At 58.3% G+C, this 56,583-nt stretch carries 51 protein-coding genes and 1 pseudogene (2 of these 52 running past the window's edge); 23 read left to right on the forward strand and 29 right to left on the reverse strand.

The features are described from left to right. The 3 genes from AC13E3_RS05530 to AC13E3_RS05540 form a co-directional block, all read left to right on the forward strand. Positions 1 to 682 carry the 3' portion of an SMP-30/gluconolactonase/LRE family protein gene (locus AC13E3_RS05530; RefSeq protein WP_008173243.1) on the forward strand. 404 nt of this gene lie to the left of the window's left edge, so only the last 682 of its 1,086 coding nucleotides appear in the window; the start codon falls outside the window, past its left edge; the stop codon is at positions 680 to 682. Beyond that, positions 682 to 1,143 (forward strand): acyl-CoA thioesterase, encoded by a 462-nt coding sequence (locus AC13E3_RS05535; RefSeq protein WP_288367059.1) that lies wholly within the window; start codon positions 682 to 684, stop codon positions 1,141 to 1,143. The genes AC13E3_RS05530 and AC13E3_RS05535 overlap by 1 nt, the downstream gene beginning before the upstream one ends. 81 nt (positions 1,144 to 1,224) lie before the next feature. After that, positions 1,225 to 2,208, forward strand: coding sequence for an NADP-dependent oxidoreductase (locus tag AC13E3_RS05540; protein ID WP_008173247.1), 984 nt, complete (start codon positions 1,225 to 1,227; stop codon positions 2,206 to 2,208). Here AC13E3_RS05540 and AC13E3_RS05545 read toward each other — a convergent pair. The 3 genes from AC13E3_RS05545 to AC13E3_RS05555 all read right to left on the reverse strand — a co-directional run bounded on the left by AC13E3_RS05545 (position 2,194) and on the right by AC13E3_RS05555 (position 6,932). Continuing rightward, on the reverse strand, positions 2,194 to 4,071 hold the full coding sequence (locus tag AC13E3_RS05545; RefSeq protein ID WP_053114176.1) for a cation:proton antiporter: 1,878 nt from the start codon (positions 4,069 to 4,071) through the stop codon (positions 2,194 to 2,196). The two genes, AC13E3_RS05540 and AC13E3_RS05545, sit on opposite strands and share 15 nt — an antisense overlap. Positions 4,072 to 4,092: 21 nt before the next feature. Beyond that, complete coding sequence (tcdA, locus tag AC13E3_RS05550; protein ID WP_169702126.1) at positions 4,093 to 4,884, reverse strand: tRNA cyclic N6-threonylcarbamoyladenosine(37) synthase TcdA; 792 nt, start codon at positions 4,882 to 4,884, stop codon at positions 4,093 to 4,095. A 272-nt stretch (positions 4,885 to 5,156) separates the two neighbouring features. After that, a complete protein-coding gene (locus AC13E3_RS05555; RefSeq protein ID WP_288367061.1) occupies positions 5,157 to 6,932 on the reverse strand; it encodes an acyl-CoA dehydrogenase C-terminal domain-containing protein in 1,776 nt (591 codons plus the stop codon). Positions 6,933 to 7,102: 170 nt separating this feature from the next. Here AC13E3_RS05555 and AC13E3_RS05560 point away from each other — a divergent pair, with 170 nt between their 5' ends. Next, positions 7,103 to 7,846: an SDR family oxidoreductase gene (locus AC13E3_RS05560; RefSeq protein ID WP_008173254.1), complete on the forward strand. Its 744-nt coding sequence runs from the start codon at positions 7,103 to 7,105 to the stop codon at positions 7,844 to 7,846. A 79-nt stretch (positions 7,847 to 7,925) separates the two neighbouring features. Here the strand turns inward: AC13E3_RS05560 and AC13E3_RS05565 are convergent, their stop codons facing one another. Further along, positions 7,926 to 8,564: a ChrR family anti-sigma-E factor gene (locus AC13E3_RS05565; RefSeq protein WP_053114198.1), complete on the reverse strand. Its 639-nt coding sequence runs from the start codon at positions 8,562 to 8,564 to the stop codon at positions 7,926 to 7,928. Beyond that, positions 8,561 to 9,160 (reverse strand): sigma-70 family RNA polymerase sigma factor, encoded by a 600-nt coding sequence (locus tag AC13E3_RS05570; protein ID WP_053114200.1) that lies wholly within the window; start codon positions 9,158 to 9,160, stop codon positions 8,561 to 8,563. Before AC13E3_RS05570 ends, AC13E3_RS05565 begins: the two co-directional genes overlap by 4 nt. A gap of 239 nt (positions 9,161 to 9,399) precedes the next feature. Between AC13E3_RS05570 and AC13E3_RS05575 the strand changes: the two genes are divergently transcribed. Then, positions 9,400 to 10,437 (forward strand): AraC family transcriptional regulator, encoded by a 1,038-nt coding sequence (locus AC13E3_RS05575; RefSeq protein ID WP_053114202.1) that lies wholly within the window; start codon positions 9,400 to 9,402, stop codon positions 10,435 to 10,437. A gap of 6 nt (positions 10,438 to 10,443) precedes the next feature. On the opposite strand, the gene speA is transcribed toward AC13E3_RS05575, so the two are convergent. Further along, positions 10,444 to 12,354: a biosynthetic arginine decarboxylase gene (gene speA, locus AC13E3_RS05580; RefSeq protein ID WP_053114204.1), complete on the reverse strand. Its 1,911-nt coding sequence runs from the start codon at positions 12,352 to 12,354 to the stop codon at positions 10,444 to 10,446. A 211-nt stretch (positions 12,355 to 12,565) separates the two neighbouring features. Between speA and speE the strand changes: the two genes are divergently transcribed. Beyond that, positions 12,566 to 13,447 (forward strand): polyamine aminopropyltransferase, encoded by an 882-nt coding sequence (gene speE, locus AC13E3_RS05585; RefSeq protein WP_008173265.1) that lies wholly within the window; start codon positions 12,566 to 12,568, stop codon positions 13,445 to 13,447. A gap of 74 nt (positions 13,448 to 13,521) precedes the next feature. Here speE and AC13E3_RS05590 read toward each other — a convergent pair whose 3' ends face one another. Beyond that, entirely contained in the window at positions 13,522 to 14,805 is a 1,284-nt protein-coding gene (locus tag AC13E3_RS05590) for an ammonium transporter (RefSeq protein ID WP_008173267.1), read from the reverse strand. Between the two features lie 73 nt (positions 14,806 to 14,878). Further along, a complete protein-coding gene (gene glnK / locus AC13E3_RS05595) occupies positions 14,879 to 15,217 on the reverse strand; it encodes a P-II family nitrogen regulator (protein ID WP_008173268.1) in 339 nt (112 codons plus the stop codon). A gap of 381 nt (positions 15,218 to 15,598) precedes the next feature. Between glnK and AC13E3_RS05600 the strand changes: the two genes are divergently transcribed. From AC13E3_RS05600 to trmB, 3 genes are all read left to right on the forward strand, one after another. Beyond that, entirely contained in the window at positions 15,599 to 15,853 is a 255-nt protein-coding gene (locus AC13E3_RS05600) for an accessory factor UbiK family protein (RefSeq protein ID WP_008173270.1), read from the forward strand. Between the two features lie 63 nt (positions 15,854 to 15,916). Beyond that, complete coding sequence (locus AC13E3_RS05605) at positions 15,917 to 17,449, forward strand: YifB family Mg chelatase-like AAA ATPase (RefSeq protein ID WP_273018330.1); 1,533 nt, start codon at positions 15,917 to 15,919, stop codon at positions 17,447 to 17,449. 72 nt (positions 17,450 to 17,521) lie between these two features. Beyond that, entirely contained in the window at positions 17,522 to 18,253 is a 732-nt protein-coding gene (trmB, locus tag AC13E3_RS05610; RefSeq protein WP_008174166.1) for a tRNA (guanosine(46)-N7)-methyltransferase TrmB, read from the forward strand. A gap of 17 nt (positions 18,254 to 18,270) precedes the next feature. On the opposite strand, the gene AC13E3_RS05615 is transcribed toward trmB, so the two are convergent. The 10 genes from AC13E3_RS05615 to AC13E3_RS05660 form a co-directional block, all read right to left on the reverse strand. Continuing rightward, on the reverse strand, positions 18,271 to 18,804 hold the full coding sequence (locus AC13E3_RS05615; protein WP_482901800.1) for a hypothetical protein: 534 nt from the start codon (positions 18,802 to 18,804) through the stop codon (positions 18,271 to 18,273). Continuing rightward, positions 18,804 to 19,970: a radical SAM family heme chaperone HemW gene (gene hemW, locus AC13E3_RS05620; protein ID WP_482901801.1), complete on the reverse strand. Its 1,167-nt coding sequence runs from the start codon at positions 19,968 to 19,970 to the stop codon at positions 18,804 to 18,806. The genes AC13E3_RS05615 and hemW overlap by 1 nt, the downstream gene beginning before the upstream one ends. A 5-nt stretch (positions 19,971 to 19,975) precedes the next feature. Beyond that, positions 19,976 to 20,575, reverse strand: a complete 600-nt coding sequence (gene rdgB, locus AC13E3_RS05625; RefSeq protein WP_482901802.1) for an RdgB/HAM1 family non-canonical purine NTP pyrophosphatase — start codon at positions 20,573 to 20,575, stop codon at positions 19,976 to 19,978. 6 nt (positions 20,576 to 20,581) lie between these two features. Further along, positions 20,582 to 21,037: a DUF4426 domain-containing protein gene (locus AC13E3_RS05630; protein ID WP_482901803.1), complete on the reverse strand. Its 456-nt coding sequence runs from the start codon at positions 21,035 to 21,037 to the stop codon at positions 20,582 to 20,584. A 2-nt stretch (positions 21,038 to 21,039) separates the two neighbouring features. Further along, the gene (metW, locus tag AC13E3_RS05635; protein WP_008174176.1) at positions 21,040 to 21,639 is read right to left on the reverse strand and encodes a methionine biosynthesis protein MetW; all 600 of its coding nucleotides are present in this window, start codon (positions 21,637 to 21,639) and stop codon (positions 21,040 to 21,042) included. After that, positions 21,636 to 22,784 (reverse strand): homoserine O-succinyltransferase MetX, encoded by a 1,149-nt coding sequence (gene metX / locus AC13E3_RS05640; RefSeq protein WP_482901804.1) that lies wholly within the window; start codon positions 22,782 to 22,784, stop codon positions 21,636 to 21,638. Before metX ends, metW begins: the two co-directional genes overlap by 4 nt. Before the next feature lie 206 nt (positions 22,785 to 22,990). Continuing rightward, positions 22,991 to 24,955 (reverse strand): dynamin family protein, encoded by a 1,965-nt coding sequence (locus AC13E3_RS05645; RefSeq protein WP_008174181.1) that lies wholly within the window; start codon positions 24,953 to 24,955, stop codon positions 22,991 to 22,993. 243 nt (positions 24,956 to 25,198) lie between these two features. Continuing rightward, positions 25,199 to 25,783, reverse strand: a complete 585-nt coding sequence (locus AC13E3_RS05650; protein ID WP_008174183.1) for a YggT family protein — start codon at positions 25,781 to 25,783, stop codon at positions 25,199 to 25,201. A 22-nt stretch (positions 25,784 to 25,805) separates the two neighbouring features. Beyond that, on the reverse strand, positions 25,806 to 26,639 hold the full coding sequence (gene proC / locus AC13E3_RS05655) for a pyrroline-5-carboxylate reductase (protein ID WP_014575886.1): 834 nt from the start codon (positions 26,637 to 26,639) through the stop codon (positions 25,806 to 25,808). 61 nt (positions 26,640 to 26,700) lie between these two features. Continuing rightward, positions 26,701 to 27,405, reverse strand: a complete 705-nt coding sequence (locus AC13E3_RS05660) for a YggS family pyridoxal phosphate-dependent enzyme (protein WP_482901805.1) — start codon at positions 27,403 to 27,405, stop codon at positions 26,701 to 26,703. Positions 27,406 to 27,545: 140 nt separating this feature from the next. Between AC13E3_RS05660 and AC13E3_RS05665 the strand changes: the two genes are divergently transcribed. The 3 genes and pseudogenes from AC13E3_RS05665 to AC13E3_RS05675 all read left to right on the forward strand — a co-directional run bounded on the left by AC13E3_RS05665 (position 27,546) and on the right by AC13E3_RS05675 (position 31,283). Further along, positions 27,546 to 28,580 carry a type IV pilus twitching motility protein PilT gene (locus tag AC13E3_RS05665; RefSeq protein WP_008174189.1) on the forward strand — a complete coding sequence of 345 codons (1,035 nt, stop codon included), beginning with the start codon at positions 27,546 to 27,548 and terminating at the stop codon, positions 28,578 to 28,580. Positions 28,581 to 28,638: 58 nt separating this feature from the next. Next, on the forward strand, positions 28,639 to 29,760 hold the full coding sequence (locus AC13E3_RS05670; protein WP_482901806.1) for a PilT/PilU family type 4a pilus ATPase: 1,122 nt from the start codon (positions 28,639 to 28,641) through the stop codon (positions 29,758 to 29,760). Positions 29,761 to 29,999: 239 nt separating this feature from the next. Next, positions 30,000 to 31,283: pseudogene (locus tag AC13E3_RS05675) on the forward strand (OmpP1/FadL family transporter). 31 nt (positions 31,284 to 31,314) lie between these two features. Here the strand turns inward: AC13E3_RS05675 and AC13E3_RS05680 are convergent. Together AC13E3_RS05680 and polA are read right to left on the reverse strand one after the other, a co-directional pair. Next, a complete protein-coding gene (locus tag AC13E3_RS05680; RefSeq protein WP_008174194.1) occupies positions 31,315 to 31,689 on the reverse strand; it encodes a hypothetical protein in 375 nt (124 codons plus the stop codon). A 233-nt stretch (positions 31,690 to 31,922) separates the two neighbouring features. After that, positions 31,923 to 34,655, reverse strand: a complete 2,733-nt coding sequence (gene polA, locus AC13E3_RS05685; protein ID WP_273044008.1) for a DNA polymerase I — start codon at positions 34,653 to 34,655, stop codon at positions 31,923 to 31,925. A gap of 87 nt (positions 34,656 to 34,742) precedes the next feature. Between polA and AC13E3_RS05690 the strand changes: the two genes are divergently transcribed. Then, positions 34,743 to 35,081: a DUF2782 domain-containing protein gene (locus tag AC13E3_RS05690; protein WP_008174197.1), complete on the forward strand. Its 339-nt coding sequence runs from the start codon at positions 34,743 to 34,745 to the stop codon at positions 35,079 to 35,081. A 7-nt stretch (positions 35,082 to 35,088) separates the two neighbouring features. Here AC13E3_RS05690 and AC13E3_RS05695 read toward each other — a convergent pair whose 3' ends face one another. Beyond that, positions 35,089 to 35,568, reverse strand: coding sequence for a fibronectin type III domain-containing protein (locus AC13E3_RS05695; protein ID WP_227507713.1), 480 nt, complete (start codon positions 35,566 to 35,568; stop codon positions 35,089 to 35,091). A 279-nt stretch (positions 35,569 to 35,847) separates the two neighbouring features. Between AC13E3_RS05695 and AC13E3_RS05700 the strand changes: the two genes are divergently transcribed. Beyond that, positions 35,848 to 36,270, forward strand: a complete 423-nt coding sequence (locus AC13E3_RS05700; protein ID WP_014575893.1) for a hypothetical protein — start codon at positions 35,848 to 35,850, stop codon at positions 36,268 to 36,270. A 97-nt stretch (positions 36,271 to 36,367) separates the two neighbouring features. On the opposite strand, the gene AC13E3_RS05705 is transcribed toward AC13E3_RS05700, so the two are convergent. After that, positions 36,368 to 37,021: a DUF4124 domain-containing protein gene (locus tag AC13E3_RS05705; RefSeq protein ID WP_092033167.1), complete on the reverse strand. Its 654-nt coding sequence runs from the start codon at positions 37,019 to 37,021 to the stop codon at positions 36,368 to 36,370. 3 nt (positions 37,022 to 37,024) lie between these two features. Further along, positions 37,025 to 37,663, reverse strand: a complete 639-nt coding sequence (gene pyrE, locus AC13E3_RS05710; protein ID WP_008174208.1) for an orotate phosphoribosyltransferase — start codon at positions 37,661 to 37,663, stop codon at positions 37,025 to 37,027. 81 nt (positions 37,664 to 37,744) lie between these two features. On the opposite strand from pyrE, the gene AC13E3_RS05715 reads away from it, so the two are divergent. Then, positions 37,745 to 38,551 (forward strand): exodeoxyribonuclease III, encoded by an 807-nt coding sequence (locus AC13E3_RS05715; protein ID WP_008174210.1) that lies wholly within the window; start codon positions 37,745 to 37,747, stop codon positions 38,549 to 38,551. 136 nt (positions 38,552 to 38,687) lie between these two features. On the opposite strand, the gene rph is transcribed toward AC13E3_RS05715, so the two are convergent. Beyond that, complete coding sequence (gene rph, locus AC13E3_RS05720) at positions 38,688 to 39,404, reverse strand: ribonuclease PH (RefSeq protein ID WP_092033172.1); 717 nt, start codon at positions 39,402 to 39,404, stop codon at positions 38,688 to 38,690. Positions 39,405 to 39,572: 168 nt separating this feature from the next. Between rph and AC13E3_RS05725 the strand changes: the two genes are divergently transcribed. Continuing rightward, complete coding sequence (locus tag AC13E3_RS05725; protein WP_053114218.1) at positions 39,573 to 40,439, forward strand: YicC/YloC family endoribonuclease; 867 nt, start codon at positions 39,573 to 39,575, stop codon at positions 40,437 to 40,439. Between the two features lie 21 nt (positions 40,440 to 40,460). On the opposite strand, the gene AC13E3_RS05730 is transcribed toward AC13E3_RS05725, so the two are convergent. Continuing rightward, positions 40,461 to 41,282, reverse strand: a complete 822-nt coding sequence (locus AC13E3_RS05730; protein WP_008169597.1) for an RluA family pseudouridine synthase — start codon at positions 41,280 to 41,282, stop codon at positions 40,461 to 40,463. Between the two features lie 148 nt (positions 41,283 to 41,430). Here AC13E3_RS05730 and gmk point away from each other — a divergent pair, with 148 nt between their 5' ends. The 4 genes from gmk to AC13E3_RS05750 all read left to right on the forward strand — a co-directional run bounded on the left by gmk (position 41,431) and on the right by AC13E3_RS05750 (position 45,142). Beyond that, positions 41,431 to 42,063, forward strand: a complete 633-nt coding sequence (gene gmk / locus AC13E3_RS05735) for a guanylate kinase (RefSeq protein WP_008169596.1) — start codon at positions 41,431 to 41,433, stop codon at positions 42,061 to 42,063. Positions 42,064 to 42,149: 86 nt separating this feature from the next. After that, entirely contained in the window at positions 42,150 to 42,362 is a 213-nt protein-coding gene (rpoZ, locus tag AC13E3_RS05740; protein WP_008169593.1) for a DNA-directed RNA polymerase subunit omega, read from the forward strand. A 173-nt stretch (positions 42,363 to 42,535) separates the two neighbouring features. After that, positions 42,536 to 44,677: a RelA/SpoT family protein gene (locus AC13E3_RS05745; protein WP_053114221.1), complete on the forward strand. Its 2,142-nt coding sequence runs from the start codon at positions 42,536 to 42,538 to the stop codon at positions 44,675 to 44,677. A 78-nt stretch (positions 44,678 to 44,755) separates the two neighbouring features. Further along, positions 44,756 to 45,142 (forward strand): RidA family protein, encoded by a 387-nt coding sequence (locus AC13E3_RS05750; protein WP_008169589.1) that lies wholly within the window; start codon positions 44,756 to 44,758, stop codon positions 45,140 to 45,142. Between the two features lie 61 nt (positions 45,143 to 45,203). Here AC13E3_RS05750 and AC13E3_RS05755 read toward each other — a convergent pair whose 3' ends face one another. After that, positions 45,204 to 46,070: an NAD-dependent epimerase/dehydratase family protein gene (locus AC13E3_RS05755; RefSeq protein WP_014575901.1), complete on the reverse strand. Its 867-nt coding sequence runs from the start codon at positions 46,068 to 46,070 to the stop codon at positions 45,204 to 45,206. Positions 46,071 to 46,146: 76 nt separating this feature from the next. On the opposite strand from AC13E3_RS05755, the gene AC13E3_RS05760 reads away from it, so the two are divergent. From AC13E3_RS05760 to AC13E3_RS05770, 3 genes are all read left to right on the forward strand, one after another. Next, complete coding sequence (locus AC13E3_RS05760; RefSeq protein ID WP_053114223.1) at positions 46,147 to 47,106, forward strand: hydrogen peroxide-inducible genes activator; 960 nt, start codon at positions 46,147 to 46,149, stop codon at positions 47,104 to 47,106. An 8-nt stretch (positions 47,107 to 47,114) separates the two neighbouring features. After that, a complete protein-coding gene (gene recG / locus AC13E3_RS05765) occupies positions 47,115 to 49,190 on the forward strand; it encodes an ATP-dependent DNA helicase RecG (RefSeq protein WP_053114225.1) in 2,076 nt (691 codons plus the stop codon). A 151-nt stretch (positions 49,191 to 49,341) separates the two neighbouring features. Continuing rightward, positions 49,342 to 50,706, forward strand: coding sequence for an HDOD domain-containing protein (locus tag AC13E3_RS05770; protein ID WP_288367738.1), 1,365 nt, complete (start codon positions 49,342 to 49,344; stop codon positions 50,704 to 50,706). Between the two features lie 336 nt (positions 50,707 to 51,042). Here the strand turns inward: AC13E3_RS05770 and AC13E3_RS05775 are convergent, their stop codons facing one another. The 3 genes from AC13E3_RS05775 to AC13E3_RS05785 all read right to left on the reverse strand — a co-directional run. Next, positions 51,043 to 51,504, reverse strand: coding sequence for a DUF2489 domain-containing protein (locus AC13E3_RS05775; RefSeq protein ID WP_053114227.1), 462 nt, complete (start codon positions 51,502 to 51,504; stop codon positions 51,043 to 51,045). A gap of 19 nt (positions 51,505 to 51,523) precedes the next feature. Then, the gene (locus AC13E3_RS05780; RefSeq protein WP_482901807.1) at positions 51,524 to 53,818 is read right to left on the reverse strand and encodes a molybdopterin-dependent oxidoreductase; all 2,295 of its coding nucleotides are present in this window, start codon (positions 53,816 to 53,818) and stop codon (positions 51,524 to 51,526) included. A gap of 158 nt (positions 53,819 to 53,976) precedes the next feature. Continuing rightward, positions 53,977 to 56,583 carry the 3' portion of an Ig-like domain-containing domain gene (locus AC13E3_RS05785; RefSeq protein WP_482901808.1) on the reverse strand. It continues 621 nt past the right edge of the window, so only the last 2,607 of its 3,228 coding nucleotides appear in the window; its start codon lies off the right edge, out of view — the gene reads right to left on this strand; it ends in the stop codon at positions 53,977 to 53,979.

Genomic DNA, 56,583 nt, shown 5'->3' on the forward strand with positions numbered 1-56,583 from the left:
CGAGGCGGAGGGAACGCTGTTCCGCTTCACCGATGACGTCGACATTGCCGATGACGGGCGCATTTATTTCACCGACGCCAGCTCCAAGTTCCATCAGCCGGAATACATGCTGGATCTTCTGGAAATGCGTCCCCATGGCCGCCTGCTCCGCTACTCTCCAAAAACCGGCAAGGCCGAGGTTCTCCTGGCCAACCTGCATTTTGCCAATGGTGTTGCGGTATCTCCGGAGGGCGACTATGTGCTGGTTAACGAAACCTGGAAATACCGCATCCTCCGATACTGGATTCACGGGCCCAAAGCCGGCCAGGCGGAAGTCTTTGCCGACAATCTGCCCGGTTTTCCCGATAACCTCGCGGTGGATGATCAGGGGCGCTACTGGGTGGCGTTTCCTACCCTCAGAGATTCGAGGATGGACGCCATGCACCCCCGGCCCTGGCTCAAGGATCTGGTGGCTAAACTCCCGAGCAGCCTGAAACCTGCGCCACAAGAATATGGTCTTGTGATCGCGTTCGACCGGGACGGTGAGGTTATTACCAGTCTCCACGACACTCGGGGGACCCATTTGCAGGAAATCACCTCAGTGAATCCTCACGATGGCAACCTGTACTTTGGTTCACTTCACAATGATCGTATTGGTCGGCTACCGTTGCAGGCCATTCCGGGTCTGGGGGACAGCAACTGATGCTGCAACACGATATTGACTGGGATCTGCCGGCGCCTTTCACGATCGAAATAGCGGTGCGGCCCGAGGATACCGATCGGCTTGGGCACGCCAACAACGTTGTTTACGTACGGTGGCTGGAAGACGTCAGTTGGGCCCACATAGAAAGCCTGGGTATGACCTGGGAATTGCACGAGAAAACCGGCAAGGCGATGGCCATTACCCGAACGGAAATCGATTACCTGGCCTCGGCGAACGCCGGCGATCAACTGGTTCTTGGGACCTGGCTCACCGATTACGATGGTCGGTTCCGGTCTGCACGGCAGTTCCAGCTCGTTCGTCCCTCGGATGGCAGAACCCTGGTCAGGGCCGTTTCCACTCACGCCTGTGTTGATCTGAAAAGCCAGCGGCCTGCCCGTGCGCCCAAAGAGTTCGCCGAGATTCTCGGTTCCGCTGTGGTAGCCGGAGGCAAAGGGCTGTAGGTCACCCGAGGTCTTTTGTGCTTTACTTCAGCTAATCTTGTTCAAAGCCAATCCCGTTTAACCTGTTGTCCGGAGATCTTCATGGAAAATACTGCCGATCAGAACGCTGAAGCCACGATGCGCCATGTGATCTACGATCGCTTTGGTGAGCGTGACGTCCTGCAAGTGGTCTCGGCCGATGTGCCAGTCCCCGGAGACGATCAGGTGCTCGTCAGGGTGCACGGTGCCGGGCTCAATCCGATCGACTGGAAAACCCGGAAGGGGCTTGGTTTCGCGGCGCGGCAGATCGAGAATTCGTTGCCGTGGACGCCCGGTTACGATGTCGCCGGAGAGGTTGTCGGAGTAGGTGCCAACGTGACCACCCTGGCGCCCGGTGACCGGGTCATGGGCATGGTCGGATTCCCGGCCGGCGGTGGCGGTTATGCGCAGTATGCCCTGGCCGCGGCCGATGAACTGGCCATCGTGCCGGAAGAACTGGACCTGGTGTCTGCAGGTGCCTTGCCCCTGGCGGCACTGACCGCATGGCAGGCTCTGTTCGAGATGGCGAAACTTGAGTCGGGGCAGAAAATCCTGATCCACGCCGGCGCCGGTGGCGTGGGGCATTTTGCGGTGCAGTTTGCATTGGAGCGCGGTGCCCATGTCATTGCAACGGCCTCGGCCGGTAACCGGGATTTCCTGGCGGAACTCGGGGTCCACGAGGTGATTGACTACCGCAACACGGATATCGCCGAAGAGTGCTATGGTCTGGACGTGGTACTGGACCTTGTTGGCGGTGATACCGGCAAACGCTCCCTGCACACGCTCGGCGAACATGGAGTCCTCGTGACCATCCCGACGGTTACCGCCGACGAAATCATCAGTGCTGCCGAGGAAATGGGTTTACGCGCCCATGGCATGACTGTGCGTCCCGACGTGTTTCACCTGGATGAGATTGCCGAGCTGATTGAGGACGGCGACGTCAAGGTGCACATCGAAAAGGCGTTCGCGCTGGACGATGTCGCGCAGGCCCACGAACTGCTGGAAGGCGGGCACGTGCGCGGCAAGCTGGTGCTAGATTGTCGATGAGGGTTCCTGATCGGCCGGTTGATCCTGGCTGGCCGATGGTTCTCCTCCCTCTTTCTCCTTGCGCTCCTTGCGGGCCTGGGGCGGTACCAGGCTGATCAGGATCCAGTCGTTTTCCGGTTTCAGGTCTTTCATGCTGCAAACCGGGGCGACGTGTTCCTTGCTGTCGAACGTGAACAGCACCAGGGCCTGGTTCTGGTATTTGTTCAGGAACTCCTCGTAACCGAATTCCTCACTCAACTGGGTGGTCTTTACGGTGTAGCCCTGGCTCACCAGACTGGCCAGCTTGGCGTAGCTGACGCCATCGAACAGGCCCCGGGTCATCTGTATTTTTTCAGCCGTCTGATGCCGGGCCTTCTGGTCCTGATCACCTTCGGCCAGGCTGAACACGCACTTGTTTCCGAACCAGTCCAGGAAGTGGTACGTGGCCAGTGAGTTCATGTGCTTGTACGGGGAGATCACCAGCAGCTTACCGATGCCTGTCAGGTCCAGATGGGTCGATGCATGCTCGGAAACCGGGTTGCCGAAGTACACCTGCAGGTTCTCCATGCGGGCCTGACGGACGTTTTCCCAGTTGGTGTCCGCCAGGGTCACGGGCACCTCATACTTTTTCAGGGCCATGCCAATCATACGGGCCACCGGATTGGCGCCCAGGATCAGGAAGCCGTATTCCGCTGGTTCCGCGACCTTCAATAGGCGGGCAACCGGCCGTGCGGTGAGGCTCTGCAGAGTAACGGTGGCGATAATCAGCATAAACACCAGGGGTACCAGGGCGCCGGCACTCTCATAACCCAACTTCTGCAGCTGGAAAGCGAACAGCGCTGACACCGCGGCCGCGACGATGCCCCGGGGGGCGATCCAGCTCAGAAATAGCTTTTCCCGCAAGTTCAGGTTGGTGCCGATGGCCGACAGGAAAATACTCAGGGGGCGGGCTACCAGCATCAGCAGGGCCAGCACAGCCACCAGGCCCCAACCCAATTCGGCAATCGCCGCAAACTCAACCCGCGCCGCCAGAATAATGAACAGGGCCGAAATCAGGAGAACACTCAGGGATTCCTTGAACTCCAGAATGCTCTCTATAGGCACCTGCTTCATGTTGGCCATCCAGATGCCCATGATGGTCACGGTCAGCAGGCCAGACTCATGGGCCAGTTCGTTCGAAATGGCATAGACGCCGAGCATGAAAGTGAGTGTGCCAGCGTTATGCAGGTACTGCGGAATCCAGTGCTTGCGCAATACGATGCCGTTGAGATACCCGGCCACGGCACCGATCACAAAACCCACAGCCAGGGTTTTTCCAAAGATATACAACGAGTGGCCAAACACGTTGCCCTGGCCCCAGGAGACAATCCCCTCGAATACCAGAACCGCCAGCAGAGCGCCAACGGGGTCAATGATGATGCCTTCCCAGCGCAGTATGTTGGCCAGTTTCGAATCGGGTCGCACGGAGCGCAGCAGCGGCGCGATAACCGTCGGGCCGGTGACAATCGAGATGGCGCCAAACAGCAGGGCGACTGCCCAGGAGACATCCAGAAGCCAGCGGGCAGCCAGGGTGCCGATGATGCAGGTGACGATAGAACCGACCGGAATGAGGTTGCGGACCATTTTGCCATGGCCCCGTATCTCCTCGTAGCGCAGGGTCAGGCTGCCCTCAAACAGGATGATGGCAACGGCCAGGGAAATAACCGGAAACAGCAGATCGCCGAACACCACTTCCGGTGCCAGAAAACCCAGAACAGGCCCGGCGGCAATGCCACCCGCCAACAGGAAAAGGATGGCGGGCATACGCACGCGCCAGGCAAGCCACTGGCAGAACAATGATAAAACGCCAATGCTGGCAAGAAGCAGGACAGTGCTGACTGGCATAATGGTTTCAGTTCCGTTGATCTATTGGTTGGCGCGCCGGGCAATCCGGTTCAGGAGTCGGGAAGCCGCAAATAAACCGAAGCTGGCGGTCACCGGGCTGGCGGCGCCAAAGCCGGAGGCGCAATCCAGGCGCACCGGACCGTCGGTGGCCGGTTTCTGCAGGCACACTTCCCCGTCTCCGGCAGGATACGTCAGCTGCTCGAGGGAGTATACGGCCTCAATGCCAAAGCGCCGCTTTGGATTCCGGGAAAAGCCATATTCCCGCCGCAGAAGGTTTCGAACCTTGGCCAGCAGTGGGTCCTGGGTTGTTTTGCTGAGGTCTGCCACCTGGATCTGAGTGGGGTCGATCTGTCCGCCTGCGCCGCCGGCACAGACCAGAGGAATTTTCCGGCGCTGGCAGTGGGCAATCAGGGCGGCCTTGGCTTTGACGCTGTCGATGGCGTCGATCACCCCGGTCATGTCTTCGGTGATCAGCTCGCTGACGTTCTTCGTGGTCAGGAATCCGAAATGCACCCGAATGTCGGCTTCCGGGTTGATCGCCCGCAACCGGTCTGCCATGGCGTCGGTTTTGGTACGGCCGTACTGGCCTTCCAGGGCGTGGAGCTGGCGGTTGGTGTTGGACACACAGACATCGTCCATGTCGATCAGGGTGATGGTACCAACGCCACTTCGGGCCAGGGCTTCAGCGGCCCAGGACCCGACCCCGCCAAGACCGACCACAGCAATATTGGCGTGACGAAAGGCTTCCAGGGCCCGGCGCCCGTAGAGTCGTTCGATGCCACCAAAGCGGAAAGCGTAATCGTCGGCGTTCATGGTGTCCCCGTGCAGGTCCGGTCGCAGACCGGACAGAATCAAAGATCGCAATTGTAACCCAGTGACCGCACAGACAAAAAAGGACCATAAAAAAAGCCACGCAGGGCGTGGCTTTCAAAGTGCCCAGTCCGACGGGGAGCTGGGCGGGACTAGTTCAGAGACACTAATCAACGTGATCATTATCAATGGCCAGTGCATTCACCTGAAGGTCACAAGCTGTCATTGATCGGTCATTTCCGGCCAGGCCTTGGGAGCACTGGCCGGATAGCGGATCACGCGGCCCAGTGGTCGTCCGAGAACGCCATCAGGCTGTCCTTGCCACTCTGAATGTCACCCAGCAGCCAGTCGACTTCCGGAAGCAGCCTTTCAAAGTAGAAGCGGGCAGAGACAACCTTGCTCTCGAGCAGGGGCTTGTTGCCTTCGCCGGCGGCAAGCTGTTCGTTGGCAACGTTTGCCATCCTGGACCAGAGGTAACCGATGACCGTCAGCGCCATCAGGCGCAGATACGGTGTCGCGGCGGCGCCCGCCTGCTCCGGATCTTTCGGTGCGTTGCTGGCCAGCCACATGGTGGCTGTCTCAAGCGCCTTCATGGCGTTTTTCAGCTCTTCACGGTGCGGCGCTTCCGGATTGTCCTTCAGATATCTGCTCAGGGTGCCAAAGAGGGTGCGCACCAGCTGGCCGCCTTTCAGACTCAGCTTGCGGCCCACGAGGTCCATGGCCTGAATGCCGTTGGTGCCCTCGTAGATCCTGGCGATCCGGCCGTCACGAACCAGCTGCTCCAGCGGCCAGTCGGTGGTGAAGCCCGAGCCACCCAGTACCTGCAGCCCGGTGTTGGCGTTGTTGAAGCCTTCGTCTGTCAGGAACGACTTCACCACCGGGGTAAGCAGTTGAACCAGATCGTCCGCGGATTCCCGAACGGTCTCGTCTGGATGGGCGACAGAGAGATCCAGTTGGTGGCCAGCAAACAGGGCCAGAGCACGCATGCCCTCGTTCAGAACTTTCTGGCGCATCAGCATTCGGCGTACATCCGGATGCACGATGATCGGGTCTGCGGGACCATCGGGGTTCTTCGGGCCGCTCAGTGAACGGCTCTGCAGGCGCTCACGGGCAAAGCCGAGGCTTTCCTGGTAGGCCATTTCGGCCAGGCCCAGGCCCTGCATACCAACCATCAGGCGCGCCTCGTTCATCATGGTGAACATGGCACGCATACCATCGTTCGGCTCGCCGACAAGCCAGCCTTTGGCGCCCTCGAAGTTCATGACGCAGGTTGCAGAACCCTTGATGCCCATTTTGTGCTCAAGGCCGCCACAGAAGGCCGGGTTTCGCTCCCCGGATTCCGGCAGGAACTTGGGTACCACGAACAGGGAAATGCCCTTGGTGGTATCCGGCGCGCCGGGCAGCTTGGCCAGAACCAGATGCACGATGTTGTCCACCAGATCGTGCTCTCCACCGGTGATCCAGATCTTGGTGCCTTCGAGGGCGTAGCTGCCGTCGTCGTTCGGTGTTGCGCGGGTGCGAATCAGGCCCAGGTCGGTGCCGCACTGGGGCTCGGTCAGGCACATGGTGCCGGTCCACTCACCGGAAATCAGCTTTTCCAGGTAGGTCTTTTTCAGTTCGTCGGAGCCGTGGGCATGCAGGGCGCTAATGGCGCCGTGAGTCAGGCCGGGGTACATGCCCAGAGACAGGTTGGTGGAGCAGACCATTTCATCCACCACAAACTTCAGGGTGTGTGGCAGGCCCTGGCCGCCGTATTCAAGGGGTGCGTCCAGCGCGGTCCAGCCGCCCTCGACAAACTTCTTGTAGGCGTCCTTGAAACACTCGGGTGTTTTCACAGAGTGGGTTTCAGGATCGTAGGTGCAGCCCTCGCGGTCGCCGGCCTGGTTGGTGGGCTGGATAACCTCGGCAGCCAGTTTGCCAGCCTCATCGATGACCGCGGAAATCAGATCCGGGGTGGCATCGGCGTATTTTTCCAGCTCATGCAGCCGGTCTGCGCCCAATACATCAAACAACAGAAAGCGAAGGTCATTCGCCGGAGCCTGGTATTGCATGGATACTCTCCTAGGTGCGCCGTTTTAACGGGAGCGCTGCAGCATTCGGCAGCGACCCGAAGATAATTTGAACACTGGTTTCATACGCCCGTTTTAATGCGCTGGTTCACCGTTTTGGCAGTCTGGACGATAGAATTTTCGTATGTCCTCCTGAACCAAGGAGGTATCAAATGAAACAAGTGTTGATAGCCGGGGTTTCCGGCGCAATCGGTGGCGCTTTGGCAAGCCGGTTGCTTGAGCGTGATTCCCAAACCAGGGTGATCGGGTTGTGCCGTGATCCGGAGAATGCGCCGGACGCTTTGCGCAGCCATCAGCGCATCACTTTGCTGCCCTGGGATGCCGAAAGCAGTGCCGCGCCCGGTGCGATTGCCGAGGCACTGGAATCGCTGCTAAACAGGGAGGATGGGATTGATAGCTTTATTTATGCCGCGGGGCTGCTTCACGGGCCGGATATGTTCCCGGAGAAGCGCCTTGAAGACCTCGATCCGCAGAGTATGGCGCGTGCGTTTGCTGTCAACGCAACCGGTTTCGGATTGCTGACCCAGGCGCTATTGCCATGGCTGCGACATCGGGCATTCAAACGGGTGGTGGCTATTTCCGCCAAGGTTGGCTCGATAACCGACAACGGGTTTGGCGGCTGGTATGCCTATCGTAGTTCAAAAGCGGCGCTGAATATGCTCGTTCGCAACCTGTCCATTGAGTTGCCGCGCCGGTGCAAGCCGCTAGCCTGCGTATCCCTGCATCCTGGCACGACCGAATCGGCGTTGAGCGAACCGTTCAGCCAATCTCTCGCCAAGCTTAACGTGCATACTCCAGAGGAGACGGCTACCAACCTTCTGGAGGTGCTCGATGGACTGGGGGAAGACGATAACGGAAAGTTTCTGAGCTGGGATGGTACAGAGCTGCCCTGGTAGTTCGGGCAACCCTGGTGTCGGCTACAAAAAAGGGGCGATTTCCATCGCCCCTTTTTCGTGTCCGTCATTCGGCGGAAGGTTACCGAATAAAGGGATTGAGCATCCGGGTAAAGGTGCCCGTGAGCTTCACCGGAGCACTCAACACGGAGAGTGTTATACAGTCCTCGCAACCAACCGCTACGGGCTTGTGTTCGTCCTCATCGTTCAGGACCACGAAATCCCACTGGTTAAACACCCCTTTCTGGTCTGCAAACGCACCCTGAAGGACGATGGTCGTTTCCTCGCCGCGATGCGTGTGGGCAGGCGCTTTGCCGCCGGCAGCGAGTTTCTGGAGTACAACCTGTTCTTTCTGACCGGGGAACCGGTCGGTGATGTCCAGGACGCTCACATCACCCAGCTGGCGCTTCCACGGCAAGCTGTTGAGATCTTCGCCCAGTAGCTTCTGCAGGGCGCTGACCCTCGGGGCAGCCGCTGCTGCCGGCTCAGCTGCCGGCTCGCTGTCGATCTTTGAAAGAATGCTGTCGAACATGCTTTCAGAGACAGTCACCTTTGGCTGCTGCTCCATCATCACAGCCCCAAGGCTATCAAGCGTGTCCACACGGCTGCGGCAGTGGGAACACTTGTCCAGGTGGAGCTTGATGCACAGGGCATGGGGCTCGCTCAGGTTACCTGCGCTGTACTCCATCAGGCTCAGGCTGTCGGGATGGTGCCGTGTCATACGTTCTGGTCCTGCAAAATCACTTTCAGTTTATTCAATGCCAGGCGAACCCGGCTTTTCACGGTGCCAAGAGGAATGTCCAACTCGTCCGCAACCATCTGGTGCGACTTGTTTTCCATGTACACTTTGGCAATGACCGTAATCTGTTCTTCCGGCAGATGACTCAGGGATTCCCTGATTCGCCGTTCGGACATGAGACGGTGCAAAGAAGTGACCGGCTCGTTTTCGTTCTCACCCGGAATCTGCCAAAGGTCTTCTGTCTCGACCGGCATTTCAGCACTGGTACGCTGCATCTTTCTCAGCATATCGATTCGCTGGTTCCGGGCGATGGTGAAAATCCAGGTTGATGCCGCCGCCTTGCGCCAGTCGTAGAGGCATGAGCGTCTCCAGATCGACACGAATACTTCCTGCACGAGCTCTTCCGCATGACTCGCCAGACCGTTCGCCATGGCGTAGTACTTGATTTGCGGGCCAAAATGCTCGAACAGCGCGTGGTACGCCTCGCGATCCTGGTGCTTGCCCACTTTCTGCAGCATCTGGCTCCACGGGTCCTTTCGGCCCTCGGAACTGGCTGGCTTCTGATCCAGTGTGGTCACCGGACGCTCCTTGACAGTCGCATGATTTGAGCTTGTTCTGGTCATCATTCTATGCACTCGTCCCGGTTTTGTCAGTCGCAAGATTTACGGAGTGGTTTACGCGTTGGATCTGCCGGTCCGAAAAAAATGCAAAAAAGCTGGCGCCAGAGACGGTTGCCGGTCGTCTCGCCGGTAATTGCCGGAACAGCCCGAGCGGTCTAGTCTGAGCAATAAACCGAGACCGGAAGAAAACCATCCCCATGAATGCACCCGGCATTTCCGGAAATTTGCCCGTTATCCGGGCGCACTATGCGGATATCCTCTGCCAGTTGGCGGAGGATCGGGGCCTGCAGCGTGGGCGGTTGCTGTCGGCCGCCGGAATCCGTCCGTCCATGCTTGGACACCCGGACAACTTCATCACGGTTGATCAGTTCAGCGCCCTGTGTCGGGAAAGCCTGGCGCAAAGCGGTGATCCTGCCCTGGGGCTGGAGTTCGGCAAACGACTGAAGTTTACCACCCACGGTTCCCTCGCCCAGGCTGCCATCAGTTGCGACACCCTGGAGCAGGCGCTCACCGTGTTGATCAAGTATTTCCAGATCCGTTTTGTTTACATGAGGCTGTCTTTTTTCGTGGAGGATCGTGAGGCGGTCATCCAGCTGGATCTGGCCCACGGAATCGAGGAGCTATACCGTTTCAATGTTGACGTGGTGATGGCGTCGTTGATGGATGTAAACCTTTTACTGTTCGGTCAACGACTCCTGGACGGCGGCCGCTGCCTCTTAGACTTTCCGGAGCCCGGAGATGTCTCAGCCTATCGGCAGCTGTTTGGCAGTCAGATCTCGTTTGGCAGCGGTGTGAACCAGTTAAGGTTCAGGCGGGTGTTTCTGGACTCGCCCATGTCCCTGTCGAATCCGGTGACACGCCGGATTGCCGAGGCCCAGTGCGAAGAGGAAATGCGATTTATCGAAGGAGCAACATCGGTAGCCGACAGGGTGATGCGCCTGCTTGAGACGGGACGGAGTCAACGCTTGCCGGCTCTGGAAGACGTGGCCGAGCACCTGCAAATATCCACGAGGACACTACGCAGGCAGCTGGCAGCGGAAGGGGTCCGTTTCCAGCAGTTGCAGGATTCCCTGCGCCACCGCCGAGCGTTGGAGCTGCTGCGGCGCAATGAGCTGACCATCGACGAGATTGCCGACGCCCTCGGCTACAGCGACCCTTCCAACTTTGGCCGGGCCTTCCGAAAATGGGAAGGCCTCTCGCCCAGCGCCTGGCGTCGGACGCACCAGAAACCCTGACTCTGGCTATTCTTCCAGGTAGGTGTAGCCATCAAGACCGGCGGCCAGCTCCGCCAGCAGCGCTGACTGGGTCTCCGGCGCCAGGGTGGAGGCGGCGAACTTGCGTCGGTAGGCCTCCACCAGGGCATCCGGTTCAAAGTTCACATAGCGCAACACCTTGGCTACGGTATCGCCGGTGATGGGGTCGCTGATCTCGTAGCCACCTTCTGCCGTCAAGCGGACATCCACGGAATGAGTGTCGCCGAACAGGTTGTGCATGTCCCCCAGAATTTCCTGATAGGCACCGGTCATGAAAAAACCCATCAGCAGCGGTTCGCCGGTCTTTTCTTCAGGTAGAGGCAGGGTGGTCTCGGTGCCCTGGCCATCCACGTAACGATCGATTCGTCCGTCCGAATCGCAGGTGATGTCCTGGATGACGGCGCGGCGGTTCAGCGGCCGGTCCAGGCCGTTGATCGGCATCACCGGGAAGATCTGGTCGATGCCCCAGACATCCGGCAGTGACTGGAACAGGGAGAAATTCACAAACAGCTTCTCGGCCAGTTTCTCATTGAGCTCGTCGATGATTTCCCGGTGGGCCCGGTTGCTGCTGTCCAACTGATTGCGAAGCAGGCGGCAACAGCGGGTGTACAGCGTCTCCGCATCTGCCCGTTCCTGCAGAGAGAGCACGCCGTGGGCAAACTGCGCATGGACGTCGGCCATGGCATGCAGGACGTCGTGGTAGATCTCGGCCAATGAACGCGGCGTGTTGGTATCCTGCAGGCTGTCGAGATCGCGCCAGAGGTCGTGCAGTGGCGCGGAGGCGTTATCGTCTGGTTGTTCCGGCGTCCGGTTTTCCGGTGCTTCGCGGTCGATCACGTTGGTTACCAGCACCGAATGGTGGGCGGTCAGGGCCCGGCCGGATTCGCTGATCAGGTCCGGGTGGGGAATGCCGTGGCGATCACACTCCGCCTGCAGAACATGCACCACGTTATAGGCGTATTCGTAAACGCTGTAGTTCATGGAGCAGCTGCTGCGGGAGCGGGTGCCCTCGTAGTCCACACCCAGGCCGCCGCCGATATCCACCGTGCCCACCGGAGCGCCCATCTGGCGCAGTTCACTGTAGAAGCGGGCACATTCCCGGAGACCGGTCTGGATGTCACGGATGTTGGCAATCTGGGAGCCAAGATGGAAGTGCAAAAGTTGCAGGGTGTCCAGGGCACCCGCCTCGCGCAGGGTGTCGACGACATCCAGGACCTGGCTGGCAGACAGTCCGAATTTCGACTTTTCACCACCTGTGTTCTGCCAGTTGCCCTTGCCGATGGTTGCCAGACGCGCCCGCACGCCGATCAGGGGCGAAACGCCCAGGCTTTTTGCCTCCTCCAGGATAAGTGGCAGTTCGGATTTTTTCTCCACCACGATGAACACCCGGTGACCCAGGGTCTGGCCGATCAGGGCCAGGCGGATGTACTCCCGGTCTTTGTAGCCGTTGCAGACGATCACCGATCCCGGTTGCTGTGACATCGCCAGCACCGCCATCAATTCCGGCTTGCTGCCTGCTTCGAGGCCTATCTGCCCTTTAGAGGCAGCGGGCTCGGCGGCCAGCAGTTCCTCGACCACGCGGCGTTGCTGGTTGACCTTGATCGGGTAGACCGCTGTGTAACGGCCCTGGTAGGCATGTTCTTCTGCGACCTTGTTGAAGGCATTGCACAGTTTGTTGACGCGGTCGTGGAGGATATCAACGAAGCGCACCAGCACCGGCAACTGAATCCCGGAGTCGGTCAGTGTTCGGGTCAGCTCCGGCAGGTTGATCCGTGCCGGGCTCTGGCCCCGATCCGGACGAATCAGTACCTGTCCCTGGTCGTTGACACCTATGTAGCCATCGCTCCAGTGGGCAATGTTGTAAACCTTGTGGGCCGGGGTGGCGCTGGCTTCGCTCATGCTTGCTATCCTGTCAGGAAACACTGGCCGGCAGGGAATTGTTCGGCAGCCGGCTTCTGGCCGACATTGTATGGATTCCCGCCACGGGCTAAAAGAACCGGGCAGGGAAAATATCTGGCCGGTTGCCGCGATTATCGCTTTAGCTCACGGTAAGGCGTCCCTACAATACGCCCTTTTAACACAGCCCATGGCCCACATCGGGAGGCAAGACATGACAGCACTCAATGACGGCTGGTTTACCGAGGTATTCCAGGATCAGGGGACAGCGTTCTCCCTTCAGGTGAAAAAGAAGCTCCACGAGGAGCAGACACCGTTCCAGAAACTGGAGATCTACGAGACCGAGACCTTCGGCAACCTGATGGTTCTGGACGGCTGCGTGATGCTGACCACCCGCGATAACTTCCTGTACCACGAAATGATGACCCATCCGGCCCTGTTCACCCACCGGGACCCCAAAAAGGTGGTGATTGTCGGCGGCGGTGACTGTGGCACCCTGAAAGAGGTGCTCAAGCATCCGGGCGTTGAGGAAGCCTGGCAGGTGGAAATCGACGAGCGGGTAACCCGCATGTCGGAAAAATATTTTCCGGAGCTTTGCGAAGCGAACAGTGACCCGCGCGCCAATTTCTTCTTCGGAGATGGTATCCAGTGGATGCGGGACATTGAGCCGAACAGTGTCGACCTCATTATTATCGACAGCACCGATCCTGTCGGCCCGGCCGAAGGCCTGTTTGCCCTGGATTTTTACCGGGATGCCATGTTGGCGCTTCGAGAAGGCGGCATTATTGTCCAGCAGAGCGAATCACCGCTGCTGCACACCGACAGCATCATCAAGGGCATTCACGAGGACATGCGTAAGGCCGGATTCGAGCATGTGCAGACCATGCCATTCCCGCAACCGGTCTACCCCACCGGCTGGTGGAGCTGCACCATGGCCAGCAAGGAAAACCCGATCAAATACTTCCGCGAGGAAGATGCCAACAACCGGCCGTTCGTGACCCGATACTATAATTCCGGGGTTCATCACGGTGCCCTGGCGATGCCCCAGTTCATGGTGGATGCACTGGAAGATGAGGTCCGTCCGGAAGAAGGTTAAGGGGAAAGCGGGCAGACAAAGCAGACAAAAAAAGGGCGCCAGATGGCGCCCTTTTTCGTTGCTCGTGTCAACGATTACTGCTTGCCGCTGACAAACTCCGGATAGGCTTCCATGCCGCACTCGGACAGATCCACACCTTCGTACTCGTCTTCCTCGGAAACCCTGATGCCCATGACGGCTTTCAGGATGCCCCAGACGATCAGGCTGGTGACGAACACCCAGATGAAGATGGTGAGCATGCCGACCAGCTGACCCATGAAGGTAGCGTCTGCGTCGGACAGGAGAACCGCGAAGATACCCCAGATACCCACCACGCCGTGGACAGAGATGGCACCGACCGGGTCGTCAATGCGCAGCTTGTCCATGGTTACGATGGAGAAGACAACCAGGGTGCCGCCAATGGCGCCGATGATGGTGGCCAGCAGGGGAGAAGGATCCGCCGGCTCTGCAGTGATGGCAACCAGGCCAGCCAGGGCACCGTTCAGGGCCATGGTCAGGTCCGCTTTGCCGAACATCAGGCGTGCCACGATCAGGGCGGCAATCAGGCCACCGGCTGCAGCTGCGTTGGTGTTCAGGAACACGTTGGCAACTTCGTTGGCGACACCGATGCCACCCAGCTTCAGGGTGGAGCCGCCGTTAAAGCCGAACCAGCCCATCCAGAGGATGAAGGTACCAAGCGTTGCCAGGGGCAGGTTGGCGCCCGGGAAGGCACGGATTTCGCCTTTGGCGCCGTACTTGCCTTTACGGGCACCGAGGAGAAGAACGCCTGCCAGGGCCGCTGCTGCGCCTGCCATGTGAACGATACCGGAACCGGCGTAGTCGCTGTAGCTCAGCTCGTACATGCCGAATACCGCGTCGCCGTTCCAGGTCCAGGAACCCTGCATCGGGTAGATGAAGCCACACATAACGATGGCGAAAGCCAGGAAGGCCCAGAGCTTCATGCGCTCAGCCACGGCACCGGAAACGATGGACATGGCGGTTGCAACGAAAACAACCTGGAAGAAGAAGTCAGAAGCGCCACTGTATTCGCCCATGTCGCCGAAGCCGGCTTCAGTGGAGGCTGCAATAACGCCCGCGATCGCTGCGTCGTCCATCTCGGCAACGGTTGTTACACCGCTCAGGAAGATACCGCCGTCGTACATGATGTCGTAGCCGACAATCAGGTACATGGTACAGGCGACCGCAAACAGGGCCACGTTCTTGGTCAGGATTTCAGTGGTGTTCTTGGCACGCACCAGGCCGGCTTCCAGCATGGCAAAGCCAGCGGCCATCCACATGACCAGGGCACCGCAAATCAGGAAGTAAAAGGTATCCAGCGCATACTGGAGTTCAAAAATGTGATTAAGATTGCTTTCCATATGAAGCCCTCCGCACGAGGCTTTTCAGGTTATAAATTTTTTTGCGTTGGCTGATCGAAAAATCAGAGCTGGTTCAGACCGCTTCTTCGCCGGTTTCGCCAGTCCGGATCCGGATGGCTTGAGCCAGTTCAGTCACGAAGATCTTGCCGTCACCGATCTTGCCGGTGTTGGCCGCCTTGGTGATGGACTCGATAACTTGGTCCAGAAGGTTGTCGCCGATAGCAACTTCCACCTTCACCTTGGGCAGGAAATCCACCACGTATTCCGCGCCACGATAGAGTTCTGTGTGGCCTTTTTGCCGACCGAAGCCTTTGACTTCAGTGACGGTTACGCCTTGAACGCCAATCTCGGATAATGCCTCACGGACATCGTCCAATTTGAAAGGCTTGATGATCGCTGTCACAAGTTTCATTGCTTTCTCCTTGGTAAAGCCGTCTCAACAGTGAGGGCCCGTCGGCCGGTTGTTGAGCTCGGGATGCTGCCACCTCGCACACCAATCGTGCGGATTGCGTACGAGAGCTTTAGCATCGGGTATGCCAACGCAAAAAAATATATTTAAAACAACAGGCTACGATATCCGCGTACCAGAATGGCGCAAAGTTGTGCACCAAAATGAAGCGGGTAGCCGGCCAGTGAGCCAAATTGGAGCGGGCTGCCTGACCGTTCGACCGCTATTATAGGGCCGACCGCCTACAGTATGGCAGGGGCTGCGGTGTGATACACTCCTGCAAACCGGTAACAGGCCCTCTCTTTTAGTCGAAGCCGGATATTTCAGAAATGTGTGAGGTGATGTGTGAAAGGTCCACAGGATATTTTTGCTCAGCTGCAGGGCCAGTTTGGCCAGTTTGTACCGGACATGGCCCGCGCTGCACGGGAAGATTTTGAAACCCAGGCCCGGGCCACCGTGATGTCCGTCCTGTCCCGCCTGGAGTTGGTAACGAGGGAAGAGTTCGACGCCCAGCAGGCGGTCCTGCTGAAGACCCGTGAAAAGGTGGACGCACTCGAGAAGCGGGTAGCCGAACTGGAAAATTCCCTGCCAAAACAGTAAACCACGGACACGCCCGGCAGGACGCCGGGCAAGCAGTTCCGGTCATTACCATGGAAGGTTGTCATGCTTGCTATCGTTCATTCCCGCGCCACCATTGGCGTGTCGGCGCCCGCCGTTACCGTTGAAGTCCATCTCTCAGGCGGCTTGCCTGCGCTCTCGATTGTGGGGCTGCCGGAAACCGGTGTAAGGGAGAGCAAAGAGCGTGTTCGCAGTGCCCTTCTGAACGCCGGGTTCGAGTTCCCCGCCCGGAGAATCACCATTAATCTTGCCCCTGCCGACTTGCCCAAAGAGGGTGGTCGCTTTGATCTGCCTATTGCCCTGGGCATTCTGGCGGCCTCGGGCCAGATTCCGGCCGAGAGCCTTTCGGACTGCGAATTTCTCGGCGAATTGTCCCTTGATGGTGCATTGAGGCCGCTTAAAGGCGTGCTGCCGGCGGTATTAGCCGCCCGGCAGGAGCAACGAAACCTGCTGGTTCCCCAGGGCAATGCCGAGGAGGCGGCCCTGGCCAGCCAGGGTGACGTTCTGGCTTCCGGCCACCTGCTGGCCGTGTGCGAGCACCTGAGTGGCCGCGCCCGCCTGGTGCCGGTGCCCAGGTCCTCGCTGGAACAGGCGCCGGGCAGCAACAGGGAAGTGCCGGACCTGTCGGATGTCCGTGGTCAGCGAGTTCCCCGCCGTGCACTGGAAGTGGCTGCGGCAGGCAGCCACAATCTGCTGTTCTTCGGCCCACCGGGAACCGGCAAGAGTATGCTGGCCAGTCGTTTGCCCGGCATTCTTCCGGGGCTGGATGATGGCTCCGCCATGGAAGTCGCCAGCGTGCATTCGGTGGCCGGGCTGCCGATTCGGGCCGGGGGCTGGCGCCAGCCGCCTTTCCGGGCGCCCCATCATACCGCTTCAGCGGTGGCCCTGGTGGGCGGCGGCAGCAGCCCCAGGCCCGGAGAAATCTCACTGGCTCACCGGGGCGTACTGTTTCTCGACGAGTTGCCAGAGTTTGAACGCCGGGTGCTGGAGGTCCTGCGTGAGCCGATGGAAACCGGCGAAATCTCGATCAGCCGGGCAGCACGGCAGGTGAATTTTCCGGCGCGATTTCAGGTCGTGGCTGCAATGAATCCCTGCCCCTGTGGCTACAGTGGTCATCCCACCATCGAGTGTCAGTGTACGCCGCAACAGGTTACCCGTTACCGGTCGAAAATTTCCGGCCCCCTTCTGGACAGGTTTGATCTGCATGTGGAGGTGCCTGTGCAGGGTGGCGACGTATTGATGCAGTCGGGCGGGGATGGCGAAACCAGCGCCACCGTCCGGGAGCGTGTCCTGATTGCCAGAGCCCGGCAATCAGAGCGGGGTTGCCTGAATGCGGCCTTGTCCGGGCGTGCGTTGCAGGCTGCGTGCCGGCTGGATCGCCAGGGCGAGCAGTTGCTCACCGGTGCCATGGAAAAGCTGGGGCTTTCGGCCCGTGCACTGCACCGCATATTGCGAGTTGCCCGAACGCTTGCCGATCTTGAAGGCAGCGAGGAGCTACGACAGAGCCATCTGGTTGAGGCTCTGGGTTACCGGCAGCTGGACCGACAGCAGGGCCGCAACTCGGTGGTCTCCGCCTGAGCGACAACACTCTGGTAAACTGTTGGCAAATCCCGTTAACCATGACCCGCTGCCTGCGGTTAAGGATTGCAGATGACAGACCATAAAGAACCGCAAGATCCCAAAGAGGCCGCCGATTCGCCGGTCACCACCCGTCGCGGTGTGCGCAGCTTTGTTTTGCGCCAGGGCCGGATGACGGAAGGCCAGAAAAAGGCGTTCGAGCGGAGCTGGCCGAAGTACGGGCTGACCCGTGAGGACGGAATGATTGATCCCAGGGAAGTGTTCGGCCGCGACAACATGCTGAACCTGGAAATCGGTTTTGGTATGGGGCGGTCCCTGGCCGACATGGCTGAGGCCGCTCCCGAACAGGATTTTATCGGGGTTGAAGTTCATCAGCCCGGTGTTGGCGCGTTGCTCAAGGAGATCGAGGACCGTGGCCTGGAAAACGTCCGGATTTACAGTATTGATGCCAACGATGTGATTGACCTCTGCCTTCCGGATGCGTGCCTGGATCGCGTGATGGTGTTCTTCCCCGATCCCTGGCACAAGAAAAAGCATCACAAGCGCCGGCTGATCCAGCACGAGTTTGTCCAGCGGGTTCGTCACAAGTTGAGGGTAGGCGGCATTCTGCACCTGGCGACCGACTGGGAGAATTATGCCGAGCATATGCTCGAGGTGATGAGCGAGTCCGAGGGCTTTGCCAACACCCAGGAGACCGGTGGCTATTCACCGCGCCCTGACGACCGTCCAATTACCAAGTTTGAGAAGCGGGGCGAAACCCTCGGTCACGGTGTCTGGGACCTGTTGTTCTATCGCACCAATTAAGAGGCGTTGATCGGGGGTCAGTGATGCGCGAGCGGGTGGCGCCGTGACGCCCGGATGATGACCAGCCCGGCGATGCCGAGCGTGAGCGCCGTGAATTTGATGAGTGCGCACAGGGTTGCAGACAGGCTCACTTCATCGGTGGGCGGATTGAAATTATTCAGTAACAGGATGTTCTCTGCGCCATCGCTCAGGCCGGCCGTTGCGAACAGGGCCCGTACCCAACGGGCACCCACCCGCTCGCGAATGCCGGGGCGATCACGGGTAAAGTGCCGGGTAAGATGAATCAGGGCCAGCATGTAGGCAGGAATGAACAGGAAGTCCAGCCACAGCGAAACCTTCGCCCAGGCAACCCCTTCGCTTCCCCAGCTGCGAAAAATGGCGTGGGCCTGATCGGCAGTCCCGGCCAGCTGATAGCTCACGATACCCTGGGGTGCTGATGCCGTCTGCAGAGGCTGGTTGACCATAAGCAGAGCGAACAGCAGCACGGCAGCCACGACCAGGCTGGCTTTCAGGCTTTTGGGAAATGCTGCCACTCCGTGTGCAGGGTCCATTACAGAAAACGCTCCAACAGGCTGTTAAGGTATCTCTGGCCCAGGTCGGTTGCCTGGAGTCGATCGCTTACCAGCAGCTTTTCATTCCGCAGTTGTTCAAGTTTTACTCCAACTGTTGTCAGGGGTAAACCCGTTCGTTCAGAAAAAAGGCTTTCATCCACTCCTTCTTTCAGTCTGAGGGCGTTCATCAGGAATTCCAGCGGCAGATCGTCCACGGCAATCGCATCAGAACCGGCCGTTCGGCTGCCGATCCGGTTCAGGTAAGCGTCCGGCTGCCGGGTCTTCCAGTATCGCCTGATACCCCCGTCCACCAGGCTGATCTTGCCGTGGGCCCCAGCCCCGAGGGCCAGGTAGTCCCCGAACGTCCAGTAGTTCAGATTGTGACGGGAGGCCCTTCCCTGGAGGCTCCAGGCCGAGACTTCGTAATCCTCGTAGCCGTGTTGGTGCAGGTAATCGGAACCCCGGCGATAGATGTCCCAGAGATGATCGTCGTCGGGCAGTTCTGGCGGACGGCTGTAAAACTCGGTATTGGGCTCGAGGGTCAGCTGGTACCAGGAGAGATGCGGTGGTTTGTAGTCCAGGGCAGTCTGGATGTCCTCAAGTGCCTGCCCGGGCGTCTGGCCCGGCAGACCGTGCATCAGATCGATATTGAAGTTATCGAACCCGGCACGGCGAGCGGCGCGTATGGCCCGGTGGGCGGCATCGGCATCGTGAATGCGCCCCAGCGTTTTGAGATGGTCGGGATTGAAACTCTGGACCCCGATGGACAGACGGTTGATGCCCGCTGCCCGGAACGCGTCGAACCGGCCGGCTTCGAGCGTGCCGGGGTTGGCTTCCAGGGTAATTTCGGCATTTGTGGCGAAGGCAAGGCGTGCCCGCAGTTCCCTGAACAGGCGATCGTAGAAGTCGCCGCTCATCAGGGACGGAGTGCCGCCTCCGATGAACACGGTCTCTATTGGTCGATCGGTGGCAAAGGCCAGGTCCTGGTCGAGATCTTCGAGCAGAGCCTGCAGATAGGCGGATTCCGGGATTGTCCCGGTGAAAGCGTGGGAGTTGAAGTCACAGTAGGGGCACTTCCGCACGCACCAGGGTACGTGAATATAGAGGCTCAACGGCGGCCTGACCGCCGTTGGCTGCTGATCGTCCCCGGGGCTGGTATTACTCAACTGTTTCAGGCCCCGGCCTTCAGCTGATCCAGCAGAATCTTCAGGGCGCGTCCGCGGTGGCTGATGCTGCCCTTTTCGGCGCGGGACAGTTCCGCCGCACTGCAGCCGTGCTCTGGTGCCAGGAACACCGGGTCATAACCGAAGCCGCCATCGCCCTGAGGGGATCTGAGGATCGAGCCCGGCCAGCGGCCATGGCAGATGATCGGGGTCGGGTCTTCGGCATGGCGCAGGTATACCAGCACACAGTGAAACTGGGCGCCCCGTTGCCCGTCCGGCACGCCCGCCATGGCGTCGAGCAGCGCGTCCACATTGTCCTGATCGGTTGCATCATCGCCGGCAAAGCGGGCAGAGCGCACGCCCGGAAGGCCCTCAAGCGCGTCCACCGCCAGACCACTGTCGTCAGCGAGTGCTGGCAGCCCGGTTTCCCGGGCCGCGTGGCGCGCCTTGAGAATCGCGTTTTCTACAAAGGTAACCGCCGGCTCCTCGGCTTCAACGACGCCCAGATCGCCCTGGGCAATCGGCGTCATGCCAAGAGGTGCCAGGAGCTCGGTCAACTCGGCGATTTTGCCCCTGTTATTGCTGGCGATGACAAGTCGGTTGGTCATAGAGGCTTAATCGCTGAACAGTGTGTGAGCAAACCGTACCGCCAGGTCCTGCTGGTGTCCGGTAGGGCGTGCGGTAATATTGAAAGTCATCAGTTCGCCGGAGGAATACTGATACTCGGCAATAAAGTACACGGAGTCGCCCTCCTGGATGCGGCGGAACGCCAGGAAGCGCACCTGCTGGACATCGTTGGTTACCTTGCCTTCCACCTGGCCGCTCACCGGGGACATTGAGCCATCGTCGTTTTCCTCCATGATGGAGATATTGACGATGCCTATGCCCTTGCTCCGTTGAAGATTATTGGCCTGGGCGACTTCCGGAGCCAGGAAGGTGCTGGGCAGGACACTCCAGAGTACCTTGTAGTCTCCGAAATCCTTGGAGCCGGCCTGTGCCTGCAGGCTGAACAGGCCAATCAGCGTGATTGCCAGCAGCGTACGGAATGTGGAAAAGGTGTTTGCGATCATTGCTAGGTCTCCCGTGTGATTCGGTAAATGGCAATTTCGCCCAACAAGTTCGGCCAGAGACGGGCCAGCCAGCTGTTCTGGTGCTGGCCGTCAACCACCCGGCGGCTTTTGATTCTGATGCCTTTCTGACGGCACAGTGCCTCAAAATCCTTGAAGGTACACAACCTTATGTTGGGCGTGTTATACCATTTATACGGCAGTGCCTCGGATTCGGGCATACGACCGCTCAAAGTCAGTCCCCAGCGCAATCGCCAATGGGCAAAGTTGGGGAAGGTCACGATGCCTTCGCTGCCAACCCGCAGCATTTCATCCAGTACCCTGTCAGGACGCCGGACCGCCTGAAGCGCCTGGGTCATCAGAACAATATCGAAACTGCCATCTTCAAAGTTCCCCAGCCCCTGCGTGTCCAGGTTCTGTTCGATAACCGCCACTCCGCGGCCCATGCAGGCGGTGATGTGGTCCGGGTTTATCTCCAGGCCGAAGCCACTGGCACCCCGTTCCCGCTGAAGGAAATCAAGCAGAGTGCCGTCGCCACAGCCCAGGTCCAGAACATGGTGGCCGGGCTGAACCCACTGCTGGATGATTTCGAGATCCGGTCTCATGCGCCGACCTCCCGTGCTACCCGGTCCATGTAGGCCTTAAAGATGTCAGTGTACCGCGGGGTCGGAATCAGAAACGCGTCGTGTCCCCAGGGTGCGTCCACCTCGGCGTAGCTGACCTTTCTGCGCGCGCCAATCATGGCATTGACCATTTCTTCCGAGCGGGCCGGCGTGAAGCGCCAGTCGGTGCTAAATGACAACACCAGGTATTCGCAACTGGCCGCTGCCAGTGCTTTCGAGAGGTCGCCGCCAAACTCGTAGGCCGGATCAAAGTAGTCCAGGGCACGGGTCATCAACAGGTAGGTGTTGGCGTCAAACGATTCGGAAAAGCGTTCGCCCTGATAGCGGAGGTAGCTCTCGACCTGGAACTCCGCGTCATAACCAAACTTGTAAGCCTGGTCACGGAGTTCGCGGCCAAATTTCTCGCCCATGGAGGCATCAGACAGATACGTGATATGGCCAACCATCCGCGCCAGCATAAGACCACGCCTGGGAACCGTATCAAAGTCGTAATAGCGCCCGTCGTGAAACTCCCGATCAGAGGTTATTGCCTGGCGTGCCACTTCATTGAAGGCAATATTCTGGGCGGTCAATCGCGGAGTGGACGCAATCACCACCGCATGCCGCAGGCGATCGGGGTAGTCCAGGCTCCACTGCAGGGCCTGCATGCCGCCGAGGGAACCGCCAACAACGGCCGCCCAGCATTGAATGCCGAGCCGATCTGCCAGCAGCGCCTGACTCTTGACCCAGTCGCCCACGGTGATAACCGGAAACTCCGGGCCAAACGGCTTTCCGGTTTCGGGATTGATGCTGTTGGGGCCGGTGCTGCCGTGGCAGCCCCCCAGATTGTTCAGGCTGACAACAAAAAAACGATCGGTATCGATGGGTTTCCCGGGGCCGATACAGCTGTCCCACCAGCCGGGTTTGCGGTCCTCGGCAGAGTGGTAGCCGGCCGCATGGTGATGGCCGCTTAAGGCATGGCAGATAAGAACGGCATTGCTGGCGTCGGCATTCAGGGTGCCGTAGGTTTCCACCACCAGGTCATAGTTTTCCAGGGACTGGCCGCAGGCCAGATCGATGGGAGCGTCGAAATGATAGGTCTGCGGGGAGACAATCCCGACAGAATCCGCAGGCAGGGTATCAGGCATCGGCGCGAATGGTTCCTGGTTCGATCCGTAAGTGTCTGGAAAAGCAATGACAAAGCCATCGCCAGGCCAGCAGTTTAAAGCCGGGGCGTGATGGCTGCAACCGCCTGAATGGTCGCGCTTGCGGGGCTTAGTGTCCCGTCTGGCTCATGCCTTAACCTACTGAGCTTCTGAAAAGCCGAAGGGCTCGGCATGAGCCAGACGGGACACTACACAGCGCCGGAGATGTTCACCACTTTTTGCTGGATCAGGGTGGGGGCCGGTTTGCGGATCTGGCGCTGCATCGCGTCGGCCAGTTCCAGTTGCCTGCGCAGGTCGGCAATGGTGTTGGTCAGGCGCAGGCGCTCGGTGCGGCTGTCCTTGTCGTTGCGGACCATATCGCGAAGGCGCCGGATCTGGTGCTCCAGAAGCTGCTTCTGCTCCATGGAATACTGCATGATCGGTAGCAGGGCTTCCGATGGCCAGCGCTCAACGTCCTGGCGTACACGGGCATGCAGTGTGCGGGCTTCGCCCACCATGACATTGAAAAAACGGCGAACCAGGACCGACTGCTCGGTGAGCAGGTTCTTCGGACTGATGCGGAAGCGTCTCGCTTTTTTGCGCAACTCGCGGATGGCAATAACATGGCGCCCGGCCCGCAGCGGGATGGGCTCAAGGTGACGTGCCCGGTTGTCTTCGTTATAGCGACGGTAAATCGCGCCCACCATTTTTTCGGCCAGGTGCCCTTCGCTCAGAAGGTTGGTCAAGTCGCTTTCGAGCAGTTCGAAAAACTGATCCATGGCGCGGTTCATCCCCGCAGTGGTCCAGCTCTTCGACATACTGGTACGTACATGTTCCGCATGGGCTTCGAAGCGGTCTTCGCTCACCAGCTTCTTCAACAGGTCGCCCTGGGAGTCCATGAGGCGACGGCTGGAGCGCAGGGTGATCAGCTTCTTGTAGTAAAAGTCGTAGTCTTTCTGGGCGCGTTCTGCGAGGCGGCCCAGCGCTGCCTTGTCCATGGTAACGCCCGCGCACGCCTGAAGCTCTTCCTCCAGGGATTCGAGGCGGTACTGCATTGCTGCCTGGCTGTTCTGGAGCATGCCCAGCAGGTCGTTGATCAGACTCTGGGTGATCAGCTGTTCCTTGTGCATGAGGATGCGCTGGATAATCAGCTGCTCAAGCTGATTGATATTGGAACGGTCGAACAGGTCGTTGTCTTTCTTCACCCTTGCGACCAGCCCCTGCTTGGCAGAAACCGGGATGACATCGTGCTGGCGCATGCCCAGGTGGTCGGCCGTATAACCGCGCACCCGCTCAATCGCCTCGTTAGTGTGGCGCTCGCCCTGGAGGTCATCCCAGAGCACGTCGATCTTGTTCAGCACGGCAAAGCGGCCGGCGCGATGATCGGCGTGCTGGGTGTCGATGTGCTCTTTCCAGATGGTCATGTCGCTGGCAGTCACACCGGTGTCGGCACTCAGCACAAAGATCACCGCATGGGCGCGGGGCAGCATGCTGATCGTCAGCTCCGGCTCGGAGCCAAGAGCATTCAGGCCCGGCGTATCGAGGATCCGCAGGCCGCGCTCGAACAGGGGGTGGCGGATGCTGATCTGTGCGTTCCGCCAGGCAGGTACGAGTACATTGCCCGGGTTGTTGCGATCATTCTCGAGCATGCCTTCGTCGAAGCCGAGTGCGCGAGCCTCCTCAGGTGGCACACTCTTGACGCGGGCAACCTCGGCAAGCACCTCCCGCATGATCTCAGGGTCGCGCTCATCCAGCTCATGTTTGACCCAGCGTTCCGGCTGCTTGCGCAACTGCTGCAGGGACAGTTCGCCGTTTCGGGTCTCGATGGGAAGCAGGAGCAGGTAGTTTTCATTGGCGCTGCGATCGAAGAACAGCTCCGTGGGGCACATGGTCGTGCGCCCCGCCTGGGACGGCAGCATGCGCTGGCCATACTCGGAGAAGAACAGGGCGTTGATCAGTTCGGTTTTACCGCGGGAGTATTCGCCGACAAACGCAATGGTCAGTTCATCCTCAATCAGCAGCTCCAGCCCGTGGCGTATGCGGGTGCTGACATCGTCGGAGAACAGATTGTTATCCTGCAGCCACAGCCGGTACCTGCCGATCTGGCGGATCAGCTCTTTTTTCCAGTTGTGATAAGCCTCTACCTGCTGCGACAGAGTTCCCTGTTGGTTCATCGGATTTTCCTTCTGCGCGACTTCCTGGTATCCCGCTCAGAACGGGGTGCTCACGGGTGACGGATTAATTACCGTTAATACTATCCTGTTATTTCCAAGTTTGTGGCTGGGCCGGAGTGGAAGAAATGGCCAAACTTGCCGGAAATTCACTAAAAAAGCTGCAAAATCAGTTACATGACTTTGCAGCTCGGGAATGATGGATTTCGTGGCTAAGTGTTACAAAATGTATATTTGAGACGGCGTTTACATACCGAGCCCGATGGAGCCGAGGCCTGCGGCCATTTTCATGTGTTCAATCACCACTGAGATCACGTTCAGAATCAGGAAAACGATGATGGGTGACAGGTCCAGGCCGCCCATGGAGGGCATGATATTGCGCACCGGGCGCATGACCGGCTCGGTGATCTGGGCGACCAGCTGGATGGCCGGATGGCCGCTGCCCGGCGCGATCCAACTGACGACGACCACTGCAATTACCGACCAGAAATAGATCTTCACGATCAGGTCCAGTACGTTCAGTACCGCCCACACCAGCAGCGTAATCGGATTTATGGCCGGAATGCCGCCGTTCAGCGCCACCAGGATCAGGAAGAAGGTGATGCCCTGAATGATGACTGCAAGAACCAGCGAAGCTCCATCGAAACCGCCCAGGCCAGGAATAACCCGCTGTAGCGGGCGTAGCGGTGGATTGGTGGCCTTGACCACGAATTGAGTGATGGGATTGTAGAAGTCGGCCCTGGCCAGTTGAAGCAGGAACCGAAGCAGCACAATGGTCAGGTAAAAGGTGGATGCGATGAGCAGGATGGTAATCAGAATATCTGCCAGCATGAAGCCGTGTCTCCGTTATCGGTTACTGTTTGCCTGCCAGTTCTTTGGCCATTTCTTCCGAACGCTTGAAGGCGGCCTTGTACGCTTTGGCTACCAGATCGCGCATACCACCTTCCTCGAACGTGTTGATGGCCTGTTCGGTAGTTCCGCCAGGAGACATCACATTACGCTTGAGCTGGCCGGGATCGTGCTCGCTTCGACCGGCCATTTCCGCGGCTCCCGCCATGGTCTGGATAGCCAGTTCCCTCGCGGTTCCGGCGGCAATGCCAGCCTCGGTGGCCGCTTCCTCAAGCGCCTCAAGCATCAGGAAGAAATAGGCGGGGCCGCTGCCGGAGAGAGCGGTAACCGCGTGCAGCAGGTTTTCGTCCTCAACCCAGAGCGCTGACCCGATGCTTTCGAACACCGATTCCACCATCTTCTTCTGCTTGTCTTTCACTTCTTTGTTGGCAAACAGGCCTGCAGCCCCTTTGCCGACCAGGGACGGTGTATTGGGCATTACCCGGACCATCGGCAGGCCGCCACCAAGCCAACCATCGAGGGTATCCGCTGTCAGGCCGGCGGCGATGGATACCATCAGTGGGCGAGTGTTCTGGACCACTGGTGCAATGTCGCGACAGACATCGGCCATGACCTGGGGTTTCACCGCCAGAACTACCATGTCAGCCTGCTGGGCGCAGTACCGGTTGTCTGTGGTGACGCTTACGCCAAAGCGCTTGCGGATTGTCTGCAGGTGCGCGTCATCCGGCGCGCTGACCCAGATATTGCCGGCCTTATAGCCGTTATCCAGCATACCGCCAATGATGGCGCTGGCCATGTTGCCGGCGCCAATAAAAGAAATGGTTGGTGATGTGCTCAAGGTTAACTCCCCGGTTGATCGGTTAAACGTCCGGCCCTGATCATAGCAGGAACCGGCCGGTTCAGCTCTTTACTGGGCGTTTGCCGAATAGGGCAGTGCCGACCCGTACCCAGGTGGCGCCTTCCGCAATCGCGACTTCCAGGTCGCCGGACATGCCTATCGACAGTGTGTCGAGTGGGCCGGCGTCGGGATGGTCTGACCGCAGCTGTTTCAGAGTATTGGCAAGTTTCCGGAAACTGGCTCTTAACCCTGCTTCGGGCTGATCCGGATCCGGAATGGCCATCAGGCCACGCAAGCTGAGGCTCGGCAAATCGCCGATTTCGGCCACCAGATCCGGCAGTTCATCCAGAGTGCAGCCGGATTTGCTCTCTTCCTCATTAATATTGACCTGAAGACAGATATTCAATGGCGGCAGCGCAGGATCGCGCTGTTCGCTCAGGCGACGGGCAATCTTGAGTCGGTCGACGCTGTGCACCCAGGCAAAGGCGGAGGCCATCTGTCGCGTCTTGTTGGACTGGATCGGCCCGATGAAATGCCAGTCGACGCCCTCGAGATCTGAAAGCGCCTCGATCTTCTCGAGGGCCTCCTGGAGGTAGTTCTCACCAAAGGCCCGCTGCCCGGCAGCGAAGGCTTCCCGCAGGTCTTCCGGTGGTCGGGTTTTGCTGACGGCGAGCAAATGCACAGACCCGGGCGCACGGCCTGCCTGCAATGTTGCTTTTTGTATGCGTCGGGTTACGCTCCCGATGTTGTCTGCTATGCTGCTCATAGTGTGAGAATGCCACGCTCGGTCTGTCACTTGTACGGTGACACGTTACCCGCAGGTCACTGAAATGCCAAGTGAACCGCGCCGGGGCCCCGCCGGGCGGAAGCTACCGGGATAAAAGAAAAAGCCTTCCGAGGATTCCTATGGATATTACTGAACTGCTTGCCTTTTCGGCGAAACAGGGTGCGTCTGACTTGCACCTCTCTGCCGGTTTGCCCCCGATGATTCGTGTTGATGGTGATGTACGCCGCATCAACCTGCCGCCCATGGAGCACAAAGAAGTCCACGGGCTCATCTACGACATCATGAATGACAAGCAGCGTAAGGACTACGAGGAATTCCTGGAAACCGACTTCTCCTTCGAAGTTCCGGGCGTCGCCCGTTTCCGTGTTAACGCTTTTAACCAGAACCGTGGCGCAGGCGCCGTGTTCCGGACCATCCCTTCCAAAGTACTGACCATGGAAGATCTGGGTATGGGGCAGGTGTTCAAGGACGTGTCTTCAGTGCCTCGTGGTCTGGTACTGGTGACCGGCCCGACGGGCTCGGGTAAGTCCACCACGCTGGCGGCGATGATCGATTACATCAACGACACCCGCTACGAACACGTTCTTACCATTGAAGACCCCATCGAATTCGTACACGACTCAAAGAAATGCCTGGTGAACCAGCGGGAAGTGCACCGGGATACTCTGGGCTTCAACGAAGCACTGCGCTCGGCCCTGCGGGAAGACCCCGACATCATCCTGGTTGGTGAGCTCCGGGATCTGGAAACCATCCGCCTGGCGCTGACAGCGGCTGAGACCGGCCACCTTGTATTCGGCACCCTGCACACCACCTCTGCCGCCAAGACCATTGACCGTGTGGTCGACGTGTTCCCGGCGGAGGAAAAGTCCATGGTGCGGTCGATGCTGTCAGAATCCCTGCAGGCAGTTATATCCCAGACCCTGATGAAGAAAATGGGCGGCGGCCGGATTGCGGCGCACGAGATCATGATCGGTACGTCTGCGATCCGGAACCTGATCCGGGAAGACAAGATCGCGCAGATGTATTCGTCGATCCAGACCGGCGGTTCACTGGGCATGCAGACGTTGGACCAGTGCCTGGAGCGGCTGCTGCAGAAAGGGCTTATTTCCCGTGAAGCGGCGCGGGCCAAGGCCAAGATGCCCGATAATTTTTAACTGGTAGGTTCCTGGTGCCTGGAAGTCAGGCACCAAACAAAGAAGACTGGGTACAAAAATGGAATTCGAAAAACTGTTACGGCTGATGGTGGAGAAGGGCGGTTCGGACCTGTTTATTACAGCGGGTGTGCCGCCGAGTATGAAGGTGAACGGGAAGGTTCTACCGGTCACCAAGAACGCGTTGACGCCGGAGCAGACGAGGGAGTTTGTCTACGGCTCGATGAATGACAAGCAGCGCGCCGAGTTTGAGGAAACCCACGAGTGTAACTTTGCGATCAGTGCCCGGGGCATTGGCCGGTTCCGGGTATCCGCATTCTTCCAGCGTAACCTGTGTGGCATGGTGCTGCGTCGGATCGAGGTAAAGATCCCGCAAATCGACGATCTGTCGTTGCCGGAAGTGATCAAGGAGCTGGCCATGACCAAGCGTGGCCTGATCATGTTCGTGGGTGCCACCGGTACCGGTAAGTCTACGTCGCTGGCGGCGATGCTGGGGCACCGGAACCGCAACAGCCGTGGCCACATCATTTCCATTGAAGACCCGATCGAATTCGTACACCAGCACCAGGGCTGTATCGTTACCCAGCGTGAAGTGGGTATCGACACCGACAGCTTCGAAGTAGCGCTGAAGAACACGCTGCGTCAGGCGCCCGACGTGATCCTGATCGGTGAGGTGCGTACCCGGCAGACCATGGAATATTCCGTGCAATTCGCCGAGACCGGTCACCTGTGTCTGGCCACCCTGCACGCCAACAACGCGAACCAGGCGCTGGACCGGATTATCCAGTTCTTCCCTCCGGAACAGCATAACCAGATCTGGATGGACCTCTCCCTGAACCTCAAGGCCATCGTGGCCCAGCAGCTGGTGCCAACGCCGGACGGCAAGGGCCGGAAGGCGGTTATCGAGGTGCTGATCAATACCCCGCTGGTATCGGACCTCATCCGGAAGGGCGAGGTGCATCGGCTGAAAGAGCTGATGTCCAAATCCAACGAATCCGGCATGCAGACCTTTGACCAGGCGCTTTATCAGCTCTATGCAGAAGGGTCGATTACTTATGAGGACGCCCTGGCTCATGCTGATTCTGCTAACGACCTGCGCCTGATGATCAAACTGGGTGCCGACGCCCAGGGAGCCGACAAGCTCTCGTCTTCCGTCGACAAGCTTTCCATTCAGGATGACTGAATACCGGCTGAGCATAAGACGTTGGTCGTAGAAAGTTAGGGCCCCGAACCGTTAGGGATGGCATTTGAGGCCAGTAAGGGGTGGTGCGTATACTCCGCGCGATTCAATAAGGAGATACCATCCACCACCGTTCCTCAACGCTTGCACGAGCTGTACGTCTTACCACCCTCGCGGCGCTCGCCGCACCTGCCTCTACCCTGGCAGGCGGCTTCTCCCTCAATGAGCAGAGCGCCAGTGCGATGGGCACCGCTAACGCCGGTGCCGCCGCCAACCCCGAAAATGCGACCACCGTTCTTTTTAACCCCGCCGGTATGAGCCAGTTGTCGGGCACAAATATTTCGTTTGGTGCTGCGGTTCTGGATATTGATGCTGAGGCCAAGGAAAGTAGTATCCGGACCTCCAGAAACAATCCCTAGGTGCCTGTAAGCCCGGCCAGTAGCGGAGGGGATATTGCAGACCCTGCGGTGCTGCCGAATTTTTATCTAAGTCATGAAATCAACGAGTCGATAGATGTAGGTTTTGGAATCCATGCGCCCTATGGTTTGGCGGCGGATTACGATAACGACTTTGCAGGGCGTTTTTTCGCTGACAAGACAGAGCTCACGGCGATCGCATTCACGCCCTCGGTTTCTCTTAACAATGGCCAGGGCCTGTCAATGGGTGTTGGTTTGAATGTCCTATACGCGGAAGGACGCTTGAGCCGCTACCAGGACATCAGTGCTCAAGTAGGGACAGCGGCGCTTGCACTTGAGGAGCCTTATGCGGATGCAGAGGGTGACGATGTTGGCATGACGTTCCGTGTTGGCTTTCTTTATGAGCTGACCAGCGCTACTCAGATTGGCCTCACGCTTCAGACGGGTACGGAACTCGAGCTGGAGGGTGACCTGGAAATCTCTGGCATAACCAATCCGTCCAACCCGATGGGGCCGACGCTGTCCGCCTCAGAGAGTATCAAGGTGCCTCTTGCGATTCCTGAGAGCGCGACCCTGGGGCTTCGTCACAGCCTTACCGATAACGTTACTCTTCTGGCTGGAGCAACTTACGCTCGTTGGAGCCGATTCGAGGAGCTTGATATCGTCAGCACCGAAGCTGGTGGTGCCGTTAGTGGTGCGCCGCAAGAAGGCGCTGTGATTTCTCATGTTACCGAACAATGGGAAAACAGCTGGCAGATCAACGCTGGTGCTATCTGGCAGGCTTCGCCTGAATGGGCGTTTAAAGCCGGATATGCCTGGGATGAGTCGCCCGTGAATCAGTATGTTACCGCCCGAATTCCCTCCAGTGATCGTCACTGGCTGACTCTCGGTGCCCAATGGGCTGACGCCCAAAGTGGCTGGACGGTCGACGTAGCGGTTGGAACGCTCTTGTTCACGGACGATCCACGAGTCAACGATCGGAATTACCAGCATGAAAACCCGAGCGAGATCGCGCAACTGGCGCCTGGTGTCGAGGATCCAAGCCTTTACGCTGCTGAGTACGATCTGAGCGCCTGGAGCGCTGCGTTCGAAGTAAGCAAGTCCTTCTAAAATCCGGAGAATCTGGCCGGCTGAAGGCCGGTCAGCCAACCACCTGGCCACGGTAGATGACTTTTTTCTTCCGTGGCGGGTCGATCTGTCCCTCCTCGTCCTGTTCCGCTGATGCGGGCGGAGCATCGGCAATGACCTGGCCTCTGTAGTTACGCTTGAGGCCGTCATCTTCTTCCTCGGGCTCAATATTGAGCTGCGGAACCCGTTCTTTGAGGGTCTCCCAAACACGAGTCAGCTGACTGGAGCGGGTTTTCCGCGCGTAATCGGCCAGTTGTTGTTCCAGATGCTCTTCCGTGAGGTGCAGTTTGACGCCGAATTCCGTGTGAATCAGGCGGCGGCACTGGTGAACCAGTTTCAGCACGCTGGGGTCCAGCAGCCAGCTACGTTCAGATGCCAGAGAAGTCATGGTATGAGCCTCGGAGATGGGTGTCACAACATGGCGCAGCCCGGAGTGTCTGATGGGGCGGCGCCGACTCTGGAATCGTAGCGAATATCGTGCCGTAAAGGCGATAGAATCGGCCGGCCTTGGCACCTCCGCGGCCTGGCGGCAAGCCGCGAAAGCTGAGGGCAGGTTCAGTGCTTGCAAGTATGAGCGTTTTCGGTGCGTGCAAGGGCGTCCATGCCCTGTTTTGGGGAGTGTCAGTGTGCTTCGTCCCAGTTGTCGCCGACGCCGGCTTCCACCAGCAAGGGAACATCCAGCTCGGCCGCTGCCGACATGCGCTTCTCAAGTCCTGATCGGATCTTGTCGAGTGCCGATTCTTTGACCTCAAGAATCAGTTCATCGTGCACCTGCATGGTCATGCGAGCTTCATCGGCGTGCTCTTTGAGCAGCCAGTTCTCCACATCCACCATGGCCCGCTTGATGATATCCGCGGCAGTACCCTGCATCGGGGCGTTGATAGCGGTTCGCTCCGCAGCCTGTTGCAGCTGTTTGTTGCGGGCGTTTATCTCTGGCAGGTACAGGCGGCGGCCGAAGAGCGTCTCCACGAAACCGTCGTCATGGGCCTGTTTGCGGATGTTGTCCATGTATTTAAGAACGCCGGGATAGCGTTCGAAATAACGATCGATGTATTCCTGGGCGAGTTTGCGCTCAACGTCCAGTTGCCGGGAAAGGCCAAAGGCGGACATGCCGTAGATCAGGCCGAAGTTGATGGCCTTGGCGCTCCGACGCTGGTCTGAGGACACATCGTCAAGGCTGACCCCGAATACTTCCGATGCCGTTGCCTTGTGAATGTCTTCGCCCTTCTCAAACGCTTTGAGCAGTCCTTTGTCTCCCGAGAGATGGGCCATGATCCGAAGCTCGATCTGAGAGTAGTCGGCAGCGACGAGCTTGTATCCCTCGGGCGCAATAAAGGCCTGCCGTATACGGCGTCCCTGTTCGCTCCTGATGGGGATATTCTGCAGGTTGGGTTCCGACGAGGACAGTCGACCGGTAGCAGTGACAGCCTGATGGTAGGACGTGTGTACCCGGCCGGTACGATGGTGAATCAGCTCCGGCAGCGTGTCGGTGTAGGTCGACTTCAGCTTGCTCAGGCTTCGGTGCTCAAGAATCAGACGCGGCAGTTCGTGTTCGTGGGCGAGTTCCTGAAGCACCGGCTCCGCTGTTGACGGCGCGCCCTTTGGGGTTTTCTTGATGACCGGCAGCCCCATCTTGTCGTAGAAGATCGCCTGCAGCTGCTTGGTAGAGCCCAGGTTGAAGGTTTCCCCGGCCACTTCATGGGCCTCTTTTTCCAGCTCCGCCATGCGCTCCGCCAGTTCCTGGCTGTGCTGGCGCAGAGTACTCGCGCTGATGAGGGTGCCACGCTGCTCCATTCGCGACAGTACCGGCACCAGGGGTAAATCGATATCTTCGTACACAGCGGCCAGTTTTCCGGTCTCTTTCAGCTTCGGTCGCAGGGTCTGGTGCAGGCGCAGGGTAATGTCCGCATCTTCGGCGGCGTAGGGCGCCGCTTTTTCAAGGTCAATCTGGTTGAAAGTGAGCTGTTTCGCGCCTTTCCCCGCAATGGACTCAAAGCTGGTGGTCTTCTCGCCGAGGTAGTACATGGCGAGGCTGTCCATATCGTGCCGCGTGGCCACAGAGTTCAGAACGTAGGATTCCAGCATGGTGTCTTCGGCAATGCCCTCCAGGGTAATGCCGTGGTTGGCCAGTACGTTTTTGTCGTACTTCAGATTCTGGCCGACCTTTGCCACGTCGGGGTTCTCCAGCAGTGGTTTAAGCTGGTCCAGCACCTGATCACGGTCCAGCTGCTGGGGCGCGCCCATATAGTCGTGCCCCAGCGGGACATAGGCGGCTTCGCCCGGCTTTACGGCAAAGGAGACACCGACGATTTCGGCGTCCATGTAGCGAAGGCTGGTGGTCTCTGTGTCGAAGGCAAACAGCTCCGCCGCCCCAAGGCGCTCCATCCACTGATCCAGTTCTTTCTGGTCGGTGATGATGCTGTAGTCTTTTTCGCCGGTTTCCGGTTTGGGGTTTTCATCGCCGGCTCTGGCATTGCTGGAAGAGGAACTTTCGTCCTCTTCGAGTTCGGCGATCCAGCTTCGGAATTCATACTCCCTGAACAGCTCAAGCAATTGCTGGTCGTCCTGCTCCCGGAGTTTCAGGTCTTCCAGGCCAAAATCCAGTTCCACGTCGGTGCGGATGGTCGCCAGTTCACGGCTCAGGGGCAGGGTCTCCGTTGCGTCCCGCAGGTATTCACCGATCTTGCCTTTGATATCGTCGGCGTGTTCGATGACGTTGTCCAGGTTGTCGTAGCTCTGAAGCCATTTGACCGCGGTCTTCGGTCCGCACTTGTTGACGCCGGGGATGTTGTCCACCTTATCGCCCACCAGGGCCAGGTAATCGACAATCTGCTCCGGAGTAACGCCGAATTTCTCCACCACGCCGTCCCGGTCCATCCGGGTCTCGGTCATGGTGTTAATCAGCGTAACGTGATCGCTGACCAGCTGCGCCATGTCCTTGTCGCCGGTGGAGACCACCACATCGATGCCTTTGCTGGTTGCTTCGTTGGCAAGGGTGCCGATCACGTCGTCGGCCTCAACGCCTGTCACCGTTAGCAGCGGCAGCCCCATGGCCTTTACGATCTCGTGAATAGGCTCGATCTGGCAGGCGAGATCCTCCGGCATGGGAGGTCGGTTGGCCTTGTACTCTTCATAGAGATCGTGCCGGAAGGTTTTGCCCTTGGCGTCGAACACCACCACCATCTTGGACCCGGGAAAATCCTGCTCCAGGCGGCGGAGCATGCTGATCACGCCTTTAATGGCTCCTGTCGGATGATCCTTGCTTGTGGTGAGCGGTGGAAGTGCATGATAAGCACGGAAAAGATAGGACGATCCGTCCACAAGAACCACAGGTGGTGTGTTTTTGCTGGTCATGTCAAAACAGGTCCGGAATCTGATTGAAGCGTGGGTTGGCTTATGCAACTCTGTACTGAAATCGATGGACGAAAGGGTATCACGAAAATGAAACGAATCGCCTGCCCGGCTTTGTTGCTCGCCTGTCTGCCTTTGGCTGCTCTGGCCCAGGAAGAAGGCGCTCTGGATGAGACGCCGGTGACAACTCCCGACGAGCCAGTGGTGATCTCGGATTACCAGCCTGCAAGCCAGGGCCCCGAGATTGTTATTCGCCCGGGTGAGCAGGAAGTGTTCTATGAATACCGGGTCAACGGACAGCTGATGGAAATCAAGGTTGTACCGGAAGTCGGACCGGAGTATTACCTGGTGCCGGCGGATGGCGGCGGTTGGATCCGGGAAACCGAGTCCGACATGTTGGTGCCTAGCTGGGTGATTTTCCGCTGGTAAACCTCAGTCAGATCAGATCGACGTTGACCGGAGTTGAGCGCCGGCTCTCCAACCCCTGAATATCCACGGTGGTGATGGCGAACTCGTAAGCGCCTGGCGCCATCTCCGCCAGAGAGAGTCTTGTGGTTGCAGGACTCTCAATGTGGATAACCTTGAAGTTGTCCTGGTGTCTGAACCGATAGTAGACCCTGAATTCCGCAATCTCTCCAAGTGCCAGTGACGAGCCGTCCTCACGGGTCAGTGGAGCTGTCCATGTCAACTCCTTCGGCTCAGTGGCTGTATATCCGGTTTCCCGAGTCTGCCCAAGTGTGGTCATGAGCCCGTCGGTCGCCTTGTTCAGCCGCGAATTTGCGATTTCACTGGCCCTGTCAGAGCTGGTGCTGACGGCGCGGGAATCTTCCTGGCAGGCAGCAAGGAGGAAAGAGGCGGCAATCACTGGTAAAAGAAATATGAAGAAATGCGGTTGTCGGGTTTTGCTGGTGGTCATGGTTACTCGCATACGGGCCTGATCGAGGCCTTTGGTGATTAAGCGTATGGAGCCTGAATAAAACGGGGAGACGGGCTTCTGTGAAAGCACGGCATTATGCCAGCCGGGTTTTCAGGATCAAGTGAATAATCCGTAAAAGCCCTTATTCGTTCACTTCCTGCTTTTAGTATGAACATTCTAATTTTAAGGCGTAACTTGGGTGGTGAGATTGAAGTAAGGCCTTCGTTGCACTGGTTTCGACAGGGCCTTGGAACTTTCAGGAAACCAAGGGGATTTATCATGGGTAAACTCAAGTCTTATCAGGAACAGCTCCAGGAAATCGTGGACAAGGGTATCAACGCCGCTGAAGAGCAGCAGAAGAAGCTGGCTTCCAAGCCGTTCGATTACGCCGAGAAGCTCGAGTCTGAAGCGCGCGAGTACAGCGTGAAGACCCTGCGCAAGCGTTACAACGGCTACAGCGATAGCCTGTTCGATCAGCTGCGCAACCTGAACAGCCGTTTTGGCAGCTTTGCTGGTGACCTGGTCGCCAAGCTGGAAAAAGAAGCAGCCGAAGGCGCTGATGCAGTTGCAGAAGCCGCGGAAGATGTGTCTGACGCTGCGAAGGATGCGAAAAAAACGGTTGAGCCGAAGAAGACGGCTGCACGCAAGACCACTGCGCGCAAGACCACTTCCACTGCCAAGAAGAGCACTGCATCCGCCTGAATTGTGGATAGCACCTCATCGGTAGGTGAGTGAAATGAAAAAGCCACCGGCTAACACCGGTGGCTTTTTTTTTGGTCTCGGAAATTTCAGTGCAGAATCAGTTGTCGGTCTTGGTGTGATCCAGTGGCAGAGTTCGTGCCTCGCCGGTAACTTCTTCCAGGCGTTCGATGTCGTCCTCAAAAGCCTTTCGTAGTTCGTCGATTTCCTGGGTCTGTGAGGCAATTTCCCGCTCAATGTCGCGAATCTGGGCCTCCAGCCGCCGGATCTTCTCCAGCGTGCCCTCGGGAATCTCGCGACCGGCCCGCTCCATGTTGGCGGCCCGACTCTGTTCGTTATCCAGCTGGCTCGATATCACCGATATATTGCCGCGCTTGAGCTGGATAAGACCCTCTAGCTCGCGGATTTTCCGGTGCATGGCTTTCGCGGCCTGATCCGGATGGCTGAAGCGTTTCAGCAGCGCGCGGTCTTGCTCGCGCTGTTCTGCGAGTTCCTTCTGGCGCTGTTTTTCCGCTTCCCGGGCAGCAATTTCTTCTTCGGTTGGTGCCGGTGGAATGGTTTCGATCACGCGGCCATTGTTGCTCAGGATGTCATAGCCCCGCTTGGTGGCTTCCTGGGGGATGGTGCTGCTGATTACGATCTGGCCGTTCTCATCCGTGTAACGGTACATATTGGCAGCCGCCTGGGCAGAAAACCCCAGGGCAAGCGCCAGCGCCGTTGTTTTAACAGACAGTGCGGTCAGACGATTGGCCATCAATCAGACTCCGTAACGATCCCGATAACTGGCTACCTTTTCGGCATGCCCGGCAAACTCCGGGTTGGCTTTAAGATAGTCCAGAACCTGCTCGAGACGAATAATGCTCACCACCGGAATACCGAATTCCTTTTCCACTTCCTGGATGGCAGACAGTTCGCCATTGCCTTTTTCCTGGCGATCCAGAGCAATCAGCACGCCTGCAGGTTCAGCCCCGGCGGCCCGGATGATATCGATGGATTCCCGGATCGCGGTACCGGCGGTGATTACATCATCGACAATCAGTACTTTGCCCTGCAACGGTGCGCCAACAATGTTGCCGCCCTCACCATGATCTTTCTTTTCCTTACGATTAAACGCAAAGGGTTTGCTGTTACCGTCTGTAGCCAGCGCCATTGCTGTGACGGTGGCCAACGGAATGCCCTTATAGGCAGGGCCGAAAATAATGTCATAATCCAGGCCGCTGCGCGCGATCGCGGCGGCATAGGCCTTGCTTAACTGAAGCAGGTCGTCCCCGGTATTGAAAAGTCCAGCATTGAAGAAGTAGGGGCTGGTTCGGCCCGACTTGAGCGTGAACTCACCAAAACGTAGTACATTCCGGCGGATGGCAAATTCGATAAATTTTTGCTGATAGTCGTGCATGACAAGGCTTCTGGCGGGTGTTGATCTTTAATTAGCTCGTAAAAACGGTATCATACACACAAACCGAATCAGGGAATACGTATGCGGGTAGTATCAATCAGCGTCAATGGCCTCGCCCAGGCTGTTGAAAAAGGTTTTTTCGACTGGCTGGCGGAGCAGGACGCTGACGTGGTCTGCGTCCAGGACCATCGCATGCGGGCCTACGAGATTGAGGACTATAACCTGATTCCGGAAGGTTACGAGGCCTACTTTATTGATGGCGAAAAGAATGAAGATGGCGGTGTCGGCATATACACCCGTCATTTCCCGAAGGCCATCATGTATGGATTTGCCAACGAACAGGCCGATCGGGAAGGCCGGTTCATTCAGGCCGATTTTGACAAGGTCTCGGTTGCCTGCGTCCTGGCGCCCTGTGCGCTGGGTCGTGAGGACGAGCTGATTGGCGAGGACGACCTGACGGTTCTCGACCACAAGGACGAATTCATGGAGTCCTTCGGTCTGCACATGCAAAAGACCCTTCGTAAGCGCCGTCAGTTCATCTTCTGCGCCAACCTGCAGACTGCTCATCACGTAACCGACGCCAGCCCGCTGTACCACAAACTGGATTTCTCTGGTTTCTTGCCCCACGAGCGTGCCTGGTTGGATCGTCTGTTCGATGAGATGGGCTGCGTTGACGGCTTCCGGGAGATCAACAAGCAGAGCAACCAGTTCACCTGGTGGCCCGAGCAGGCCGAGGGTTCCCGCAAGAATGCCGGCATCCGGGTGGATTACCAGCTGCTGACACCAGGAATCCGCAAGACCATCGAAGATGGCTGGATTGACGACTCAACCCGCTTCTCTGATCACGCCCCGGTGATCATGGATTACGACATCGAAATCGGCTTCTAAGCTCTGAGGAAGGCGCCTGCGCGGCAACGCTTCCCCAGACACGCTACAAGCACTTCCCTGTGCGCTTGAATCGGGCCATCCATGGCCCTCAACAGTCTGGGAAAGGTTTCCCCCTCCGGACACGCGGGCAACAAACTTAATCTGCCAGCGCCGCCTTCTGAATCTCAAACAACTGCTCAATACCCTGTTTGGCCAGAGTCAGCATGCTGTCCAGTTCTGACTGGTCGAACGGTGCACCTTCCGCAGTCCCCTGAATCTCAATGAAACCGCCCCGGTCCGTCATGATGACGTTCATGTCGGTTTCGGCCTCGGAGTCTTCCGGGTAGTCCAGATCCACCACCGGGGTGCCTTTGTAAACACCGACTGAAAGCGCGGCGACCATCTGCTTGAGCGGAGATTTCTTGAGGCGCTTGTCAGCAACCAGGTGGTTCAGGGCATCAACCAGTGCCACGCAGCCGCCGGTGATGGCTGCGGTGCGGGTGCCGCCATCGGCCTGGATGACATCGCAGTCAATGGTGATGGAGTGTTCACCGAGAGCGGTCAGATCCACCGCTGCACGCAGGGAGCGGCCAATCAGGCGCTGGATTTCGACGGTCCGGCCACCCTGCTTGCCGCGGGCAGCTTCACGGCCCATTCGGCTGCCGGTAGAGCGGGGCAGCATGCCGTATTCGGCGGTGATCCAGCCCTTGCCTTCACCCCTCAGAAACGGAGGGACCTTGTTTTCGACGGAGGCAGTGCAGATGACTTTTGTGTCCCCGAATTCCACCAGCACAGAGCCTTCGGCGTGACGGGTGTAGTTGCGGGTGATTCGAACATCTCTGGGTTGTTCGGGCGTTCTGCCGCTTGGACGCATAGTTTTTCCTGAAGTCAGTTTTGAATGTCCGGGAGCGAGTCCCGGGCGAACGTTTGTCGAAAAGGCCGGTCAGTATATCACGTTGGGGTTGGCCTTTTGTCCGGTTCGCCGTTGCTGTTAAGAGCCTGTTAAACTTCATCGATACAACACTATCGAAGCGGAGCTGACATGATCCGAAGTATGACTGCATTTGCCCGCAAGGACGTCCAGGGAGACTGGGGAACGTTGACCTGTGAAATCCGGACTGTGAATCACCGGTATCTCGAACCCTCCTTCCGCCTGCCGGAAGCGTTCCGGGAGCTGGAGAACCGGTTCCGGGAGGAACTGAGAAAGCAGTTGAAGCGGGGCAAGGTGGATGTCTCCATGCGCTTGCAGTCGGCAGAGAAAGGCTCGCAAAGTTTCGAGATCAGCGAAGACATGGCCCAGGCGGTGAATGAGGCGGCCAACCATATCAACCGGATTCTGGATAATCCGGCCCACATCAATGCCCTGGACATACTCAGGTGGCCGGGCGTGCTGTCAGTGCCGGAACAGGATTACAGCCCTGCGAAAGAGGCTGCCGTCGGACTGTTCGAGCAAACCGTGGCCGAACTTGCATCGGTTCGCGAGCGGGAGGGGGAGCGCCTGCGGCCACTGTTCGAAGATCGCCTGAAAACCATGGGTGACCTCGTTGCCGACGTCCGTAGGCGTATGCCGGAATTGCTTGAGGCGCAGGAGAAAGCGCTGCGAGATCGGTTCGAAAAAGCCAAAGTGGAACTGGATGCCGAGCGGGTTGCCCAAGAGATGGTGATGCTGGCTCAGAAAAGCGATGTGGCCGAGGAGCTGGACCGGCTGGATGCCCATATCGGTGAGGTGTCCGATACTCTGAAAAGCGAAGATGCCATTGGTCGGCGGCTGGATTTTCTCATGCAGGAGCTCAATCGAGAGGCCAACACCCTGAGCAGCAAGAGCATTGATGCCGGCGTTACCCGTACTGCAGTGGATCTCAAGGTTCTGATCGAGCAGATGCGAGAGCAGGTGCAGAATCTGGAATAAGCCGGATCTCTACGCCGGTGGTCAATTCAGTGTGAGGTCGCTCAGTTCCGCCGACAGTTCGAACGTCATCTTGCGCTTGTTCAGGGGGCAGTCGAATTCCAGGTAAAAGGCGAGGAGCTGCAAGGGTACGCCGGCCGGTCGCCCGTAAAGGCGATCACCGATGATCGGATGGCCGAGGCCCGCCAGATGCCGGCGAATCTGGTGTTTTCGTCCGGTTTCGATACTGATTTCCAACAGTGAAGTTTCCCCGGTTTCGTCCAGCTCGAGCGTTGAGACACGGCTGACGGCCGCCTTGCCCTCGACGGGCGCATCAACGAGCTGCTCCCGAGCGTCGATGAGGCCGGCCACTCGCGCCTTGTAGTGTTTGGTCATGGTCCGCCCCGAAAAACACTGGGAAAGGGCGCCGGCCGCTTTCGAGTCATGGGCGATCAGCATCAGCCCGGCAGCGTCGGCGTCGAGCCTGTGGATCAGATGGCATGGTTGCTCAAGCTGGATTTCGGCCAGGCGAAGCAAACTGCAGTGGTCGCCCCACTGGGAGCCCTGGGCCAGTAGCCCATGAGGTTTGAACCAGACGGTGTAGCGCCCCGCATTCTCCAGGAGAATCGGCTTTTCCGGTTTCCTCTCAAGCACCTTCTCGTCGTAGTAAAGCTGTAGTCGGATACCCGGTTTCAGCTCCTTTGTGGCACGGCGTAGCCGAAGGCGTTTGCCTTTGTGAGTCCACCAGCAGGCGCCTTTGGTCATGGCGTCCTTGATTTTCTGACGCGAAAGCCCGGGGGCCGCCTCGCTCAGGGCGTCGATGGCTTTGCCTGGCTGCTTCACGGTGATGTCGATGGTGGTTCGCATGGGTTCTTGCAGTCGCTGAACAGTGGATAGGCAAATGGTATCAGCTGACGCCCTTGTGGGGTGCGGTGTTTTGCCAAAGTCCGTATAATTCCGTGCTTTACTGGCCGGAATACGCGGCCGCCGTGTCCAGGTTTGGAGTTCTCGGGTTATGAGTCAGGCAGTTGAGCAGGGTACTCTGTACGTTATCTCCGCGCCATCCGGTGCCGGCAAGACCAGCCTTGTGGCGGAAATGCTCCGCAATGACGAGAAGCTCGGTGTTTCCGTCTCGCACACGACCCGCTCGATGCGGGAGGGCGAACAGAACGGGGTGAACTATCACTTTGTCAGCCGGACCGTGTTCGAGGCGATGATTGGCGAGGGCGACTTTCTGGAGCACGCCGATGTCTTCGGCAATTACTACGGCACTTCCCAGGCATGGGTTCGGGAAACTCTGGCAACAGGCCAGGATGTGATCCTGGAGATCGACTGGCAGGGTGCCGCTCAGGTGCGACGGCTTATTCCCGAGTGTGTCAGTATTTTCATCGTGCCGCCGTCGCCGGAAGTGCTGCGCGACCGACTGGTCGGGCGTGGCACCGATGCGCCGGAGATAGTGGAGCGGCGCCTGGCCGAGGCTGAGGAAGAGTGCCGTCACGCAGTGGAGTTCGACTTTCTGGTGGTCAATGACGACTTCGAAGCGGCCCTCGGAGATCTGCTCGCGATTGTCCGGGCCCAGCGCCTTCGCATGGAAGTGCAGCAGCCAAGGCATCGAGCGTTGCTGGCGGGATTGTCCGGCCCGGCGTGATACGGGGTTTTCCTGTATACAAATTGAACCGGCCACAGTAAACTGTGCGGTCTGCTGAAACAGTCATTTTATGAGTCGGGGAAGTTATGGCACGAGTTACCGTTGAAGATTGTCTGGAAAACGTTGATAACCGCTTCCAGCTGGTAATGCTGGCAACCAAGCGTGCCCGTCAGCTCGCTACCAAGGGTGCCGAGCCGATGGTGGCTGAAGAAAATGATAAGCCCACGGTTATCGCTCTGCGCGAGATTGCCGAAGGCAAGATTACTCGTGATCTCCTCAAGGAAGAAGACGACGAGTGACCCAGCTGCGGAGCCAGGTATATAAGTATCTGTCCGCAAGCGAGAAGCATTGAAATCTGTCCCCGCGGTTTTATAGTGTAGCTATAGAACGTTGCTGGAAGGACTCTGGAAGGACCCGGATGCGTGCATTCGGGTTTTTTTGTCCCTGAATTTCATGAAGTCGTGGAGGCGCGGTGTCGGCAGAGGCTACGGTTGAAGGACTGGCTCGAGAGCTAAGTTCCTATCTGGATACCACTCGCATCAATCAGGTGCGACGCGCCTATTATTATGCCGAGCAGGCCCATGAGGGCCAGATGCGTAAGAGCGGCGACCGGTACATTACTCACCCCCTGGCTGTCGCCCATATTCTCGCCGATCTCCGTCTGGATCATCAGAGCCTGATGGCGGCGATGCTTCACGATGTGATCGAAGACACCGGCATTCCCAAGGATGCCCTGGCGGAGCAGTTCGGCGACGATGTTGCGGAACTGGTGGATGGCGTCAGCAAGCTTACCCAGATCGAATTCCGGTCCCGGGCGGAAGCCCAGGCTGAAAACTTCCAGAAGATGACTCTGGCCATGGCCAGAGATATTCGGGTCATTCTGGTGAAGCTGGCGGACCGCCTTCACAATATGCGCACCCTGGGCCCCATGCCCTATGAGAAGCGCCAGCGCATTGCCACCGAGACCCTCGATATCTACGCCCCCATCGCGAACCGCCTGGGTATGCACTCGATCTGCACCGAGCTCGAGGATCTGGGGTTTACCTCGCTGTATCCGATGCGTTCGAGATACATTTCAAAAGCGGTGGACAAGCTCAGGGGCAGCCACCGCGAAATCATCGAGGATATTCGTGGCAAATTGCAGGAGAAGCTTGAAGAGCGCGGCCTGCCGGGGCGGATTCTGGGCCGGGAAAAGCACTTGAACAGCATCTACAACAAGATGAAGTTCAAGCAGAAATCCTTCCATGAAATCATGGACGTTTACGCGTTCCGGATCATCACCGATACCGAAGACGACTGCTACCGGATCCTTGGTGCCGTACACAGCCTCTACAAACCCCTCCCGGGCCGCTTCAAGGACTACATAGCCATGCCCAAGGCCAATGGCTACCAGTCCATCCACACCACTCTGTTCGGGATGCACGTGAACATCGAGATCCAGATCCGTACCGAGGAGATGGAGCATATCGCCAATAACGGGATTGCGGCGCACTGGATGTATAAGAATGAACCCAGCAGCGTGACCAGCGCCAACCAGGCCCGGGTCGACCGCTGGGTGAAGGGGCTGATGGAAATGCGGGAACGGGCCGATGACTCCATGGAGTTTATCGAGCATGTAAAGGTAGACCTGTTCCCGGACGAGATATACGTTTTCACCCCGAAAGGCCGCATCATGGAGTTGCCAAGCGGGGCAACGCCAGTAGACTTTGCCTATGCCATCCACACGGACATCGGCAACGCCACGGTAGCCTGTCGAATCAACCGCAACCTGGGTTCCCTCAGCCAGCCTCTGCAGAGTGGCCAGACCGTGGAAATCATCACCGCGCCCGGCGCCCGCCCCAACCCGGCCTGGCTCAGTTTCGTGGTGACCGGCAAGGCCCGGAGCAGCATCCGCCACGTGCTCAAGAGCCAGAAGCGCGCGGAATCGCTGGAGCTCGGTCGCACCCTGCTGAAGAAATCCCTGAAGGGGTTTGGTGCGAAACTGTCCGAAATCAGCGACGCCCAGAAGCAAGCCGTGGTGAACCACAATCAGGTGAACAGCTTTGATGATCTGATCAGTGACATCGGGCTCGGCAACCGGATGGCCTATCTGGTGGCTCGTCAGCTCGCGAGCGGCTCGGAGGTTGCCGAAGCCATTGAGGCTCCCAGGGATATCGAGGGTGGCAATCATAGCCCGGTGACCATTCGGGGCACGGAAGGCCTTCTGGTTCGGTTCGCCAGCTGTTGCAAGCCGATTCCGGGAGACCCGGTGGTTGGGGTGATGGATTCCGGCAAAGGTATGGTGATTCATTCCGATACCTGCTCCCGGTTGCCCGAGGACGATGAGGGGCGGGCTCGCCTCACACATCTTAAATGGGCCAAGGACATTACCGACGAATTTTCCGTGGAGCTCCGGGTAGAGCTGGAGCGCCAACGCGGTGTGATTGCCGAGATGGCCAATGCGGTTGCCATGGCGGACGGCAACATCGAGCGCATTAACGTGGAAGAGCAGAACGCCCGCTTTGGCGTTGTCAGTCTCGTGGTACACGTTAATGGTCGCCGGCACCTGGCCCGGGTGATGCGCCGGATCCGCAACATTCGTGCGATTACCCACATCAGCCGTGTGCGGCACTGACCCCGACCAAAGCCCGGTTGACAGGCGCGCCACGCAAGGGCGAGGATTGGCGTTTTGGAAGAGAGGAAACCAAGGGTCATGACCAACAAATCCGTAATTCAGACCGAGAATGCGCCCCAGGCGATCGGCACATACTCCCAGGCGGTAAAGGCCGGGGATACCGTGTACCTGTCTGGCCAGATTCCGCTGGTGCCGGAAACCATGGAAGTGGTCGCCGGCGATTTCTCTGCCAAGACCCGGCAGGTATTCGATAACCTCAAGGCCGTTTGCGAGGCCGCCGGTGGCGAGCTGAAAGACATTGTGAAACTGAACATCTACATGACGGACCTCGCCAATTTCGCCACGGTCAACGAGATCATGGCCACCTATTTCCAGGAACCGTATCCGGCCCGAGCGGCGGTAGGTGTCGCGGCGCTACCCAAGGGAGTGCCCATTGAAATGGAAGCGGTGATGGTGCTCAGCTAAGACCTGAGAACACCTGAATTGAGAAAAGGCGGCCTTGGCCGCCTTTTTTAATGCCGAAGGCTCATCCCTGGTCAATCATGGCGCGGTAGCCGGCACGGAAATCCGGGTAGCGGAACTGGAAGCCGGTGCCCAGCAGTCGCTTGTTGCTGCAGCGTTTGCTCCCGGCCCGGCCACCTTTCCGGGCATCAGGCTGCGGATCGGCGCAGGGCGTTTGCTGCCGCACCCAATCTACTACCTCATCAAGTCTTACCGGCTCGCAATCGCTGGCAAGGTAGCAGGTCTCCAGTGACGCTCCCGAAAGTGCCAGCTTCACAAGGTGGGCAGCGGCCTCCGCTGCATCCTCCTCATGAATCCGGTTACTGAACGGTGCTGGCTTCGCCGGATTCATGCGCCCCTCCTGGACCTCCTCGAGAAAACGCCGCCGTGAAGGCCCGTAAATGCCGCTGTATCGAATGATTGTCGCCGGATGGCCGCTTTCCAATGCGGTCTGTTCACCGGCCAGGACCTGCTCGCCGCTGAACCGGGCCGGTTCTGTGGGGCTGGATTCATCTACCCAGCTGTCGTCATCCTGTGAATAGACACTGCTGCTGCTCACAAAGAAAAGGTGCTTCAGAGACTGACTGCCGACGGCCGCCAACAAATTTTCCAGGCCAGTCACATAGGCATCGCGATAGCCCTGCTGGTCGTAGCTGGAGGGCGTCAGGCAATAGAGGATGATATCGAGATCAGCAGGAAGTTTGCGGGCCAGGGTCTCAGGCCTGGTCAGATCGGCGCCAATGCCGTGAACGCCCTCGGGAACAAGCCCGGGATTTCGCCGCAGGCCAAACACGGTGGCCGAGGTTGTCAGCCGGCTGGCAATGGCGCCACCGAGTTTGCCGCAACCGGCAACGAGAATTCGGGGCGTCTTACGACTTTCAGTGATTGCCATAGACAATTTCAATCCTTATGCTTTACCTCATAAATTCGTGAAACTTCGACCCGCATCTATCTGACCGGAGCTCACCATGACTCTCACCGAGTTACGATACGTCGTTACGCTGGCCCGCGAAAGGCATTTTGGCCGGGCTGCAGAGCGTTGCCATGTCAGCCAGCCAACGCTCAGTGTTGCTGTGAAAAAGCTGGAAGACGAGCTCGGTATCCCTCTATTCGAGCGAAGCAAAAGCAGCATCCGCGTGACCGAAACCGGTCTGCGCATTATCGAGCAGGCCCAGCGGGTGCTCGATCAGGTCGGCCTGATCAAAGACATGGCTCAGGATGGCAAGAACCAGCTCAATTCGCCTCTGAAGGTCGGTGCGATCTACACCATCGGTCCCTATCTGTTCCCACACCTGCTCCCCGAATTGAGGCGTGCGGCCCCGGAAATGCCGCTTTATATCGAAGAGAACTATACCGCCAACCTGAGGCAGAAACTCCGGCAGTCTGAGCTGGATGCCATTATTATTGCCCTGCCGTTCGAGGAGCCGGAAGTAGTTACCCTGCCGCTCTACGACGAACCGTTCGTAGTGTTGCTGCCCGCGGGACATCCGCTGGCCAGCAAGGAGCAGTTGACTGCCGACGAGCTGGCCAAGGAGCAATTGCTATTACTCGGGCCCGGACACTGTTTCCGGGATCAGGTTCTGGAATCCTGCCCACCCCTGGTAGAAGCCGTAACCCACCGGGCAAACAACGGCTCACCGGCGCTGGTGACCGAAGGCAGTTCTCTGGAAACCATTCGCCATATGGTCGCTTCCGGCCTGGGTATTACGGTGTTACCGCTCTCGGCCGCCACCGCCATGCAGTACCACGAGGACATTCTGGCCGTTCGACCGTTTGCGCCCCCGGTGCCGTTCCGCACGGTGGCTCTGGCCTGGCGGGTCACGTTCCCGCGGCCCAAGGCTATTGATGTGCTTTCCCTGGCTGCCAGCCAGTGCCGGGTAATCGAAAAGGCGAAAACAGACACACCGGTTGTGGCCGAAAGCGCCTGAGCCTGACTATGACGTCACTGGATGACATACCGGTCACCCAGCTCAAGGGCGTAGGAAACGCCCTGGCAGAAAAGCTCGCCAAGCTGGGTATTATCTCCCTGCAGGACCTGCTGTTTCACCTGCCTCACCGATACGAAGACAGAACCCGGGTAATACCCATGGGAAGTCTTCGCATCGGTGACGTGGCCGTGGTGGAAGGGGAGGTTATGAAAGCGGACCTGATCATGGGTCGCAGACGCAGTTTGCAAGTAACCCTCCGGGATAACAGCGGGTTTCTGGTGATGCGCTTTTTTCATTTCAACGCGGCCCAGAAAAACCAGTTTAGCGAGGGCGCCAGGGTTCGCTGCTTTGGCGAAGTCCGGCCCGGGCGCGCAGGTTATGAGTTCTACCACCCGGAGTACCAGACCAATCCGCCGCCCATGCCGGCGGAAGGTGATGCGACCCTGACCCCGGTTTACCCGCTGACAGAGGGCATCCAGCAGCCACGCGTTCGCTCGCTCTGCCAGCAGGCTCTGGGCTATCTTGACCGGTTCCCGATCCGTGACTGGTTGCCCGGAAACCTGCTGGCCGAGTATCAGCTGCCTGGAATCACCGAAGCTGTCCAGCTGGTGCATTCCCCGCCAGCCAGCGCGCCGGTCAACCTGCTTATGGAAGGGCGCCATCCGGCGCAACAGCGCCTGGTGATGGAAGAACTGCTGGCCCATCAGCTGAGCTTGCTCCAGGTGCGTGAACAGATTCAGGCCCGTGAAGCGCTCCCGCTCCTGCCCACGGGGGATTTGCCCGAGCGTTTCCTCGGTTCCCTGCCCTTTGCACTCACCGGTGCCCAGCGCCATGTGCTGGCCGACATCCGTCAGGACCTGAGCCAGCCACTGCCGATGCTCCGGCTTGTTCAGGGCGATGTTGGCTCGGGCAAGACCGTTGTCGCGGCATTGGCGGCGTTGCAGGCTATTGGCGCCGGTGCACAAGTAGCCCTGATGGCGCCCACCGAAATCCTTGCCGAACAGCATTTTCAGAATTTCCGGGCATGGCTGGAGCCTCTGGGCATCCGTCTCGCGTGGCTATCCGGGAAGGTAAAAGGAAAGACCCGGACGGAAACGCTGGAAGCGGTCCAGTCAGGGGATGCCGCCGTGGTGATCGGCACCCATGCCCTGTTTCAGGACGACGTCAGGTTCCATCGTCTTGCCCTGGTCATCGTCGATGAACAGCATCGTTTCGGCGTACACCAGAGGCTGGCCTTGCGGGAAAAGGGTGTCGGTGGCTCACTGGCACCTCACCAGTTGATCATGACCGCAACACCCATTCCCCGTACGCTTGCCATGAGCGCCTATGCCGATCTCGATACCTCGGTGATTGATGAACTGCCTCCAGGACGGAAGCCGATCGAAACCATCGTGATTCCCGACAGCCGCAGGGAAGATGTGATTGAACGGGTTCGGGGCGCCTGCAGGGAAGGTCGACAGGCCTATTGGGTGTGCACTCTGATCGAGGAGTCCGAGGCTCTGCAGTGTCAAGCCGCGGAGGTGACTGCCCAGGAGCTTGCCGAGCGATTGCCGGACCTGAAAGTGGGGCTGGTGCATGGCCGGCTAAAGGCTCAGGAAAAGGCGGCGGTGATGGAGCAGTTCAAAGTTGGCGAGCTGGACCTGCTGGTCGCGACCACGGTGATTGAGGTTGGGGTGGACGTCCCCAACGCGTCGCTGATCATCATTGAAAACCCGGAACGCCTGGGGCTGGCCCAGTTGCATCAACTCCGTGGTCGTGTTGGCCGGGGCGAGCAGGCAAGTTTCTGTGTCCTGATGTACCACCCGCCTTTGTCCGCCAATGGCAAGGCCCGGCTGCAGGCGCTCAGGGACAGCCAGGATGGCTTCTTTATTGCCGAGAAAGACCTGGAGATTCGGGGGCCGGGCGAAGTATTGGGTACCCGGCAGACCGGTATGATGCAGTTTCGTCTGGCGGACTTCGAACGCGACAAGGGCTGGATTGAGCCAGTTCGGAAAATGGCGCCGGGATTGATGGTTCATCCGGAGACTGTCCGCGCTCTGGTGCGACGATGGCTCGGTGAGAGAACCCGTTACGGCGATGTGTAAAGGCGTCCGTTTATTCACTGAAAGCGTATGAAAACGCTCTGGAAATAGAGTTCAGTCAACGTCAGAGTCATTTCTTTGCCCTATACTGGGTTTAGTATGATTTTCGGGTTCGGGTTATCCGGCGGGAAACAGCAATATTCGGGAGAAATTTATGGAATTACCTGTCGCAGTTCAGCAGGCTCTGGGTGAGACCGCAGCGGGTGTATCCTTGAGGGATGTCAGCACCGCCAGCCGAAAAGAACTGTTACGCATGGTCTTGCTGACTGATGAGCAAGGTAACCTTCAGGTGATTTGTCGCAAGGACGATCTGATTGATTTAGAACAGATGAACAAGGAACTCGGGCGTGATCTGAGTCTGATGAAGCGCCGCGAGCAAGTGCGGGTGAGAGAGCGGGCTGGCCTTAAAGCGCTTCCAGCACTGCCTTCATTGACCGGCTGGCCAACGCTTGTTGATGAGCGTGTGGATCAACTTTCTGCGGTTGCGTTGGAGCTTGGCGAACAGAATCTCGCGATGGTCATGCCTGCAGAGGACTTCCAGGCTCTGACAGCCAACGCCGATCGACACTCTCTTGCAGTCGCCCTGGAATCCATTTCGGTTAATTATGATGACCACGACAGAGATCGGGATCAATTCCATTCGGCCATCAAAAAATTCACCGGTTTAAGAATACAGCAGAGACTTGAAGATACGCTTGAGCTACCACCACTGCCTGAAACCGCGCAGAGAATCATCCATTTACGAGTAAATCCGAATGCTGTGATGGGGGACCTCGTTGATATCGTCGAGAGCGATCCAAGCTTGGCAGCGCAGGTGGTCAGTTGGGCGTCGTCTTCGTTCTATGCCGCCGCCGGCCAGGTAAAATCAGTGCATGATGCGGTGTCCCGAGTTCTCGGATTCGACCTTGTCATGAACCTGGCCATGGGCCTTTCGTTGGGGCGGGCATTAAAACAGCCTCAGGATCATCCCGAAGGTTATGTGGATTACTGGCAGCAGGCTATCTGGCAAGCCCAGTCCGCCGGTATTTTGGCCAGCATGATGCCCCGCGGAGAGCGTCCTGTCTTTGGTCTTGCCTATCTGGGAGGCCTTCTCCACAACTTTGGCCACCTGGTTCTGGCGCAAGTGTTTCCGCCACATTTCAAGCTGGTATGCCGTTCGCTGGAAGTGAATCCTGATATTGATTCCTCCGTTACTGAACACTATTTACTTGGCATTACCCGAGAGCAGATTGCAGCCCAGCTCATGGAAAACTGGGGCATGCCCGACGAGGTCACACTGGCAATCCGTTATCAAAAGAATCGCTTCTACAGTGGATCGAACAGCGTTTACGCCCGTTTGCTCTGGCTCGGCCGGCAGTTGCTAACGGCACGAGGTGTAGCTCTCGGCGCCGGTGAAGAGGTTGATCAGGCAGTCTTCGATGAGTTGGGTCTTGATCGAGGGCAGGTTGAGGAACAGTTCGATGAACTGGTTCACAATAAAGATAGCGTTATGGCAATGGCCGGTATGATGAGCCAGTAAGGTCTACATCCCCATATTTTGATTCAAAAAAAGCCGGCTCAGAGGCCGGCAAGCTCACCCGCTTTATTGCAGAGTCGTCCAAACTTATCAGGAGAAAACAACGTTAGGTGGCACCTGCCGCAGATGGTCGGTGCCCCCTTGCTTATAATTTAGACCCTGATGGAAAAAAGAAAAGTCAACAGTTGTAACCTGGAAGGAATGATCGTCGTGTCAGTTTTTCACCGCGTCAGAACCTTTTGATTTGATGAGCTAAATTATTCTTTTTGTCGACCGAATAGTTACAAAATGTTACAAAAATAAGGTCTGACCAGTTCCTGGATGCTTGTATAGCTGACTCTAACCTGAAAAGGAGTGGTGTCGGATAGCGGTTGCGGCCCGGCGAATCGCATCGGCATGCTTCTGTTCCACTTCGAAACGTTCCTTGTCCATCTTGTCCACGAACTTTGTCTCCGTTGCTTGCCGTGCCCGGTGCGTGGGCATGTGCTGCAACTGGTCATGCACTTCCTGGAATACACTGAAAGGTGATTGCTCCAGCAACTCCGGAGCAATGTGATCGAGCAGGCCCTTGAGTCTCAGGCAGGCTTCCGAGTATTCGATCTGATCCTCTTCAACCGCCATCGCAATAACATGAACACTGCGGATCATGTCTTGTCTGCGGTTGGTCTGGAACGCCTCGGCTTTGGCCTGCCGTTTGCGATTTTCCGAAAGCAACCCCATCTGACGCCGGATGAAGACCGCCAGCAGAACGATGGCGATGAGACCAGCAATAATCAGACTCCACTGCAGCCACTGGGGCATTTTCAGCTCCTTTTATGAATCAGGCCCGTTTGCGTTGGCGCTCCGGGCGCCAGACTTTGACAGCAACGGGCTGTCCATTCAATACGGAAGTGCCAGAGAGCGGATCAATTCGACCGTCGCTGAGCAAGTCGTTGATGCTGGCACCGGCATGGGCAGCCGCCACTGACTGGCCAGTGCCGTCGCGGTCATGGCCCCAGCCATGGGGAATGGATACCACGCCGGGCATGACATCCTCGGTAATTTCAACCGGCAAGACTATCTGCCTGGATTCCGAAGATATTTCTGCAGAGTCAGCGGCCTGCAAACCCAGGCGGCTGGCGTCTTTGGGATGAATCATCAGGGTGCACCGGTCCTTGCCCTTAACCAGCCGCTGACTGTTGTGCATCCACGAGTTGTTGCTCCGAACGTGGCGCCGGCCAATCAGTTGCAGAGACTCGCCGGCCGGTGCAGCCAGGGCCTCATGCAGCCTGCCAAGGTCGTCCAGGTAGCGCCTTGGCGCAAGGTTGATCTTGCCATCGCGGGTAAACAGGCGTTCAGGCAGGGACGGCTGGAGAGGGCCCAGATCGACGCCGTTCGGGTTGTCCTTCAGGGCACTCAGGGAAAGCCCTTTCGGTAGCTCCTGCCAGTGGCGGTTCAGGGGGCTGAGCTTGGCCAGTCCACGAAGCGGATGTCGTTTCGGCAGGATATCCATCACCAGATCGACCGCAGGCTGCAGCAAGCCCCGCGCACGCCCGGCATCAGCGCCATAGGGGCCGGATCGCAAGAGCAGATCAAGAATCGGGTCTGGCCCAATCTGCTTGAAGGCGCGCCAGCCGAGTTCCGCCCGCAGGGCCAGTTGCCCACCTTTCCGGAGCTTTTCCAACCGGTGGGCCAGCTCCAGTAGAATCTGCCAGTCATGGCGGGCTCCCGGGCCGGCATCGAACAGTGCTTCGCTGTATTTGGCGAAATTGCGCACCGCAAACATGCTGAAAATCAGATCGTAGTGGCTGCGTTCCAGCGCCGCGGTCGGGGGCAGGATGATATCCGCATGCCGGGTTGTTTCGTTGAGGTAATAATCCACCGAGACCATGAAGTCGAGGCCGCCCAGGGCTTCCTCCAGACGTCGGCCGTTGGGGCTGGAGAGAACGGGATTGCCGGCAACGGTGACAAAAGCCCTGATCTGCCCATCGCCAGGGGTTAACATCTCATCGGCCATGGTGCTGGCCGGGTATTCTCCGCCGAATTCAGGCAGCCCCTTCACGCGGCTGTGGCGCTTGCCGAAGTGACCCTTCTGACCGGCCATGGCACCAAGCTCTACCAGATCAATCGCCGGCTGCGAGAACAGAACGCCGCCGGGCAGGTCCAGTTTCCCGGTCAGGATGTTGAGGCAATAGGCCAGCCAGGTTGCCACACCGCCAAAGGTCTGGGTGCTTGTCCCCATGCGCGTGTAAAGAGCCGCCTTTCGCGTGGTGGCGAGCTGTCGGGTGAGGGCGCGAATGTCCTCCGCGGAAATACCGGTGTGTGCGCTGACCACTTCCGGGGTGAAGCTGAGAGCCGCCAGGCGCAGAAGGTCTGCGTCTTTCACCAGCCTTTCCGCCGGACCGGGATCCACCAGCTTTTCTTCAAACAATGTATGCACCATGGCCATCATCAGCAGGGCATCGCTTCCGGGCCGGACGAAGTGGAATTCGTCGGCAAGCTTTGCGGTCTCGGTGCGGCGGGGGTCCACCACAACCATCTTGCCGCCGCGCTGCTTCAGGGCCTTGAGTCGCCCGCGGAAGTCCGGAACCGTCATCAGGCTGCCATTGGACGCCATGGGATTAGCGCCAATGCAGATAAACAGATCCGTGTGATCGATATCGGGAATGGGAAACAGAACCTGATGCCCGAACATCTCGAGACTGGCGAGCATGTGAGGCAGCTGATCGTTGGACGTTGCTGAAAACCGGTTCTGGGTTCCGATGGCTCGCAGCAATGGCATGGTGGCAACCAGGGAACCATGGTTGTGTACGTTTGGGTTGCCCAGGTAAACGCCGATGCTGTTGTGGCCGTGGTCCTGGCGGGTCTGGTGGAGCTTTTCGGCGACCAGGTCAAACGCCTCCGCCCACTCCATTTCCTGCCAGCCGGTCCCGGTTTTGCGTATCGGCTTTTTCAGGCGGTCCGGATCTTCGTGCAGATCCTGAAGCGCAACCGCCTTCGGACAGATATGCCCCCGGCTGAGCGGATCATTCTCATCGCCCTTTATGGAAGCAATCCGGCCGTCCTTCATTTCGATCGCGACACCGCACATGGCCTCGCAAAGGTGACAGGTACGATAGTGGGTGCCGTTTTCCATGAAGGGGCTCTCCTGAAAGGTTGTTGTCTTGCTATAGAAGTTTCAATCTGCAACCAGATTAGCAGCAAATGGCTTGGATGGGGAAATAACCACCGTTTGTACCCTGTGCAAAAAGGGCCAACCCGAAGGCTGGCCCTTTGCAGTGGTTTCACAGCTTTTTACTGCTCTGCCGGGATCTCTTTGACCGGGTTGGATATGAAGTTGAGGTAGACGCCCTGTTCGGGGATTTGCAGGGGCAGATCAATCGTCACGATTTCGCCGCCAGGCACTCCAAGCGCCCGCGCCCGGACATTAATGTCGACCAGGTTTGAGTTGCGTTGCTCAATCTGCATCCGGCCGTCATCGAAGAAGGTGATGTTGCCCTCCAGTTCAAGCACAAACTCCCGACCGTACAGGTCGTGGCGGCCCCCCAGCGGGATTTCCATATCGGGTGCATCGAGCATCAATTCGGCCCGGGTCTTGAAGACCGGCTGGCCATCTTCACCCTCGGTTATAACCCCGGGTATCAGTCCAGAGCGGCTGCAGCCCGGGCCGGAACACGCCGGGTCGTCCTTGGCATAGCGCATGCGGAGGACCTGGGTATTGGTAATGGACTCCTCCTGGAGTGGGATAAATCCAAAAACCCGAAGCTCTGTGAACACACTGATCGATGTGGTCGCCAACTGTGTGGGATACAGGTTCACCAGAATCCCCTCATCGCCGGTTGGCTCATAAATGCCAGGGCCAATAACTTCCGTGTTGAGGGCGTAGGTCTGGTAGATGAACTTATCTTTGGGGCAACGCTCGCCGGTCTCGCAGCCAACCCGCGCATCGGCGGTACTGGCTACAATCACGGGCGGAGAGGCTGATGCTTCGTTATTGCGAACCCTCAGTTTCGTTGAATTGGCTGAAGCGGCCCAGCCCTCAGCGTCGCTGCCCTGGTGGTCAAACGGCTCAAGACAGTCCGGGTTGGTGTTGGAGTCACAGTCCACAATGAAGTTGGCATTGGTGTCGCGAACTGGCAGGTTTCGCAGAGGCGTGAAAACGCTGTCCAGAGGCTCGGTTCCGGTGAAATAGATCACCATGTCGTCCGGTCCGTTGTTGCCACCTCCGTCATCAAGCCCTTCAAGCAGGTCGGTTTTCAGTGCAAGGCCATCGGAATCGCAAACTGAGGTGTAGCTTCCAGTCGAGCAGCTTCCTGCATCCTCCGATGACTTCAGGGTGTACCGATAGTGTGCGTCGGCTTCCCAGGGCTGGTCCGGGTAGAACCGGATCCGCTGGAGATTCTTTTCAAGCCGGCCAGGTACGTTGCTTTCCACAACCGTGACCGAACCATTGGGCTCCTGCCTCACTTTCTCGACGATGAAGGTGTCTCCCTGAATAATGGAATTCAGGTCCATGGACTTGGAGAAGACAATGGTAATGGGACGATCTGACGGCATGGTGCTGACTGGTAGAGTGTCACCCACACCTCCATCGGAATAGCACTGTCCCAGTACGCCGGCAGAGAGATCCAGCAGACTATGATCGGTTTCGCAGGGGTAGCCTGGATAGGTGGTCAGGGCCAGGGCAGGCCGCCGGGTTACAGTGGAGCCGCCAATATCATCCAGTGAAAACTGTAACGGTGCCACGGTGGCTGGGTTGCCGGCCAGATCGGTCAAACCATCGATGACGACTTCGTAGTCAACGCCATGGCGCAGACCATCGCCCGGATTCACGATAACGGCAGTTCCGTCCAGTTGTGTCTCAAGTGTCTCAACAGGAACACCATCCGCGAACAGTGAAATTCCGGTATCAATGGAGTCCGCGGCAAGCGGCTCATCAAAGAACAGAATGACCGGATCCCCGGGGCGCTGCATGGACTGGCGCGTATCCGGAATGGCGTTGTCCGGTCCGGGCATCCAGCTGATCAGGCTGGGCGAAGTGCTGTCCAGCTCGCGGAGTAGCTCGGCATCCAGAACCGAATCGGCATCGGTGGCCGCCTGAAGATGGAACGCGATGGTCGAGTCTGTGTACTCCTGGCCGAGAAGGTTTGGCTCCACCATTCCGATGGCATCGATGGTCAATACGCCATCCTGCACCAGTGCGATGCCGCGCAACTCGACCCCCATCAGATCCTGGGAGAGTGCTGCGTTGGGCTGGGCGTTTTCGGTGTTCATGGAGACATCCATAAACAGCGTGATATGTCTGGGCGCGTTAATGTCATTGGTGTAGGGGTTGGGGCTCAGGTAGCCGGATGCGTCTGACAACATGGTGACCTTGATGTTGCCAGTAGTCTGGAGCTGACCGTTGGCGGCATCCAGCACAGGAACCTCGCCGCCCACCAGAACATCCAGACTGGTACTGTTCAGCACGCTGCCCCGGGCGATACGCAACGGAAGCGCTTCATCAGCCTCGAAGGCCGGCGCATAAGCCAGCTCTGCAAACAGATCGCCGGTCTGTTGGGAGGGGCCTGCTTCTCCCTGGAGCACCGAGTTGAGCGTGACGCCGTTAATGGCCTGGCCGTTCAGGACTGATCGGGTGACGTCTTGCTCCGCAATACCTGCGGCCAGCCCGGAATCAACAGCAGACTGCTGAAGTACGACCGTTGGGCCTGTCTCGCGGGGCGTGAATGCGATTTCCTCACTGAACCGGTCTGCTTCGGGCGAAGTCAGGCTGGCCAGGTTTTCCAGGCGCAGGGTATAGGTCTGGCCGGTGTCCAGGACATCGTCCTTGCTGCCACAGTCCCTGGGATCCTCGACCACACAAGGGTCCACCGTTATCCGATTGCCTTTCACCAGAACCAT

This window comes from Marinobacter sp. L-80 (genome assembly GCF_056859395.1).

What these genes read in the sequence shown, in the direction of transcription:
- AC13E3_RS05535 (WP_288367059.1), top strand. Translation starts at nt 682, where the DNA reads ATGCTGCAACACGATATTGACTGGGATCTGCCGGCGCCTTTCACGATC.
- AC13E3_RS05540 (WP_008173247.1), top strand. Translation starts at nt 1,225, where the DNA reads ATGGAAAATACTGCCGATCAGAACGCTGAAGCCACGATGCGCCATGTG.
- AC13E3_RS05545 (WP_053114176.1), bottom strand. Translation starts at nt 4,071, where the DNA reads ATGCCAGTCAGCACTGTCCTGCTTCTTGCCAGCATTGGCGTTTTATCA.
- tcdA (WP_169702126.1), bottom strand. Translation starts at nt 4,884, where the DNA reads ATGAACGCCGACGATTACGCTTTCCGCTTTGGTGGCATCGAACGACTC.
- AC13E3_RS05555 (WP_288367061.1), bottom strand. Translation starts at nt 6,932, where the DNA reads ATGCAATACCAGGCTCCGGCGAATGACCTTCGCTTTCTGTTGTTTGAT.
- AC13E3_RS05560 (WP_008173254.1), top strand. Translation starts at nt 7,103, where the DNA reads ATGAAACAAGTGTTGATAGCCGGGGTTTCCGGCGCAATCGGTGGCGCT.
- AC13E3_RS05565 (WP_053114198.1), bottom strand. Translation starts at nt 8,564, where the DNA reads ATGACACGGCACCATCCCGACAGCCTGAGCCTGATGGAGTACAGCGCA.
- AC13E3_RS05575 (WP_053114202.1), top strand. Translation starts at nt 9,400, where the DNA reads ATGAATGCACCCGGCATTTCCGGAAATTTGCCCGTTATCCGGGCGCAC.
- speA (WP_053114204.1), bottom strand. Translation starts at nt 12,354, where the DNA reads ATGAGCGAAGCCAGCGCCACCCCGGCCCACAAGGTTTACAACATTGCC.
- speE (WP_008173265.1), top strand. Translation starts at nt 12,566, where the DNA reads ATGACAGCACTCAATGACGGCTGGTTTACCGAGGTATTCCAGGATCAG.
- AC13E3_RS05590 (WP_008173267.1), bottom strand. Translation starts at nt 14,805, where the DNA reads ATGGAAAGCAATCTTAATCACATTTTTGAACTCCAGTATGCGCTGGAT.
- glnK (WP_008173268.1), bottom strand. Translation starts at nt 15,217, where the DNA reads ATGAAACTTGTGACAGCGATCATCAAGCCTTTCAAATTGGACGATGTC.
- AC13E3_RS05605 (WP_273018330.1), top strand. Translation starts at nt 15,917, where the DNA reads ATGCTTGCTATCGTTCATTCCCGCGCCACCATTGGCGTGTCGGCGCCC.
- trmB (WP_008174166.1), top strand. Translation starts at nt 17,522, where the DNA reads ATGACAGACCATAAAGAACCGCAAGATCCCAAAGAGGCCGCCGATTCG.
- AC13E3_RS05615 (WP_482901800.1), bottom strand. Translation starts at nt 18,804, where the DNA reads ATGGACCCTGCACACGGAGTGGCAGCATTTCCCAAAAGCCTGAAAGCC.
- rdgB (WP_482901802.1), bottom strand. Translation starts at nt 20,575, where the DNA reads ATGACCAACCGACTTGTCATCGCCAGCAATAACAGGGGCAAAATCGCC.
- AC13E3_RS05630 (WP_482901803.1), bottom strand. Translation starts at nt 21,037, where the DNA reads ATGATCGCAAACACCTTTTCCACATTCCGTACGCTGCTGGCAATCACG.
- metW (WP_008174176.1), bottom strand. Translation starts at nt 21,639, where the DNA reads ATGAGACCGGATCTCGAAATCATCCAGCAGTGGGTTCAGCCCGGCCAC.
- metX (WP_482901804.1), bottom strand. Translation starts at nt 22,784, where the DNA reads ATGCCTGATACCCTGCCTGCGGATTCTGTCGGGATTGTCTCCCCGCAG.
- AC13E3_RS05645 (WP_008174181.1), bottom strand. Translation starts at nt 24,955, where the DNA reads ATGAACCAACAGGGAACTCTGTCGCAGCAGGTAGAGGCTTATCACAAC.
- AC13E3_RS05650 (WP_008174183.1), bottom strand. Translation starts at nt 25,783, where the DNA reads ATGCTGGCAGATATTCTGATTACCATCCTGCTCATCGCATCCACCTTT.
- AC13E3_RS05660 (WP_482901805.1), bottom strand. Translation starts at nt 27,405, where the DNA reads ATGAGCAGCATAGCAGACAACATCGGGAGCGTAACCCGACGCATACAA.
- AC13E3_RS05665 (WP_008174189.1), top strand. Translation starts at nt 27,546, where the DNA reads ATGGATATTACTGAACTGCTTGCCTTTTCGGCGAAACAGGGTGCGTCT.
- AC13E3_RS05670 (WP_482901806.1), top strand. Translation starts at nt 28,639, where the DNA reads ATGGAATTCGAAAAACTGTTACGGCTGATGGTGGAGAAGGGCGGTTCG.
- AC13E3_RS05680 (WP_008174194.1), bottom strand. Translation starts at nt 31,689, where the DNA reads ATGACTTCTCTGGCATCTGAACGTAGCTGGCTGCTGGACCCCAGCGTG.
- polA (WP_273044008.1), bottom strand. Translation starts at nt 34,655, where the DNA reads ATGACCAGCAAAAACACACCACCTGTGGTTCTTGTGGACGGATCGTCC.
- AC13E3_RS05690 (WP_008174197.1), top strand. Translation starts at nt 34,743, where the DNA reads ATGAAACGAATCGCCTGCCCGGCTTTGTTGCTCGCCTGTCTGCCTTTG.
- AC13E3_RS05695 (WP_227507713.1), bottom strand. Translation starts at nt 35,568, where the DNA reads ATGACCACCAGCAAAACCCGACAACCGCATTTCTTCATATTTCTTTTA.
- AC13E3_RS05700 (WP_014575893.1), top strand. Translation starts at nt 35,848, where the DNA reads ATGGGTAAACTCAAGTCTTATCAGGAACAGCTCCAGGAAATCGTGGAC.
- AC13E3_RS05705 (WP_092033167.1), bottom strand. Translation starts at nt 37,021, where the DNA reads ATGGCCAATCGTCTGACCGCACTGTCTGTTAAAACAACGGCGCTGGCG.
- pyrE (WP_008174208.1), bottom strand. Translation starts at nt 37,663, where the DNA reads ATGCACGACTATCAGCAAAAATTTATCGAATTTGCCATCCGCCGGAAT.
- AC13E3_RS05715 (WP_008174210.1), top strand. Translation starts at nt 37,745, where the DNA reads ATGCGGGTAGTATCAATCAGCGTCAATGGCCTCGCCCAGGCTGTTGAA.
- rph (WP_092033172.1), bottom strand. Translation starts at nt 39,404, where the DNA reads ATGCGTCCAAGCGGCAGAACGCCCGAACAACCCAGAGATGTTCGAATC.
- AC13E3_RS05725 (WP_053114218.1), top strand. Translation starts at nt 39,573, where the DNA reads ATGATCCGAAGTATGACTGCATTTGCCCGCAAGGACGTCCAGGGAGAC.
- AC13E3_RS05730 (WP_008169597.1), bottom strand. Translation starts at nt 41,282, where the DNA reads ATGCGAACCACCATCGACATCACCGTGAAGCAGCCAGGCAAAGCCATC.
- gmk (WP_008169596.1), top strand. Translation starts at nt 41,431, where the DNA reads ATGAGTCAGGCAGTTGAGCAGGGTACTCTGTACGTTATCTCCGCGCCA.
- rpoZ (WP_008169593.1), top strand. Translation starts at nt 42,150, where the DNA reads ATGGCACGAGTTACCGTTGAAGATTGTCTGGAAAACGTTGATAACCGC.
- AC13E3_RS05750 (WP_008169589.1), top strand. Translation starts at nt 44,756, where the DNA reads ATGACCAACAAATCCGTAATTCAGACCGAGAATGCGCCCCAGGCGATC.
- AC13E3_RS05755 (WP_014575901.1), bottom strand. Translation starts at nt 46,070, where the DNA reads ATGGCAATCACTGAAAGTCGTAAGACGCCCCGAATTCTCGTTGCCGGT.
- AC13E3_RS05760 (WP_053114223.1), top strand. Translation starts at nt 46,147, where the DNA reads ATGACTCTCACCGAGTTACGATACGTCGTTACGCTGGCCCGCGAAAGG.
- recG (WP_053114225.1), top strand. Translation starts at nt 47,115, where the DNA reads ATGACGTCACTGGATGACATACCGGTCACCCAGCTCAAGGGCGTAGGA.
- AC13E3_RS05770 (WP_288367738.1), top strand. Translation starts at nt 49,342, where the DNA reads ATGGAATTACCTGTCGCAGTTCAGCAGGCTCTGGGTGAGACCGCAGCG.
- AC13E3_RS05775 (WP_053114227.1), bottom strand. Translation starts at nt 51,504, where the DNA reads ATGCCCCAGTGGCTGCAGTGGAGTCTGATTATTGCTGGTCTCATCGCC.
- AC13E3_RS05780 (WP_482901807.1), bottom strand. Translation starts at nt 53,818, where the DNA reads ATGGAAAACGGCACCCACTATCGTACCTGTCACCTTTGCGAGGCCATG.